Below are 54,798 nucleotides of genomic sequence, written 5' to 3' on the forward strand. Positions count from 1 at the left end.
GTAAGAGCCAAACAATCGGCAGCAGGGGATGCAGATCGTAGAGAGGATTGAAGATGTATTTCATCTCGCTTATTGCATCTGCATTTTCTGGAATAGGGGTGGCTTCATCTTCTGCGGCTAACGTCGAAGCTCAGCCGACGGCAAAGCCGTCCGCTGCAGCGACATGTTGGGCCGCATGCACGCGAGCGATAGTGCAGCTACAGGCATGATTTCGCGGCCTCCACTGCAACTTCAAACGCTCCAGCGAGAAAGACAGCGTAGAACAACAGACCCGTGGCCGCTGCTACGCCGACTCGACCAAGAGCGCTGCGAGCAAAGCTGGCCACGAGTAGCACTAGCAGAGTGCCGCTTGCCAAACCGTAGCCCGCTGCGCCGCTTTCAAGCCTCAGCGCTTCGGAGATATCACCGGTGGAGCCGGTCTTCAGGTCTGCCGCGCAGCCAGACTGATGCATGAAGTGCATGGACGCGGCAAACAGGACGACGACCAGCACCGTGCAACTGGTCCGAAGGAGTAATCCGTGCCTAATTTTCATGCGGCTCAACGGACAAGATAAGCGGCCCGCAGAATGCGGGTCCGCTTGAGCGCAGAGTTAGACACTGTGCTACAGAACAAAGAGCTACTTGTGCCCCGTGGACTAGCACAAGCACCCCCAAAGCCGTGAAAGCCCAACGGCCCCAACAGGCGAAGCCCACCACGGCGACCGCGCACCAGCGCACAGGCGCTTGAACGGGTGGCGGTGGTTTGCAAAGGCATGGGCTGTGCAGGCCGGAATGTGAAAAGGCTAACGTTGCAATTCAGCGGACGGCGTAGCCGGTCCGCTGCAATGACAGGTTATGTATCAACCGAGCGCCCATTCTCAGACGAAAACAGAGACAACCCACGCTCCCGTAGCCTTTCGGCCACGCGCGTAATAACCGCTTCTGGCGGGCCATCAAAGTCGGCTTCATTCGAGCCTAACGAGAACCACTGGCGATTCACAGATAGCTGTACCGTTCGGCCCATATTCTGGTTGTTCCATGACTTGATCTCTACATGGCCTTGCATTTTGGGCAAGGTAATCCAGATGCAATCGTGGTACAGCTCGTGCTCAACCCTCGCCGTTTGCAGGGCAGCCGACAACTCATCAAGACCGTCAGTTTGAGACATAACGTTGAAGGTAAGCGGCGTGCCGAAGGCACGTCCGCTTGAGCGACGGGTTAGCCATATGCAGCCTCCCACTTCACGCCCCCGCTCAGCGTTGACTCTGCAATGGACACGGCCTCAACGAGCGTAAGGGCCGAACCACCACCGATCCACTTCGGTGAGCCCACAGGAGTTTGGTACAGCACATAGAAGCACTCAACTTCTCTGTCCTGCGCAAGCTCTGGCTCGTCCTCAAGGTCGCCAGTGCCGAACAGCGTGTGATGGCGCACAACACGGACCTCGCAAGGAATGCTGCCGCCGTACAGCCAATGTCCTCGCTTCACGGGTGCTAGGTGCTCAAGCTCTTGCATGACGGCTAACGAACAAAGTAAGCAGCTCGCCTTTGGCGAGTCTGCTTGACTGCAGGGTTAGGACTCAACGTATGAACCTCCGGCAGATGTAGTTGTAAAGATGTTCACCTACAAGAAGTCCGACTATGAAGGAGATTGGGGTCAGTGCAAAGGCGAGAACCCAATTCGAGATAGTCACGATGGGAAGGGCCGTGACGATGCAGGCGGCAAAGTAACCTAGTAATCGGACAGCCCTTTCCATATTTTCCTAACGGACAGCGTCCTCTCGATGGGAGGGTTAGGCCTCAGCCGCGCCACGGTTGAGTGCCCGCAATATCTCTATCGCAACTTGATCGACTTCTTCCTTTACCTCGCCAGAGCTCGGGCTTGTCGCCACGCGCACCAGGTCTTGGCGCAAAGCGAGGGCAAGCGCGGGAGACTGATCTACAACGACGCTGAGCAAGCTGTACTTCCAGCTGTCGTCTTGGCCCTGAAGCACGGTTCGTACATAGGGCGCTAGTGGCCCACCAATACCAGCCAGGAAAGGCTGAAAGACAACGCCAACAGGCCAGTTCAGATCCTGCAGCCACTCAAGTATCTGCGGGATCACTGGTTCAACGGCTGGAAAACCAAGCCGCACCAGAGCCTCGGCTTTGTCCGTTTCGAACTTGGTATTCGGAACAAGAGCGGCGAGGTCAGCGGACATGATCTCTCTGAGGCCTAACGGCCAAGGTACCCGGACTTGAAGAGGGGCGTAGCCCACAAAAAAGCGCTGGGCCACGAAAGCGGCGCAGCGCTGCAAGAATGATAGCTGTTAGCTCCTGATACACAAGCGCTGGAGGCCAAAAAGGCTTGAAAGCCTTTGGAACAGGGCCAAGCGCTGGAACTAGTGACTGCGCGCATAAAGCGGGTGATGGGACTAACGGACAAGATAAGCGGCCCGCAGAATGCGGGTCCGCTTGAGCGCAGAGTTAGGCACTGCGCTACAGAACAAAGAGCTACCTGCGCCCAGTGGACTAGCACAAGCACCCCAAAAGCCTTGAACACCCAACGGCCCCAACAGGCGAAGCCCGCCACGGCGACCGCGCACCAGCGCACAGGCGCTTGAACGGGTGGCGGTGGTTTGCAAAGGCATGGGCTGTAACGGCCGGAATGTGAAAAGGCTAACGGACAAGATAAGCGGCCCGCAGAATGCGGGTCCGCTTGAGCGCAGAGTTAGACACTGCGCTACAGAACGAGGAGCTAGCCAGCTACCAGCCGAAGTTCGACAGGACATCGACCACGATTCGGTTCCAACTCTTTGGCAGAAGAAAGAGTAGAACCGCAAACAAGATGGCGACAACGCTGAGTGCAGCGGCAGCTACAAAGGCTTGGATGACAAGTGCCCAACCGACCGCCGCAAGCGACAGCGCGAGCAAGACGACGGTGACCCACCGTGCGCGAGCGTCTTGAATGTTGTTGGCGTCCGACTTCACGTTCTATTTGGCCTAACGTTTGACGTGAGGGGCCGCCGCAGCGGCGAAGCCGCGAAGGGAACCCACAAGCGCAGCTTGTGGGCGGTCCCTCTCGACGGAATTGTTAGAACTCACTCGGCCCCCAGTAAGCTAAGTATGGCGAAAACTGCACCAGCCAGTAAAACCGGTGAAATCAATACCGAAACACCATAGCGACCAAGCTCCTTGCGGCCGACGAATGCCAGCACGGGGAGGCCGAGCCAGGCTGGCCAGCCAAAAAGCAGCCCAAAACCAACACCAATACCGAACTCGTGGCGGAGAGGGTTATCTACTTGCATGATCCACTGGGACGCGTAATAACCCATAGTGCCTAGTGCTAGACAACCCCACGCAAATGTAAGCCAGCGGACGGTTTTCATGAGTTCTAACGGACAAGATAAGCGGCCCGCAGAATGCGGGTCCGCTTGAGCGCAGAGTTAGACACTGCGCTACAGAAAGGAGAGCTGCCTGCGCCCGGTGGACTAGCACAAGCGCCCCTAAAGCCTTGAACACCCAACGGCCCCAACAGGCGAAGCCCACCACGGCGACCGCGCACCAGCGCACAGGCGCTTGAACGGGTGGCGGTGGTTTGCAAAGGCATGGGCTGTGCAGGCCGGAAGGTGAACAGGCTAACGTAGAGCTAACCGGCGCTGCGCGGCTTTATCGCGAAGCGTCCAGTGACCGAAGGGAGCGGGGTTGAGCGCCATGTTAGGGCTTTTGACTCTGAAACAGCTCATCGAACCCCACGCAACCCGTTGAAGAGCAGCCATAGAGAACCGTTTCGGATGCACTGCATAAACCACCAAGGTTATCTGGCAGAAACTGACACTCGGTGAACGAGCATTCAACAAAACGGCAACCAGAAAACGCGGTGCCGCGAAACGCACAGCGTTCGAATTTGCAACCGACAAACAATGCCAAATTGAAGATGCCCCAATACCACTCGAAACCTTGGAAGGTACACGAAAGAAAGACTCCATCTGAGTCTCCTCCCTCCAGCTCGGCAGTTTCGAAGTGACAGTAACGAAAGATCTCGTCATTCTTGGCAAGAGCCTTCGTGACTTCCTTTGATGTAGCGAACGTTTCGCTTTCCCTTGGCATATGAGCCCTAACGGACAAGGTAAGCGGCCCGCAGAATGCGGGTCCGCTTGAGCGCAGAGTTAGGCACTGCGCTACAAAACAAAGAGCTGCTTGCGCCCGGTGGATGAGCACAAGCACCCCAAAAGCCTTGAACACCCCACGGCCCCAACAGGCGAAGCCCGCCACGGCGACCGCGCCCCAGCGCGCAGGCGCTTGAACGGGTGGCGGTGGTTTGGAAAGGCATGGGCTGTGCGGGCCGGAATATGAACAGGCTAACGTGAAGGTGACCGGCACGTTGCGGCAAGGGGCCGCACGGTGCAAGATTTCGAACGGCGGCGTGCGGCCCCTTGCCGCAACGTGTCCGAGTCGACCGACCTGTTATGCCTCATAGCGCTCCTTGAAATTGGGATCCGGCTCGCCAGTAGCAGCGCAAGAGAAGCCCTCCGCAGAGACGATCAGAATGCCCCCGGAGGCGAATTCGATGCGCGCAGAGGCCGTGCCGTCGGCGGCGAGTGGCATGGGAACGAGGTTGGAGTACTCGACGCCGGCTGCGACCACCACACCGTCCGAGACAGCTCCCAGGCACTCCCCCATCGCGGAACACGTCGCGTCCTGAAACCGGAATTCCACAGGCTGAAGGAAACCCCAACCCGAGTCGCTTCCGGGCACGCCGTCAGAGCGATGGACGTACGCAGGGCGAAACAGGATCCGGAGGTCGTCCCCCTCACGCACAACGTCCGCTACGCGCGAGTCGTGTAGTTCAACCCCGGTGTTCATGAGGCATAACGGACAAGATAAGCGGCCCGCAGAATGCGGGTCCGCTTGAGCGCAGAGTTAGACACTGCGCTACAGAACAAAGAGCTACCTGCGCCCAGTGGACTAGCACAAGCACCCCAAAAGCCTTGAAAGCCCAACGGCCCCAACAGGCGAAGCCCAGCGCGGCGACCGCGCACCAGCGCACAGGCGCTTGAACGGGTGGCGGCGGTTTGCAAAGGCATGGGCTGTGAAGGTCGGAATGTGAACAGGCTAACGTTTGAATTCAGCGGACCAGCCAGCGTAGCTGGCGCCGGTCCGCTGCAATGAAAGGTTAGACCTCTGCATACCAAGCCTCCGAGCGAAAGGCAACAGGAATATCTTGCGCTGTGGGATCGTCGAACCCCAAGCGGTCCAGCTCTTCAAACCATCTATCCCGGAGCGACTCCGGCAATTTGGTTCCACACCATGGGCAGTGGTCAATGTGAATTATCGAAGTGCCGCCATCGAGCACGGGCAAGCCATACTCCCGAAATTTCGGATTGAATACTACGAGTGAATCAGGGCATTCGGCTGCTTCATGCTGATCGCAGCTTAGCGAGATGTGTGATCGCATCGAATCGCAGCAATGCTTGCTCATGCGAGGTCTAACGGACAAGATAAGCGGCCCGCAGAATGCGGGTCCGCTTGAGCGCTGAGTTAGGCACTGCGCTATAGAAAAGAGAGCTACTTGTGACCAGTGGACGAGCACAAGCGCCCCCAAAGCCTTGAAAGCCCAACGGCCCCAACCGGCGAAGCCCGCCACGGCGACCGCGCCCCAGCGCACTGGCGCTTGAATGGGTGGCGGTGGTTTGCAAAGGCATGGGCTGTGCAGGCAGGAATGTGAACAGGCTAACGGACAAGATAAGCGGCCCGCAGAATGCGGGTCCGCTTGAGCGCAGAGTTAGGCACTGCGCTACAAAACAAAGAGCTACTTGTGCCCAGTGGACTAGCACAAGCACCCCAAAAGCCTTGAACACCCCACAGCCCCAACCGGCGAAGCCCGCCACGGCGACCGCGCCCCAGCGCACAGGCGCTTGAACGGGTGGAGGCGGTTTGCAAAGGCATGGGTTGTGCGGGCCGGAATGTGAACAGGCTAACGGACAAGATAAGCGGCCCGCAGAATGCGGGTCCGCTTGAGCGCAGAGTTAGGCACTGCGCTACAAAACAAGGAGCTACTTGTGCCCAGTGGACTAGCACAAGCGCCCAAAAAGCCTTGAGCACCCAACGGCCCCAACAGGCGAAGCCCGCCACGGCGAACGCGCACCAGCACACAGGCGCTTGAACGGGTGGCGGTGGTTTGCAAAGGCATGGGCTGTGCAGGTCGGAATGTAAATAGGCTAACGTTCAAGCTCAGGGGCGCGCCGCTTGCGGCGCGTCCCTTGGAGCGCAGTGTTAGGCGTTGCGATCAATTTGCGTTAAGCCCGTGCTCACGAGAAAGGAGCACAGACTTCCAATGTGATTCACGGCGCAGGACACTTTCTCTGCTTTCGTGAAGGTCAGCGATTTCAAGAACGCTGAACCGGAAATGCGATGAACGGCTAGAACCTTCGAGCTTGATAAGTTGTTTAAGCTCGACGTTACCACCGTGCCCTGTTGCTGAGTAAGCCTGCCAGCGTTGCCAAATGCCTCCTTCGCCGGAGGCGCTGCCAACGTAGAGTTTTCCTGACTTGGTATCTGAGATGAGATAGACACCGGCAACGCTGGAAAGAGCAGCCTTCCAACTCTCGATGGCCTGACTTGTGATGATGTCCAACTCTTCTTTTGATAGATCGATTGCGCGGTAACCAGGGAATTCAGCGATGCGAAGGCGTTCCGCCAATATTTCGCTGAGGAGGATTTGATCGTTCCAGCGATCACCTTTGAGATACGACTGACGACCGGGCCTCTCAAAATAGGCTATCAATCGGCCGTTCATCTCTGCGCACGAAGTAATTTCGTTCAGTTGATAGTAGTAGTTCGACTGTCTCTCCTCACAACCGGCCGCCGTGTAGGCACCACCGAAGAGCCATTTGTTCGGCGACGGCAGCGCAATGAGAGCAACGACGAAGCGTTTCTCGAAATTTCGTTTTGTCTGCCATCGTTGCCACTCGGGAAAGTCGCCAGCCAAGTAAACATCAAGCGGGTTGTCCTCACCATTCCAAGTAGCCAAGTGAATCTTGGTCTCGTTTGGGGTAATGGCTGGTTCCATCAACTTGAGCAGGTCAAATACGCGCATGGCTTGCGACACCTAACTAAAAATAGACGACAACCATCTTACCGGCCACAGTCCGCCAACACCAAGCGAAATACGCCCGTACCGGGACCGCGTTGCTAGACAGTGCTTTTAGGCAAACCTGAAATTTGCCGGGTGACCGTCGCCCCGCATGACGCTGATTCGCCCGCGCCGCCGCCCAAGCTGCTGCACCGCATGCGAGACCATTTGCGTACCCGGCATTACAGCATTCGCACCGAGGCGGCTTATCTGGATTGGGTGAAGCGGTTCATTCTGTTCCACAGCAAACGCCACCCGGCGGATATGGGGGCGGCGGAGGTGGGGGCGTTTCTCACGCATCTGGCGGTAGAGCGGCAGGTGTCGGCTTCTACGCAGAACCAGGCCAAGTCCGCGATTCTGTATCTCTACAAAGAGGTGCTGCAGGTGCAGCTGCCGTGGCTGGACGAGGTGGTGCAGGCCAAGGCGCCCAAGCGGCTGCCGGTGGTGCTCACGCCGTCCGAGGTGCGTGATTTGCTCCTGCATATGAACGGCACGACGGGGCTGATCGCGCGGTTGTTGTACGGCACCGGCATGCGGTTGCTGGAGGCGCTGCGGCTGCGTGTGAAAGATGTGGAGTTCGCGCGGCGCGAGATTCTGATTCGCGAAGGCAAGGGCAACAAAGACCGGGTGACGGTGCTGCCCGAGAACCTGATCGCCGATTTGCAAGCGCAGTTGCAGCGTGCGCGCGCCTTGCATGAGAAGGATCTGGAGGCCGGGCTGGGCCGGGTGTATCTGCCCTACGCTTTGGCGGTGAAGTACCCCGAGGCCGACCGCAGTTGGGCCTGGCAGTATGTGTTTCCGTCGCCCGTGCGCTCGCTCGACCCGCGACCGGACGCCCGCACGGGCGAGGCGATGGAGCGTCGCCACCATGTGTATCCGGAGTCGGTGCAGCGTGCGGTGCGCGAGGCCGCACGCTTGGCGCGCATCGACAAACCCGTCAGCCCGCATGTGCTGCGCCATTCGTTTGCCACGCACCTGCTGCAAAGCGGCTACGACATTCGCACGGTGCAAGAGTTGCTGGGCCATGCGGATGTGAGCACCACCATGATTTACACCCACGTGCTCAACAAGGGCGGGCGCGGGGTGCTGAGCCCGCTGGACGCTTTGTAGGGGGCCGGGCGCGGTTGCGCGCGCGTTCTGACCATTGCAGCGGGGCGCAGAGCCGCCTTGACCCGTGGGGGCAGCCAAATGGCCTGCTTGTGCTTGTTAGCGCTGAATCTCTAGCTATTGAAATAATAGCGCCTGCAGGGCAGCGCCGAGCAGGCCCACCGCCGCCTGCACGCGCCCTCACAGCGCAAAGATCTTGCCCGGGTTCAGGATGTTCTTCGGGTCCAGCGCGCGTTTGATGGTGCGCATCATGTCCACCGCGCCCGCCCCGGCTTCGTCGAGCAGAAAGCCCATTTTGTGGATGCCCACGCCGTGCTCGCCGGTGCAGGTGCCGCCCATGCTCAGGGCCCGGGCCACCAGCGTGTGGTTCAGGCCTTCGGCGGTGGCGCGTTCTTCGGGGCTGTTCGGGTCGATCAGGTAGCCGAAGTGGAAGTTGCCGTCGCCCACATGGCCGACGAGGAAGTAGGGCAGGCCGCTGGCTTCCACTTCGTCCACCGATTCGAGCAGGCAGTCGGCCAGGCGGCTGATGGGCACGCAGGTGTCGGTGCTGATGGCGCGGCAGCCGGGGCGGCTTTGCACGGCGGCAAAGTAGGCGTTGTGCCGGGCCGTCCACAGGCGGGTGCGCTCTTCGGGGGTGCTGGCCCATTCAAAGGCCTGGCCGCCAAACTCGCTGGCAATGTCTTGCACGGTTTCGGCCTGTTCCTTCACGCTGGCGGGCGAGCCGTGAAACTCCATCAGCAGCATGGGTTCTTCGCGCAGGCCCAGCTTGCTGTGCGCGTTCACCATGCGCACGGTGTGGTGGTCGATCAGCTCCACCCGCGCAATCGGCACCCCGAGCTGGATGGTCTGGATGGTGGTGCGCACGGCGGCCTCGATGCTCGGAAAGGAGCAGATGGCCGCGCTCACGGCCTCGGGCAGCGGGTACAGGCGCACGGTGATCTCGGTCATCACGCCCAGCGTGCCTTCGCTGCCCACCATCAGCCGCGTCAGGTCGTAGCCCGCGCTGCTCTTTTTGGCGCGCGTGCCGGTGCGGATGACCTCGCCGCTGGCCGTTACCACTTCGAGGGCCAGCACGTTTTCGCGCATGGTGCCGTAGCGCACGGCGTTGGTGCCGCTGGCGCGGGTGGCGCACATGCCGCCGATGCTGGCGTCGGCCCCGGGGTCGATGGGGAAGAACAGGCCGGTGTCTTTGATGGCTTCGTTCAATGCTTTGCGCGTGATGCCCGGCTGCACCGTCACCGTCAGGTCTTCGGCGTTGACGCTGAGCACGCGACTCATGCGGCTTACGTCGATGCTGATGCCGCCCTGCACGGCCAGCAGGTGGCCTTCGAGCGACGAGCCCGCGCCGTAGGGAATGACGGGCACGTCGTAATCGCTGGCCAGCTTCACGGCGTCGGCCACGTCCTGCGTGCTTTCGGCAAACACCACGGCGCTGGGCGGCGGGGCCTGCAGCGAGCCTTCGTCGCGTCCGTGCTGCTCGCGCACGGCCTGGGCCAGCGAGCACTGCGCGCCAAAGCGGGCTTGCAGCGCGTCGATCAGGGCCTGGGGCACGTCGCGCAGGGCAATCTGGGGCAGCAGGTGGGCGGCGGCGGTGGGGGCGTTCATGGCGGGGCTCCTGGCAACAAGGGGCGGCGGCCCGCGCGGCGCAGACACAACATCGTCATCGGCGCAGGGGAGGGCGGCCACTACACTGGTTTTGCGAGGCGACACCAGCCTGGGCACAGCACCGGGGCAGGGCGTCGGCATCGCGTCACAACACTGTACTACCGAGAGGGAAACCAAGATGGCTGCTGCAAGTGTGGGCGACTGCCTGTCGGGCGCATGGTCGCTGTTCAAGAAAAACGCGTTCACCCATGTGGTGTGCACGCTGCTGGTCATGGTGGTCAGCAGTGTCAGTGCTGGCCTGCTGGCCGGGCCCATGCTGGTGGGCTATCTGCGCCTGATCGAGCGCGAAGACCGGGGCGAGCCGGTGCAGATCGGCGACGTGTTCCGCGGCTTTGACGACTTCGTGCCCGCGCTGGTGGCGGGGCTCATCAGCTCGCTGGTGGTGTCGCTCGGGTTCATGCTGTGCGTGATTCCGGGCCTGCTCATCCTGGCGCTGCCTGCGGTGGCGCTGCAGTTGGTGGCGCGCGGCGAGCGCGATGGCGTGGCCGCCTTCACCGAGGCCTGGCGCACCGTCACGGGCCACCTGGGCTCGGCCTGTGTGTGCGCGGTGGTGCTGGGCATTGTGGGCAGCCTGGGCTTTGTGCTGTGCTGGGTGGGTGCACTGGTCACCCTGCCGGTGGCCATGATCGGCCAGTACTACATGGCGCGCCAGCTGTTGGGCGATGCACCCGCTCCCATCGCCCCCTTCTGAGGCCGCAGGCCCTGTACGGGGCCGCAGCGCCTGGGTGCCGCTGCCTGTGGCCGACCGCCTGCCGCGCCTGGCGCTGGGCCTGGCCCTGCCGCTGGCCATGGCCGCCACGCCGCTGTGGCTGCGCCAGGGGTACAGCCTGGGCTGCGGGTTTCGGGCGCTGACGGGGCTGCCCTGCCCGCTGTGCGGCGGCACGCGCGCCTGCGGGGCGCTGGTGCAGGGCGACTGGGCGGCCGCCTGGGCCGCCAACCCCGGGGCCGTGGTGCTGCTGCTGTGGCTGGGCCTGTGCGCCGCCCAGGCGGTGGCCGAAGGCGCTGCGGGCTGGCGGCGCGTGCGGCCTTGGCCCTGGTGGCAGCCCTGGGCCTTGCGCGCGGTGGGCGGCGGGCTGCTGCTGTCGTGGGCTGCGCGGTTGGCGGGCTGGGTGTAGCCGCGGGCGGTTGCCGTGTTGCGCGGGCCTGCGCGGCCCGGCCGCTGCGTGCACCGCCGTGCAGCGGTGTGCGGCCCGTGGGGCGGGCACATGCCCGCTGCCGGTGCGCGGTGCGCGCGGGGGCCCCTGCTGGTGCGCCGCCGTGGTGCATGAGGCTTGTATACAAGCTGGCACAGAAGCTGCGTACCACCGTGGCATGGCCACTGCCACCGACATCAGCAACCGCATCATCGAAGCCGTGATGGCGCAAAAGCTCGCACCGGGCGCGCGCCTGGGCGAGCAGCAGCTGGCCATGCTGTTCGACTGCAGCCGCACCATCGTGCGCGAGGCGCTCACGCGGCTGGCCACGCGCGGCATCGTCACCGTGAGCGCACGGCGCGGCTGGTATGTGATCGAACCCTCGCTCGACGAAGCACGCGAAGCCTTCGAAGCGCGTCGCGTGATCGAGCTGGGCCTGCTGCACCAGTTGCAGGCCTCCGGCCGGCCGCTCGACAAAGCCGCGGTGCGCCGCCTCAAGGCCCATGTGCAGCGCGAAAAAGCCGCGCTCGCCGGGTCGGACGTGGGCGCACGCACCTTTTTGCTGGGCGACTTCCATGTGTGCCTGGCCGACTGCCTGGGCAACGCGCTGCTGGCCGACACGCTGCGCGACTTCACGGCCCGCACCACGCTGATCGCGATGCTCTACCAGTCGTCGCACGACGCGGCGCAAAGCTGCGAAGACCATGTGCGCATCGTCGAGGCGCTGGAGCAGGGCGACATGGCCCGGGCCGAAGCGCTGATGGCCGAGCACATTGGCACCGTGCAGGCTGCGCTGCGCCCCGAAGGCACGCCCGACCCGCTGGCGCAGCTGCGCGATGCGCTCGCGCCCGTGCACCTCGGCCCCCCAGGCACTGAAGCGGCCGCCCCCCGCCGCCGCGCACGCCGCACGGTGGCGCAGGCCACCCCCGATTTCCCACCCGCCGCGCCGCCCGAAGGCGACGCATCCCCTTACCTAGGAGCCCTGCTATGACCTTCCGCACCCGCCGCCATACCCTGTCGCTGCTGGCCGCCACCGCCCTGGGCGCTGCGCTGCTGGCCCCGGCCCATGCGCAGAACGCGCTGGACAACATCCTCAAGTCCAAAGAGATCAAGATCGCCGTGCCCACCGACTACCCGCCTTACGGGTTTGTGGGCACCGACCTCAAGCCCCAGGGGCTGGACATTGAAATGGCCCAGTACATCGGCAGCAAGCTGGGCGTGAAGGTGGAGCTGGTGCCTGTGACCAGCGCCAACCGCATCCCGTACCTGCAGACGCAGAAGGCCGACCTCGTGATCTCGACCCTGGGCAAGAACCCCGAGCGCGAGAAGGTGATCGACTTCACCGCCGCGTATGCGCCTTTCTTTCAGGCCGTGTTTGCTAGCAAGAGCCTGAACATCAAGAGCTTTGCCGACCTGACGGGCAAGACCGTGGCCGTGACGCGCGGCGCCATGGAAGACCAGGAGCTTGCCAAGGTGGCGCCCCCCGGCGTGGACGTGAAGCGCTTTGAAGACCATGCGGCCAGCATCTCGGCCTTTGTGTCGGGCCAGACGCAGGCCATTGCAACCAGCGCCTCGACGGCCGGCACCATCATGGTCAAGAACCCGAACCTGCAGACCGAGTTCAAGCTGCTGCTCAAGGACAGCCCCAACTTCATCGGCGTGGCCAAGGGCGAAGACAAGCTGCGCACCCGCGTGAACGAGATCATTGCCGAGGCCAAGAAGGCGGGCGACCTGGACAAGATGTCCGTCAAGTGGCTGGGCCGCCCTGCGGGCGAGCTGCCGCAGTAAACCGCCGGGCCGCAAGGCCCTCATCCTTCCGCCGCTGTGGCGGGCTGCACAGGCCTGCGGCGTGACAAGCGCCGCAGCGTTGCCCCATGCTGATCGAACTTGATTTTTCTGCCGTGCTGGCCTCGTGGCCGCTGCTGGTGCGCGGCGTGCTCTGGACGCTGGGCCTCACGGTGGTGGGCACCGTGCTGGGCCTGCTGCTGGGCACGGCCTGCGCCTGGGCGCGTGCGCGCAACCTGGGTCACCGGCCCGCCGCGATGCGCTGGGCGGTGGCGTGCTATGTGGAGCTGGTGCGCAACACGCCCTTCATCGTGCAGCTGTTCTTTCTGTTCTTCGGGCTGCCGGCGCTGGGCGTCAAGCTCGCGCCCGAAGTCGCGTCGGTGCTGGCCATGGTGATCAACCTGGGCGCGTACTCGGCCGAGATCATCCGTGCGGGCATCGAGGCCACGCCGCGCGGGCAGATCGAGGCCGCCGAGAGCCTTGCCCTTACGCGGGGGCAGACCTTCCGCCGCGTGGTGCTGCCGCCTGCGCTGCAGAAGGTGTGGCCCGCGATGGTGAGCCAGATCATCATCGTGATGCTGGGCTCGGCCGTGTGCGGGCAGATCTCCACGCCCGAGCTGAGCTACGCGGCCAACCTGATTTCCAGCAACACCTTCCGCGCGTTCGAGGCCTTCATCCTGGCCACGGCGGTGTACCTGGTGCTGTCCATGCTCGCGCGGCGGTTGCTGATGTGGATCGGCGCGCGCTTTCTGGTGGGGAGATAAACCATGGTGGACTTCTCCCTGTGGGACATCCTGCGCAACCTGCTGCTGGCCGCGCGCTGGACGGTGGCGCTCTCGCTGATCGCCTTCATCGGGGGCGGTGTGGTGGGCTTGCTGCTGCTGGTGGCGCGCTTGTCCAAGCTGCGCGGGGTAGACCGCGCCGTGGGCGCGTACGTGCAGGTGTTCCAGGGCACGCCGCTGCTCATGCAACTGTTCCTGGCGTACTTCGGCATTGCGCTCTTTGGCATCAAAACCTCGCCCTGGGCGGCGGCGGCCGTGGCGCTCACGCTCTACACCAGCGCCTACCTCACCGAAATCTGGCGCGGCTGTGTGGCCGCCATTCCCAAGGGCCAGTGGGAGGCCGCGCAAAGCCTGGCGCTGAGCTTTGGCGAGCAGCTGCGCCATGTGGTGCTGCCCCAGGCGCTGCGCATTGCGGTGCCGCCCACGGTGGGCTTTCTGGTGCAGGTCATCAAGGGCACGGCGCTCGCGTCGGTGATCGGTTTTGTCGAGCTGACCAAGGCCGGCAGCATGATCTCCAACGCCACGTTCCAGCCCTTCCTCGTCTATGCCTGTGTGGCCCTGCTGTACTTTGTGCTGTGTTTCCCGGTGAGCTGGGCCGCGCAGTCGCTTGAAAGGAAACTCCATGCTCCCCGTCGCTGACCGTGCACCGTCCACTGCGCCTGCGCACACGCCCCCCGAGGCCCCCGCACCCGGCCGCCCGGTGGTCGAGATCACCGCGCTGCGCAAGTCTTACGGCAGCGTCGAAGTGCTCAAGGGCATCGACCTGTCGGTGGCCCGCGGCGAGGTGGTGTGCATCATCGGCAAAAGCGGCTCGGGCAAGAGCACGCTCCTGCGCTGCATCAACGGGCTGGAGACCTTCCAGGACGGCGCGCTGCGCGTGGACGGCCAGCCCCTGCTGCACGACAGCGCCACCCACATGCGCGCATTGCGCCAGCGGGTGGGCATGATCTTTCAGAGCTTCAACCTGTTTCCGCACCTGAGCGTGGGCCGCAACATCATGCTGGCCCCCACGCTGGTGCAGCACAAAAGCCCGGCCGACGCCGCCGCGCTGGCGCGCACGCTGCTGGCCCGCGTGGGCCTGGCCGAAAAGTTCGACGCCATGCCCGACCAGCTCTCGGGCGGGCAGCAACAGCGCGTGGCCATTGCCCGCGCGCTGGCCATGCAGCCGCAGGTGCTGCTGTGCGACGAAATCACCTCCGCGCTCGACCCTGAGCTGGTGGGCGAGGTGCTGCGCGTGGTCGAGTTGCTGGCGCAGGAGGGCATGACGCTGATGATGGTCACGCACGAAATGGCCTTTGCCCGCAAGGTGAGCGACCGCGTGGTCTTCATGCACCAGGGCCGTGTGCACGAAATGGGGCCGCCCGCGCAGATTTTTGGCGCACCGCAAACGCCCGAGCTGCAGCAGTTTCTGGCGTCGCTGCACGACTGACACGTACACCGCCCGCCCGCACCCTGGAGGACCGTGCGGGCGGGCTTTCAACCCGTGCGTGGACGCGGGGGCGTGTCAGCTGCGTGTGCCACGCGCCACTTCGTCGCGCGACAGGGTGCCGTTGCGGTCGGTGTCGATGGCATCAAACCGTTCGGCAATGGCGGGCAGCCGCTGGGCCTCGTCGCGGGTGAGCGCGCCGTCGCGGTTGGTGTCGGCGCGTTCAAAGGCCGCATCCACCGCAGTGCGCGCCTGCGGGGCACTGCCGGGCGCGGCTTGTGCAGGCCCTGTAGCGGCCGATGCGCCGGGCCCGACGCCAAAGACCGAAGACGCTGGCGCGTGGCCCGGGTCGGTGGCGGCCTTGGGCGTGCCCGGGCCAAAGCCCGCAGCCGTGCCCTGCGCATGCAGGGCCGCGGTGCCACCCAGGGTGAGGGCGGCAAACAGCATCACGCTGCGGGCGTCGAAACCAGACACACCAGGCCGGGGGCGTCGTTGCAGTTGCGTCATGGGCACAAGCTCCTTCAAGAGTGGGACAGCGCTTCATTGCACCCCAGCCCCCGCGCCCAGGCCAGCGCTTTTGCCGGCTGTTTCCTGCACCAACATTTGCGTGCGCGGTGTAACGCAATGGCCGCAGCGCGCACCCGCTGCGCTGCAAGGGGCATGGGCTGTGGCGCACAATGCGCGCCCAGTGCCGCGGCGTGCCGCCCCCGGCGCCCGCCAGGGCGTTGCGCCCATCCTGATTTCGCTTGCCCCACCGGAGACCCTGCCCCATGGCCAACCGACTCACCCAGATCGCGACCCGCACCGGCGACGCCGGCACCACCGGCCTGGGCAACAACCAGCGCGTGTCCAAAAACAGCCTGCGTGTGCACGCCATGGGCGACGTGGACGAGCTCAACTCCCACATCGGCCTGCTGCTGTGCGAACCGCTGCCCGATGACGTGCGCACGCTGCTCGTGGAGGTGCAGCACCAGCTCTTCAACCTGGGCGGCGAGCTGTCGATCCCGGGCTTCGAGCTGCTCAAGGCCGAGGCCGTCCTGGCGCTGGACGACGCCCTGGCCCACTACAACGCCGCGCTGCCGCGCCTGCAGGAGTTCATCCTGCCCGCAGGCACCCGCGCCGCATCGCAGGCCCATGTGTGCCGCACCGTGGCCCGCCGCGCCGAGCGCGCCATCGTCGCCCTGGGCAACGAGGAAGCCATCCACGACGCGCCGCGCCAGTACCTCAACCGCCTGTCGGACCTGCTGTTTGTGCTGGCCCGGGTGCTCAACCGCATGGACGGGGGGGACGACGTGTACTGGAAGAGTGAGCGGATGGCGCGCGAGGGGGCGGGGGGGTGAGTGCTGGTCTGTGGGTTGAGGGGGCTTTTGGGCTGTTCGTGCTTGTTTATTAAGCATGAGCAGCTATTGAATTCATAGCACTTCTTGGGTTGGCGGTAGTGTGCCGTTGGGGCTTGCTGTGGTCCGGTGCCGGGATGTGCGCCCGGCGGCGCACCTTCTTTTCTTGTCTCGCCAAGAAAAGAAGGCAAAAGAAGGCGACCCTACATGCTGCGACCCTGCGCTTCGCTCCGGGCAACCTGCGGTGCTCGCGCCTGGGGTGCGCCGCATAACTCACTTCGCGCTTGCAGCGCTGCGTTCGGACAAATGCGGCGAACTAGACCACGAAGCCTGCGTGTCCTGCGGCACGCAGGCCACCCCAGGCGCTGCGCTCCTCGGCGCATCCTGAAGGGGGGGTGGGGGCGGGCCATTGCTGCGCTCGGCCCCCACGGGCGCACCACCGCTGCGAAGCAAACAACGGCCACGCCACGTGCTTCAGTGCGGCTGCGCCTCCCACGCCGGCGAAGCCCGGCACCCAGCAGCGCAGGCTTCACCACAGCGATCGCAACCGGCGCGGCCCAAGAGCCAGAGCAGCCAAGCAAGGGCCGCCCCGCAGCGAGGGCTGCGTCCCCCTTCCCGAATGGCGCAGCCGTTCGAGAGAAGGGGGAAGGCGCGCAGCGCCTCAGGGGGATGCACCGTAAGCTCCGCCTGGGCCGGCGAAGCCCGGCACCCAGCAGCGCCCGCTTCGCCACAGCGACCGCAACCGGCGCGGCCCAAGGCCAGAGCAGCCAAGCAAGGGCCGCCCCGCAGCGAGGGCTGCGTCCCCCTTCCCGAATGGCGCAGCCGTTCGAGAGAAGGGGGAAGGCGCGCAGCGCCTCAGGGGGATGCCTCTTATCGAGGAGCGAGGATCGCCATCGTCAGCCGCGACACGCAGGTCAGTTCGCCCGCCTCGTTGTGCATGTCGATCTGCCACACCTGCGTGGTGCGGCCGATGTGCACCGCGCGCGCCGTGCCCGTCACCCAGCCGCTGGTGGCCGAGCGCAGGTGGTTGGCGTTGATGTCCAGGCCCACGGCGTGGTGGCCTTCGGGGCTGGCGTAGAACGCGCCCATCGAGCCCAGCGACTCGGCCAGCACCACGCTCACGCCGCCGTGCAGCAGGCCAAAGGGCTGCTTGGTGCGGTGGTCCACGGGCACGCGGCCGCGCAGGTAGTCGTCGCCGATTTCGGTGATCTCAATGCCCAGGTGGCTCACGGCCGTGTGGGCGCTGCTGGCGTTGAGCTGTTCGAGCGTGATGGGTTTTTTCCAGATGGGCATGGCTGTCCTTGGGCTGGGTACGCACGGGCGGCGGCCGTGCGTAGGGGGGCGGCTCTACCGCCACCCCTGGCGGTTGGAGATAATCAGGGTTTTCCCTAGGTGGCGGCGCCCTGCCGCCCGGCCCCGCCTGCCGCGGCCTGCCTGGGAACCCCACACATGGCCTGCCCCAAGAGCCGCTGTGCACCTGCACCGCGGTCTGGGGACCGGCTTTTTCCGTCCATTGTGCGTTTTTCGCCGGAGTCCTGTTCCATGCAACGTCGCCAGTTTGTCACCCTTGCCCGCAACGCCGCCGTGCTCGCCGCCGCCCCGGCCCTGATGCGCCACGCCCTGGCGCAAGAGGGCGGCATCAGCGGCAAGAACATCACCATCGGCTGCTCGGGCGCGCTCAGCGGCCCGCTGGCCGGTTTTGGGCAGGACGTGAAGATCGGCGCGGAAGCCGCCATGGCGCAAATCAACGCGCGCGGCGGCATCCATGGCCGCCAGTTGCAGCTCAACATCGTGGACGACGGCTATGTGCCCCAGCGCACGGCCGAGAACGTGCGCGCCATGCTGTCGCAGGGCAGCGCGTTTGCGCTGCTGTCGTGCGTGGGCACGCCCAACAACGCGGCCATCCTGCCGCTGGTCGAAGAGTCGGGCCTGCCCTACGTGGCGCCCCTCACCGGCGCGGCCTCGGTGCGCAAGAGCGTGCGCAATGTGTTCCATGTGCGCGCCGGCTATGCCGACGAAGCGCAGCGCCTGGTGCAGCGCCTGTCGGAGATGGGCCTCAAGGGCGTGGGCATCGTCGCCATGGACAACCCCTACGGCCGCGAACTGGCCGAAGACACCAGCCGCGCGCTGGCCGCGCAGGGTGCCAAGCCTGCGCTGCTGGTGACGGTGGGCACCGACGGCCGCAACGTGGCCGAGGCCGTGGCCAAGGTGGCCGAGACCCGCCCCGCCGCGCTGATCCTGGCCACGGCGGGCAGCGTGTCGGTGGAGTTTGCGCGCCAGCTGCGCAAGGCCGCGCCTGGCGTGCTGATGGCCGGCGTGAGCGCCACCTTCACCAGCGACGGCCTCAAGCAGCTGGGCGAGGCCGGCAGCGGCATCGCGCTGACCATGGTCATGCCCGACCCGCAGCGCGCCCGCAGCCAGCTGGTGCGCGACTACCAGGCCGCCATGCGCGCCCGCGGCGTGCAGGACTTCACCCTGGGCAGCCTGGAGGCGTATGTGAACCTGCGCGTGCTGGCCGAGGGCCTGGAGCGCGCAGGCGGCGACCCCACGCGCGCCAAGCTGCGCACCGCGCTGGCGGGCATCCGCAACCTGGACCTGGGCGGTTTCGTGGTGGACTACGCGGGCAACGCGCCCTATGTGGGCTCGCGCTACATCGACCTGGCCGTGCTGGGCGGCTCGGGGCGCTTCCTGGGCTGATGCCGGGCCTGCCATGCAGGCCTAAGGACCGAAATGGCCGCTCGTGCCGCAAAGTCAAGCACGAGCAGCTATCAAATGCATAGCGGTTGGGTAGGCTGAGTCTCTGACGGCGGCGTGGCGCCGCCGTGGTCATTTGGGACGCGACAGGCGCGCACAGTTCCAGTAGCATCGGCCCCCTTTTGGTGCATGCGCGGTCGTCCCTGCGGGGACTGGCTTCGCATGGCCTGGTCTTGCTCGTTTGCTGTCCCATGCGCGCCACCCTCTGCCCACACCCTGTTGCCTTTCTGCCCTGTGTCTTGTTGCTTGCGCTGACTGCCTGCTGGCAGCGTCTCGGGCGGCCGCTGCTGCAGGCGGTGGTGGCCCTGTGGTGCTCCTGCGTTGCGGTGTCTGCTGGGGCGCAGAACGTGAACGACGGGTTCAATCCCGATGCCAATGGCCTTGTACGGGCGATCACTGTGCAGCCCGACGGCAAGGTGCTGTTGGGGGGGGACTTCACCAGTGTGGCTGGGCAGGTGCGCAACCGAATTGCGAGGCTGAATGCCGACGGAACACTTGATACAGGTTTCAACCCTGGGGCGGACGTAGACGTCTACATCATGGTCGTGCAGCCCGACGGGAAGGTGTTGGTGGGAGGCGAATTCACCACCTTGGGTGGGCAGCCACGCAGCCGCATTGCTCGCCTGAACGCCGACGGCACGCTCGACTCTGCCTTCAACCCAGCGCCGAACAGCAACGTTTTCAGCCTAGCCGTGCAGCCCGACGGCAAGGTGCTGGTGGGCGGCCAATTCACCACCCTGGGCGGGCAGACGCGCAACCGCATCGCGCGCCTGAACACCGACGGCACGCTGGACACGAGCTTCGATCCGGGGGTTGGCGTTGGCTCGGTCCGCAGCCTGGTCGTGCAGCCCGACGGCAAGATTCTGGTGGGCGGCCAATTCACCACCCTGGGCGGGCAGGCGCGCAACGGCCTCGGCCGCCTGAATGCAGACGGTTCGCTCGATACCGGCTTCAATCCTGGGGGGGTAAACGGTTCGGTAGACAGCTTGGCGGTGCAGCCCGACGGCAAGGTGCTGGTGGGGGGCTACTTCACCACCCTGGGCGGGCAGCCTCGCCTCAACATCGCACGGCTGAACGCCAACGGCACGCTTGATACGGGCTTCAATCTCGGGGCTGACAACGGATCGGTCCTCAGTATGGCCGCGCAGCCTGACGGCAAGGTGCTGGTGGGGGGCGGCTTCACCACCGTGGGCGGGCAGCCGCGTAACTCTCTGGCCCGCCTGAACGCCGACGGCACGCTCGACAGCAGCTTCAATCCGGGGCCGAACAATGGGGTCTACAGCGTGGCCGTGCAGCCCGACGGCAAGGTGCTGGCGGGGGGCTTCTTCACCACCTTGGGCGGGCAGACGCGCAATTACCTGGGCCGTGTCCATGCCGACGGCTCCCTTGATGCGACGTTCAATCCCGGGGTTGGCAACTCGGTGTTCTGGGTTTTGGCCCAGCCGGACGGGAAGACCGTGATCGGTGGCCCCATCGGCTTTGTGGGCGGGCAAGTTCGCAATCACCTCGCGCGCCTGAATGCCGATGGCACGCTCGACACCTCATTCAACCCGCAGCCCAACAACTCCGTCAGCTCTGCGGCACTCCAGTCCGATGGCAAGCTGCTGGTAGCAGGGGCGTTCACCAGCATCGCTGGCCAGGTGCGAAACGGGCTGGCACGCCTGAATGCCGATGGATCGCTGGACATGGGCTTCCATCCGGACAGCGTCAGTGGGGCAATCTACACCGTCGCTGTGCAACCCGATGGCAAGCTGCTCGTGGGGGGGGCCTTCACTGTCATGGGAGGGCAGCCGCGCAACCGCATCGCGCGGTTCCATGCAGACGGAACGTTGGACACGATGTTCAACCCCAGTGCCGACAGCACGGTGAACAAACTGCTGGTGCAACCCGACGGAAAAGTGCTGGTGGCGGGAAGTTTCGTCACCCTTAACGGTCAGCCCCGCAACTACATGGGTCGCCTGCAGGCCGATGGTTCGTTGGACAGCAGCTTCACCCCCAACCCTGGTGCGGCAGTGCAGACCATGTTGCTGCAGCCTGACAACAAGGTTCTGATTGCGGGTGGCTTTGCAGTGGTCGGTGGCGTGGCGCGCACCGCCATCGCACGCCTGCATGCCGATGGTGCGGTGGACATGGGCTTTAACGCCTTTGCCAACCACTCGGTGTTCGCCTTGGGTCTTCAGCCAGACGGCAAAGTGTTGCTCGGCGGTCGCTTCACCGCCCTGGGCGGGGTGCCTCGCAGTAATTTCGCGCGCGTGGGTGCTGACGGCGCGCTCGACACAGCCTTCAACCCCGATGTTGGGGGGTGGGTGTTCGGCATTGCGCAGCAGACAGATGGCAAAGTACTGCTGGCAGGCCCTTTCACCACGGTCGGAGGTGAGTCGCGGAACTATTTGGCTCGCCTGACTGTGCCCGAGGCGGCGCTCCAAACACTGCAGGCAACCAGCACTGCAGATGGCCTGCGCTGGCGACGCAGCGGTTCGGGCCCCGAGGTACGCAGCGTGCGAATGGCCTATGCCCTGACCGAGAATGCCTCGGCGGGCGACTGGGTGGACCTTGGGTGGGCGACACGGGATGTGGGTGGATGGGCGCTGGACGGCCTCTCACTGCCGTTGGCCACAACGATTTGGGTGCGGGCGTCGGCCGTCAACACCGACGAGATGAGTTCGCAAGTCGTGTCGGTACGCCAACTCTTTTTGACCACCGCCCCCGGCGCCCCCACCGGCCTCACCGCCACGGCGGGCAACGGCCAGGTGCAACTCAGCTGGAGCGCTCCGGCCAGCGACGGCGGCAGCAGCCTCCAAAGCTACACCGTCACCGGCAGCCCCAGCGGCAGCTGCACCGTGGCCGCCCCGGCCACCAGCTGCACCATCGGCAGCCTGGCCAACGGCACCGCCTACAGCTTCACCGTGCAGGCCACCAACGCCGTGGGCAACAGCCCCGCCTCGGCCAGCGCCAGCGCCACCCCGCTGGGCGCCCCCGGCGCCCCCACCGGCCTCACGGCCACCGCAGGCGACCGGGCCGTGGCCCTGTCGTGGACGGCCCCGGCCAGCAACGGCGGCAGCGCCCTCCAAAGCTACACCGTCACCGGCAGCCCCAGCGGCAGCTGCACCGTGGCCGCCCCGGCCACCAGCTGCACCATTGGCAGCCTGACCAACGGCACCGCCTACAGCTTCACCGTCAAGGCCACCAACGCCGTGGGCGACAGCGCGGCCAGCACCAGTGCGTCGGCCACGCCCCAGCCCTACAGCCAAAGCGGCATCGCATTGCCCGGCGGCGGCATGGCCAGCGTGCAGATCGGCACCCCCCCGGGCTGCACCGTGGGCAGTGTGACCATCAACAGCACGGTGCCCGCCGGTGCGCCCGCAGGCGCCACGGCACCGGCCGGGGTGCTGCGTTTCACGGCCTCGGGTGCGGGCTGCGGCACGGCCAGCCTGTCGGTGCGCATTGACTACCCCGCAGGCCGCCTGGCCGGGCTCACGCCCTACAAATACGGCCCGGCCACCGCGGGCGCGGCAGCCACCTGGTTTGCGCACGGCAGCATCAGCGGCGACAGCGTGAGCTACACCGTTATCGACAACGGCGTGGGCGACAACGACGCGGCCAGCGGCAGCATCAGCGACCCGTTTGCACCGCTCTTGGTGCCTGCGCCGGGTGGTGCGGCGGCCATCCCGACGCTCACCCAGTGGGGGCTGATGCTGATGTCGCTGCTGGCGGCGGCGCTGGGTATGGGGGTGCTGCGCAGGCGCGGCGTGTGAGGCGGGTGCGGGCGCCAAGCCCAAGCCAAAATGGCCGCTCGTGCAGCAAAGTCAAGCACGAGCAGCTATCACATTAATAGCAACTGAATCTTTGCGGCTGCGCCCTGGCACCCGGGCGTGAGGGCGCCAGGGTGCGCCCGGCCCCGCCCGCGTTGGCCGCCGTGGCGCTCACACCCCGCGCATGCTGCCTGTGCGCACAAAGCGCTGGTGCCACGACAGGGCTTCGTCCAGCAGGTGGGGCGTGTGCTGGCCCACGGCGCCGCGGCGGGCGCGGGCCAGGTAGTCGTGCAGCGCGGGGCGGAAGTCCGGGTGCGCGCAGCGCTCGATGATCTGCGCCGCGCGCTGCGTGGGCGACAGGCCGCGCAGGTCGGCCAAGCCTTGCTCGGTCACCAGAATCTGCACGTCGTGCTCGGTGTGGTCCACGTGCGAAACCATGGGCACGATGCACGAGATGGCTCCGCCCTTGGCGAGCGAGGGCGTCATGAACACCGACAGGTAGGCGTTGCGCGCAAAGTCGCCCGAGCCGCCGATGCCGTTCATGATGGCCGAGCCCATGATGTGCGTGGAGTTCACGTTGCCGTAGATGTCGGCCTCGATCATGCCGTTCATGGCGATCAGGCCCATGCGGCGGATCAGCTCGGGGTGGTTGCTGATCTCCTGCGGGCGCAGCACGATGCGCTCGCGGTAGAAGTCGATGCGCGCGTTGAAGTCCTCCATCGCCTCGGGGCTCAGCGACACCGCCGTGGCCGAGGCCGTGGCCAGCGTGCCCGAGCGCAGCAGCGCGAGCATGCCGTCCTGCAGCACTTCGGTGTAGGCGGCCAGGCCTTTGAAGGGGCCGCCATCGAGCCCCGCGAGCACGGCGTTGGCGATGTTGCCCACGCCTGACTGCAGCGGCAGCAGCCCGGGCGGCAGGCGGCCGCGGCGCACTTCGTGCTGCAGAAAATCGAGCAGGTGCGCGGCGATCTGCTGCGAGTTCGCGTCGGGCGCGGCGTAGGTGGTGTTGCGGTCGGGCTGGTGCGTGGGCACCACGGCCACCACCTTGTCGGGGTCGCAGCGCAGGTAGGGCTCGCCAATGCGCTGGTGCGGCTCGGTCATCGGAATCGGCACGCGGTGCGGCGGCCGGTCGGTGCCGTAGTAGATGTCGTGCATGCCTTCGAGGCCGGGCGAGTGCCAGGTGTTGACCTCGAGGATGATCTTTTGCGCCTGGTCGAGCCAGGTCTTGTTGTTGCCCACCGACGAGGCCGGGATCAGCCGCCCGTCAGGCAGCACGCCCGCCACCTCGACCACGGCCACGTCCAGCGCGCCCAGAAAGCCGAACCACACGTACTGCGCCACGTGTGACAGGTGCAGGTCGACGTACTGCATCTGCCCGGCGTTGATCTGCGCGCGGCAGGTCGGGTCGGACTGGTAGGGCAGGCGCATGTCGATGCCGTCCACGCGCGCGAGCGCGCCGTCCAGCTCGGGCGCGGTGCTCGCGCCCGTCCACAGGCCGATGCGAAAGCCGTGGCCTTCGCGGTTGAGCCGCTCGATGCGCGCGGCCAGCGCCGCAGGCACGGCCTTGGGGTAGCCCGCGCCGGTAAAACCGCTCATGCCCACATGGGCCCCGGCGGGGATCAGCGCAGCGGCCTCGTCGGCTGACATGATGCGGGAGTGAAAAGCCGGGTACTGCACCCGATCGGCCAAGGTCATGCGAACGTGCTCCAGGTGTCCAGACAAGGCCGCCCGCAGCGGCGGGGCGGGCCAGCGGGCATCGTAACAAAGCGCGGCGCAAGATCAGGGTAAACCCTGATCCATCGCCCCGCCGCTACGATGCCCGCGGGCCTTGTGCGGCACGCCGCGTGCCGTCCGCCCCCTGCCGTTCGCCCCCACTGACACCGCCCGTTCACGCCATGCCCTACGTCGCCGCCGGTCCTGCCTGTCCCTCGTGTCGCCAGCCCATGTCCGAGCACCGCTTTGCGGCCGTGGGCGGTGCAGATCTGACAGTGGACATTTGCTTTCCCTGCCAGGGCCTGTGGCTGGATCGGCTGGAGAACATGCGCCTGGCGCCCCAGGCGGTGGTGGAGCTGTTCACCGTGCTGCACGAGCACCGCACCGACGAGCGCCGCGCGCTGGCCGACAAGCTCAACTGCGCGCGCTGCAACACCACGCTCACGCAGGGCTTCGACGTGGTGCGCAGCGGCCGTTACATGACCTACCGCTGCCGCCACCAGCACGGGCGCTTCAGCACGTTCTCGGCCTTCCTCATTGAAAAAGGCTTTGTGCGGCAGATGACCAAGGTCGAAGTCGAGGACCTGGCCCAGCGCGTGGGCAGTATCTACTGCACGAGCTGCGGCGCACCCGTGGACTTGCGCAAAGACCACGCCTGCCCGTACTGCCGCGCGGCGTTTTCGCTGCTCGACCCGACGGCTGTGCAAAAGGCGCTCGAAGGCTACGCCCAGCTGGCCGCGCGCCCGGCGGCCGATGCGCCACGGCCCGACCTGGCCGACGCGTTGATCCGCCTGGAGCGCGATCGCAGCGAGGCCCAGCGCGAACGCCAGGCCCGCATCTTCACCCAGGGCGACCCGCGCGAGCGCGAATCCGGCATCACCGGCGACCTGGTGGCCGCGGGCGTGGGGCTGGTCTGGGCGCTGCTGTCGCACTAGCCCCTGCGCGCTGCTGCCCACAAAAAAGCCGGGGCCGCGCAGAACGCGGCCCCGGCTTGCGGGTGATGCAAAGGAGGGTGCTGTTGTGCCAGCGCCCCCCGTGCGGGCGATCAGCGCCCGCGGCCCAGCAGTGCGTACAGCAAGATCGCGCCGAAGGTGGCGGTGCCGATACCGCCCAGGGCAAAGTCACCAAACTTGAGCGTGAACTCGCCCGTGCCCAGGATCAGCGTGATCGCGGCCACGATGAGGTTGCGGTTGTCGGAAAAATCCACCTTGTTGTCCACCCAGATCTTGGCACCGGCCACCGCAATCAGGCCGAACACCACGATGGACACGCCGCCCATCACCGGCAGCGGAATCGCCTGGATCAGCGCGCCGAACTTGGGCGAAAAGCCCAGCACCAGCGCAATCAGCGCGGCCACCAGGAACACGGCGGTCGAATAGATGCGCGTGGCGGCCATCACGCCGATGTTCTCGGCGTAGGTGGTCACGCCCGTGCCGCCCGCGCCGCCGCTGACCATGGTGGCAATGCCGTCGCCCATGAAGGCGCGGCCCATGTAGCGGTCCATGTCCTTGCCGGTCATGGCCGTCACGGCCTTGATGTGGCCCAGGTTCTCGGCCACGAGGATGATGGCCACCGGCGCAATCAGCAGCATGGCCGGGCCGCTGAACACCGGCGCGGCAAAGTTGGGCAGGCCGAACCAGGCGGCACTGGCCACGCCCGAAAAGTCCACCGGCTTGCCCATGCCCAGGCCGTTGGTCAGCACCGCGTACAGCACGCTCGCCAGAATCAGGCCCACCAGGATCAGCAGGCGCTGCAGCATGCCGCGCGTGAGCACGGCCACCAGGCCCACGCACAGGAAGGTGGCGGCCTGCATCCAGCTCTCGAAGTTGTTCGAGGCCATGTTCTTCACCGGCACATGGGCCAGGTTCAGTCCGATTACCGCGACCACCGCGCCCGTGACCACGGGCGGCATGAAGCGCTCGATCCAGCGCGTGCCCACGGCCTGCACGATGGCGCCGATCACGGTGTACAGCGCGCCGCAGGCAATGATGCCGCCCAGCGCCACGCCGATGTTGGCGTTGGGCCCCTTGCCCGCGTACGAGGTGGCCGCAATCACCACGCCGATGAAGGCGAAGCTCGACCCCAGGTAGCTGGGCACGCGCCCGCCGGTGAGCAGAAAGAAGATCAGCGTGCCCACGCCGCTCATCAGGATGGCCACGTTCGGGTCAAAGCCCATCAGGATGGGCGCAAGCACCGTGGCGCCAAACATGGCGATCACGTGCTGCACGCCCATGGCGGCCGTCTGGGGCCAGGGCAGGCGCTCGTCGGGCGCGACGACAGCGCCCTCGCTGGGCTGGACTTCGCGCCAGCGGGGGAAGAAGGATTCGGACATGCGGAGGGCTCCTCTCGAAAGGATTGTTGTGATGCGGGAGGGGAAGGCGTTGTGCGGCGCAACAGGCCGCACGCAGGGCGCAGGCTGTGGCCGTGGCGCGCATCATAGAGCGAGAGGGCGCAGGGCGCAGCCACGCGCGAGCGTTGGCCAGCGCGTGGGTGTCGGGCCTGGAGGGGGCGTGGGGCGGCCGGAATGGCGCATCGGAAGCCACCCAAGCCCCAAATACCCGCCCCAGCGAGCAGGATCAGGCACAAGCTGCTACTAAAAATATAGCGCTGGGTGCTGATGCTGCTGCCGGTGGTTGGCGGCTGGCAGGGTGGGGCCGGTGCGACAGATGTGCTGCGCTTGCCCCAACACACCGGCCCAGACCGTCAGGACACGCGTCGCCAGGCACCCCAGGCCTCGGCAGCGAGCCCTGCCACCAGAAACACCACGGCCACCACGTCGGCCAGTACCACCCGGCCCACAGCGGCGTTGTAGCCGCCCACCCACAGCGCCACCGCGACAAAGCTGGCAGCGCTGGTCAGACCCACCAGCAAGGCGGCCCACCGCAGTGGCGGCAGCGCGATGGCGCTGAGCATCAGCACGCCCAGCACCGCAAACAGCAGGGCCCGATGCTGCAGCAAAATCGCCGTGTTCGGGTCTGTGACTTCCAGCCCGTACAGGCGCAGCAGCGGGCCAGCGCCTAAGACACCCGGCAGGGGCAGCAGGTGGATCACGCCCGCCACCAGCAAAGCCAGCACGGTCACAGCATTCCAGAAGGGGTTCATATGGTCTCCTTGGGCGCAAGCCCCGCCAGCGACGTGCTGGCCTTGCCCGAGCGCACGGTGGGTTCGGGGGTCGCGCCCATGCCATGCGCAGGCAGTGCCATGGTCCGCCCCGACGGCACGGAGCGCTTTCAAAAAGTGCCTGTATCGCCCCGTATCGCGGTGGGGGCTGCGCGTGCGCTGTACACCGGCCCAGGGCTCGATCTGGCCCCCCACCTGAACGTCGCCACCACCTTGGCGGTCGCGCTGGACCACGACTTCACGCTCCGAACCTGGAGTCCGACGCGGCGCTGGTCGGCGTGGCAGCCCCTGTCTGCCGCGGTGATTCCGTCACAGACGCTGCACCACCTGCGCGCACAGGGGCCCATGCTGTTTCTGTACCTCGATCCGTTGCGTGACCGTGCCGAGGCCTTCACGCCACAGCACATGCAGGCGGCCTGCAGCAGGCTTCGGGCGCTGCCGCGTGTGCCAACGCTCGCGGACGCCTGCACCGCACTGGGTTTGGGGCAAGCGCCCGTGGCCGATGCGCGCATCGGACGGGTTCTGGAGCAACTGGAGGCTGCGCCCGAGCGCTTTGCCCGTCTGCAAGACGCCGCAGCCCTGGCGTGTCTGTCCCCCTCGCGCTTTCGGGCGCGGTTTCAAGGCCAGGTCGGGATGCCGTTTCGCCGCTACCGCCTGTGGCGGCGCATGGCGCGCGTGCTGCAGTGCTTGGCGGCCGGTGCCAGCCTGACCGACGCCGCCCACGCTGCAGGGTTTGCCAGTTCGGCCCATCTGAGCACGGCCTTCAAGCGCATGTTTGGCCTGACCCCCAGCGCGTTGGTCGCGCTGGGCGCGGTCATCGACTGCTCTGAGGACGCACTCAGCCTGCCACGCCAGGCCGCCACCTGGCCGGCCGCCGCCCCGTCAGCTGCCCCACGATGCCCGCCTGCAGCGGCGGCAGGTGGCGTGCGCCCTGCAGCACCGCCTGGCGCAGCAGCCGGGGCAGGGGGCGGGCGTCGGTGAACAGGCGCACGATGGCGTTGGTGCCTTCGTAGAGGGGCCAGGCCTGGCGGTGGTGGGCGCGGGCGTAGGCGGTCAGCGCCTGCGCGTCGCCCAGGTCGCCGCCGCGCGCGCGCACCTCGGCCAGCCGCTGCGCCAGCCGCTCCACGCCCGCCAGGCCCAGGTTGTAGCCGTGGGCGGTGACGGGGTGCATGCCCACGGCAGCGTCGCCCACCAGTGCGCAGCGGTGGGCCGCAAAGCGCTGGGCGTACACGGCCACCAGCGGGTAGGCGTGGCGCTCGCCCACCAGGGCCATCGCGCCCAGGCGGTCGGCAAACTGCGCCTGCACGGCGGCGGCAAAGGCTGCGGGCGGCAGGGCCAGCAGCGCGGCGGCGTCGTCGGCGCGGGCTGTGACCACCACCGAGCACAGCGCCTGCCCGGTGTGCGGGTCGTCCGGCAGCGGCAGGATGGCCAGCGTGCGCTCGTGGCCAAAGCATTCGTGCGCCACGCCGCCGTGGGGCAGCGCGTGCTGCATGCGGCAGACGATGACGGTGCGGCCAAAGTCGGTCATGCGCGCGGCGATGCCCAGTTGCCGCCGCGCGGCCGACAGGCGGCTGTCGGCGGCCACCACCAGCGGGGCGCGCAGGCGCTCGGGCGGCGTGGCCGCATCGGCGCCTGCCGGGGCGAGGTCCACCTCGGCGTGGCCGGGCAGCGTGGCCACGCGCAGCACGCGCGTGCCGCTGACCACGCGCACCAGCGGCTCGGCCGCGGCTGCGGCCCAGGCCACACGGCGCAGGGCGTGGTTGGGCACGATGGCGCCCAGCGCCGCGCAGCCGGTGCCTGCCGCATCCAGCTGCAGCGCGGGCCGCCAGCCCAGTGGGCCGTCGTGCACGCAGGCTTCGCGAATGCTGCCCACCTCGTGCGCGGCCAGGCGTTGCCAGTGGCCCAGGCGCTGCAGCGTGGCCACGCTGGGGTGGGTGAGGGCGATCTCGCGGCCGTCGGGCGCGGGGTCGGCCAGCAGCGCCTCGGGCTGCTGCTCCAGCACGGTGCTGCGCAGGCCTGCGCGGGCGAGCGCGGTGGCCAGCGACAGGCCTGCGGGGCCCGCGCCAACGATGAGCACGTCGGGGGTGAAGGAAGAGGTCATGGCGGCGGGCACGAGAGCGGCGGGCGCAAGGGCGCGTGTCAGGGCCGCCGCGGGGGCAGCCGGGGTGGCAACGGGTTGCGGCCATTCTGGGCCGCTGCGCGCCCCTGGGCCTTGCCCTGCATCAAGCCTTGGTGCCGCGCCTGTCAAGCAGGTGACGGCCAGCGCTGGCCGCGTTGCCGGTGCGCTGGTAGCCTGCGTCGCCATGGAGACAAGCCCCACACACGCCCCCGGGGCGGTGCCCGCACCGGGCCCCCTGGGCACAACAGCCCGCCCCCCGTTCGTGCCGCAGATCCGCCTGTACCAGCAATGGCTGGCGGCCGAACGCGGCCTGCAGTTTGCCGACTACGACGCGCTGTGGCGCTGGTCCACCACCGACCTCGGTGCGTTCTGGCAAAGCGTGTGGGATTACTTCGACCTGCAGTCGCCCACGCCGCACCGTGCGGTGCTGGCGCGCAATGCCATGCCCGGGGCCGAGTGGTTTCCGGGCGCCCAGGTCAATTACGTGCAGCAGGTGCTGCGGCATGTGGAGCCCGCCCATGCGGCCGGGCAGCCCGCCATCATCAGCCGCAATGAACAAGGCCGCCACCGCGAGCTGACCTGGCCCGCGCTGCGCCAGCAGGTGGCGTCGCTGGCGCTGCACCTGCGCGCGCAGGGCGTGGGCCGGGGCGACCGCGTGGCCGCCTACCTGCCCAACGTGCCCGAGGCCATGGTGGCCTTTCTGGCCACGGCCAGCATTGGCGCCGTCTGGAGCATCTGTGCGCCCGACATGGGCACGCACGCGGTGCTCGACCGTTTTCGGCAGATTGCGCCCAAGGTGCTGATCGGTGTGGACGGCGTGGCCTACGGCGGCCGCGACCACGACCGCAGCGGCGTGCTGGCCGAGCTGCGCGCGGCGCTGCCCAGCGTGGAGCACGCGCTGCTGCTGGACAACCTGGTGCCCGGCGCACGGCTGCCCGGCTGGGCTGCCTGGGCCGACGCCACTGTGCGCGACGACGCGACCACCGCCGCGTTTGCCCCCGAATGGCTGCCGTTTGACCACCCGCTGTGGATCGTCTATTCGAGCGGCACCACCGGCCTGCCCAAGCCCATCGTGCACGGCCACGGCGGCATGGTGCTGGTGGCGCTGCAGCTCAAGGTGCTGCACAACGACATCGGCTGCAGCTACGAGCCCAACAGCTTTGGCGAGCGCTACCACTGGTACAGCTCCACCGGCTGGGTGATGTGGAATGCGCAGCTGTCGGGCCTGCTGTCGGGCACCACCTGCGTGATCTACGACGGCAACCCCGGCGGCAGCAAAGAGCGGCCCGACTGGGGCGTGCTCTGGCGCTTGGCGGCCGAGACGGGCGTGACCTTCTTCGGCGCAGGCGCAGCCTTCTATGGCAACTGCATGAAGGCCGGGCTGCAGCTGGCCGACTGCGGCGACCTCTCGCGCATCCGGGCGCTGGGCACCACGGGCTCTCCGCTGCCGGCCGATGTGCAGCAGTGGGGCACGGCGCAGTTCGAGCGGATACGCAATGCCTCCCTCGCCACGACCGCCGCAGCGCCGGGCCGCCCCAAGCAAGGCGCGGCCCCCGGTGCCGGTGCAACCGGGGCCCCCTCCCCGGCTGGGGGCACCGACCCACACGCAGTGGGGGAGCGCGGGGGTGAACCAGTGAGCACCGCCGGGCCGCCCCAAGGTGCGAAGGCCCCCTTGGGGGGCAGCGACCCACACGCAGTGGGGGAGCGTGGGGGTGAACCAGTGAGCACCGCCGGGCCGCCCCAAGGTGCGAAGGCCCCCTTGGGGGGCAGCGACCCACACGCAGTGGGGGAGCGTGGGGGTGAACCGATCTGGTGGAACAACATCTCGGGCGGCACCGATTTTTGCGGCGCCTTCATCGGCGGCCACCGCGAGCTGCCCCAGGTGCCCGGCGAGATGCAGTGCCGCATGCTGGGCGCGGCGGTGGAGGCCTGGAACAGCGAGGGCCAGCCCGTCATCGACGAAGTGGGCGAACTGGTGTGCACGCAGCCGATTCCGTCGATGCCGCTGTACCTGTGGGGCGACACCGACGGCGCAAGGTATCTGTCGAGCTACTTCGACATGTACCCGCCAGGCCACGGCCGCCAGCCCGGCGGTGGCGACGGCCCCGCCAGCATGGGCGCGGTCTGGCGGCACGGCGACTGGCTCAAGATCGGTGCCAACGGCGGCTGCATCATCTATGGCCGCTCGGATGCCACCATCAACCGCCACGGCCTGCGCATGGGTACAAGCGAGATCTACAGCGCCGTCGAGGCCCTGCCCGAAGTGCTCGACAGCCTGGTGGTGGACCTCGAATACCTGGGCCGCGAGAGCTACATGCCGCTGTTCGTGGTGCTGCGCGAGGGCTGCACGCTCGACGCTGCGCTCGAGGCGCGCATTGCCGGCGCCATCCGCACGGCGCTCTCTCCGCGTTTTGTGCCCGACGCCATCGTGCAGGTGGCCGAAGTGCCGCGCACCCTCTCCGGCAAAAAGCAGGAGCTGCCCATCAAGAAACTGTTGCTCGGACAGCCGCTCGATAAAGTGGTGAACAAGGACGCCATGGCCAACCCCGGCTGTCTGGACTGGTACGTGGCCTTTGCCGCGGACCACCGCGCCCGCAGCGGAGCTTGAGCGGGGGCCAGAGGGGGCGGTCGGGGGCGGCCGTGGCGCCCGCCCTGCGCCACCCGCCCCGGAGACCCCGCAGCCGCCGGGGCTGCCTGCGCCCGCGCCGCGGCGGCGCACTACAGTGGGGGGCGACCCGGTGCGGCCCGACCGTGCCCGGGATTGCGCCACGGCGCGCGCGCAAGGGGGCGCAGGGGTGTGAAGGAGCGCAAAGGGACGCAAACGGACGCACAGTAGGGCGCTGAATCGCCCGCACAATGGTTGGCCCCGTCGTCCGCGCAGTCTGTCGCACAGTGGGTCGCCCGAGGGGTTGCGCCGTGGGCCCGCCCGCTGCCCGCAGTCTGTTTGAAGAGGAGTCCTGCCCGCCATGCCGTCATCGCCGCCTCCAGCATCGCCCCCACCCGTACCGCCGCGCCCCAAGCGCTTTTCGATGATCCGCGAATTCCACCTGGCCGACTGGTTCACGCTGGGCAACGCGGTCTGCGGCGTGGGCGCGCTGTTCTCGGCCATGACCTACCTGGAGACTCAGGACACGCTGCACATCCTCTATGCGGCCGCGCTGGTGCTGGCGGCGCTGGTGTTCGACGTGCTCGATGGCCGCATCGCCCGTTGGCGGCGCAAAAGCTCGGCCATGGGGCGCGAGCTGGATTCGCTGGCCGACGTGATCTCGTTCGGCGTGGCCCCGGCCATCATGGCCTATGCCTGCGGCATGCAGGGGCTGTACGACCGCATCGTGCTCGCCTACTTCGTGGCTTGCGGGGTGTCGCGTCTGGCGCGCTTCAACATCACGGCCGAGGCGTTGTCGGGCGGGGGCGACAAGGTCAAGTACTTCGAGGGCACGCCGATTCCCACGTCCATCGTGCTCGTGGGCGTGCTGGCCCTGGCGGCGTGGCAGGGCGCGGTGCGCGACCAGCTCTGGGGCGGTGCCTGGGTGATCGGCGGCTTCACGCTGCACCCGCTGGTGCTGCTGTTTGCCCTGTCGGGCTCGCTGATGATCAGCCGCATCCGCATTCCCAAGCTGTGAGTTTGCTATAAATTTAATAGCTGCTCGTGCTTATAAAACAAGCACGAGCAGCCATTTTGGCATGCAATGTGGCGTCAGCCTGCCGCTGGCTTGCGGTTGACCAGCACAATGCCCGCGGCCACCAGCGCCAGCGCGCCCAGCAGCCCGGGTGTGACCGGCTCGCCCAGCCACAGCGTGCCGAACAGCAGCGCAAACACCGGCGTGAGGAAGGCAAACACCGAAATGCGCGTGGCCGGGTAGTGGGCCAGCATCCACATCCAGGCCAGGTAGCTCGCAAACGCGCCCACGAGCGCCTGCAGCACCAGCGAGGTCCAGGCAAAGGCCGACCAGTCGAGGCTCCAGCGCTCGCCCAGCAGCAGCGACAGCAGCGGCAGCACCGCCGCGCTCACGCCCACCTGGTAGAACAACTGCTTGGCCGGGGCCACGCGCGACAGCGCCGTGGTGCGGATCACCACCGTGGTCAGCGCCCACAGCAGCCCGGCCGCCAGGCCCAACAGGTCGCCCCACCAGGCGTTCGGCAACGCCGCGCGGGCGTGGCCCAGCAGGCCGTCGCCCAGGGCCACGGCCACGCCGACAAACGCGCCCACCAGCCCCAGCCACTGCCAGCCCGCCAGCCGCTCGCCCGGCACAAAGCGCGGCAGCAGCAGCGCCACCCAGAAGGGCGCGCAGTACAAAAACACCGTAAGCCGCGAGGCCGTGGTGTACTGCAGCCCCAGGTAAATACAGGCGAATTCGCCCGCAAACAGCGCCCCGGCCAGCAGGCCCGCGCGGGCCGCGCCCGCGGGCTCTTGCGCCCAGCCCAGCCGGATGCCGCGCCACACGCACCACAGGCCCACGGCCACCGTGGCCAGCGCAAAGCGCACAAAGGCCTGGAACACCGGCGCGACTTCGGCCACCGTGGCTTTGACCAGCACCTGCTGGAAGCCCCAGAACAAACAGCAGGCGAGCAGCAGGCCGACGGCCAGGCCGTCGAGGTGGTTCTTGCGCGGGCGGGACGTCATGCACCGATTATGGGCAGGGCGGTGCCCGGAGCGTGGCTGCGGCGGTGACAGCGGCATGCACCGCGACCCACGCACGGCGGCCGAAGCGGCCTGCCGTGTGGCGCCCCACCGGGCCCCGGCATGCTAGGCGCACCCGGTACACTTGCGGCTTTGCGCGGCGCCCGGCGCTGCCCCACAACCCGCGACCCCATGGCCGTTGAACCGGCGGGCCTGGCCCGCAACAGCTTCGATCTCAAGAGCGCTTCGCTGCCGGTGGTGGCCGTGCTGCTCAAGACCGCCGACCCCGCGCAGTTCGCGGCCGACCTGGCTGCGCGCCTGCAGGACGAGCCCGAGTTCTTCGACCACGACGCCGTGCTGCTCGACCTGAGCGCGCTGCGCGACGCCGACACCGCGCTCGACTTTCCCGCCCTGGCCGCCTGCTTGCGCCCCTATCGCACACAGCCTGTGGCCGTACGCGGCGGCAGCGCCGCGCAGCAGCAGGCCGCCCATGCAGCGGGCTTCTTCATCGCGCCCGACACCCCGCCCGCCCGGCACGAGGCGCCGCCGGAAGCCGTGCGCGAGGTGATCCGCGAAGTGGTGCGCGAGGTGGCCGTTGAAGTGCCGGTGCAGGTGCCGGTGCCCGGCCCGGGCACGCTGGTGGTGGACAAGCCCCTGCGCTCGGGCCAGCAGGTGTACGCCCGCGGCGGCGACCTGGTGGTGATGGCGGTGGTGAGCTTCGGTGCCGAGGTGATCGCCGACGGCAACATCCACGTGTACGCCCCGCTGCGCGGCCGCGCCATTGCCGGTGCGCGTGGCAACACCGAAGCGCGCATCTTTTCCACCTGCCTGGAGCCGCAGCTCGTCTCCATCGCAGGCATCTACCGCACCACCGAAACCGAATTGCCCGACACCGTGCGCGGCAAGCCGGCGCAGGTGCGGCTCGAAGGCGAGAAGCTGCTGATTGAGCCGCTGGGCTGACGCAGCGCGGTACGCCGCATTCCATTCCACATCCAACCCACAGGGAACCTGCAACACATGGCCAAAATCGTCGTCGTGACCTCCGGCAAGGGTGGCGTGGGCAAGACCACCACCAGTGCCAGCTTTGCCTCCGGCCTCGCCCTGCGCGGCCACAAGACTGCTGTGATCGACTTCGACGTCGGCCTGCGCAACCTCGACCTGATCATGGGCTGCGAGCGCCGCGTGGTGTACGACCTGATCAACGTGATCCACGGCGAAGCCAACCTGAACCAGGCGCTGATCAAGGACAAGCAGTGCGACAACCTGTTCGTGCTGGCCGCCAGCCAGACGCGCGACAAGGACGCGCTCACGCAGGACGGCGTGGAGAAGGTGCTCAAGGACCTGGCCGAGATGGGCTTTGAGTACATCGTCTGCGACTCGCCCGCGGGCATCGAGACCGGCGCGCTCATGGCCATGCACTACGCCGACGAGGCGCTGCTCGTGACCAACCCTGAGGTCTCCAGCGTGCGCGACTCCGACCGCATCCTGGGCATGCTGGGCAGCAAGACCAAGCGCGCCATCGAGGGCGTAGAGCCCGTCAAGGAGCACCTGCTGATCACGCGCTACAACCCGAACCGCGTGCAGGACGGGCAGATGCTCAGCCTCGAAGACATCCAGGACATCCTGCGCATCAAGCTCATCGGCGTGGTCCCCGAGTCCGAGGTGGTGCTGCAGTCGTCCAACCAGGGCACGCCCGCCATCCATGCCCAGGGCACGGATGTGAGCGAGGCCTACAAGGACGTCGTGGCCCGATTCCTGGGCGAAGACAAGCCCCTGCGCTTCACCGAGGCCGAAAAGCCCGGCTTCTTCAAACGCATCTTCGGCGGGAGGTAAGTCCCATGTCCCTGCTGTCCTTTCTGCTGGGCGAGAAAAAGAAGACGGCCAGCGTGGCCAAGGAGCGCCTGCAGATCATCCTGGCGCACGAGCGCAGCGGCCGCGGCGGCGGCCAGCCCGACTACCTGCCCGCGCTGCAGCGCGAGCTGGTGGCCGTGATCTCCAAGTACGTCAAGATCAACCCCGAAGACCTCAAGGTGCAGCTGGAACGCCAGGACAACCTCGAGGTGCTCGAAGTCAAGATCGAGCTGCCCGACGCGCGCTGAGGGCGCCCAGACCCAGCACGCGCCCCGCCGTGATCTCGCACATCCACCTGGGCGTGACCAACTTCGAGGCGGCGCTCGCGTTCTACGACGCGGTGCTGGGCGAACTCGGCTGGGTGCGCCGCTTTTGCGAGCCCGAGCGCCCCTGGGCGGGCTGGCAGGTGCCGGGCCAGTCGCGTCCGCTGTGGCTGATTGGCCGGCCCTGGGATGGGGCTGCGGCCCGCGTGGGCAACGGCACATTGCACGCGCTGCTGGCGCCCGACCGCCCCACCGTGGACCGCGTGCACGCCCTGGCCCTGCGCCTGGGCGCGCGCTGCGAAGGGCCGCCGGGCCTGCGGCCGCACTATCACCCGCACTACTGGGGCGCGTACTTCCGCGACCCCGAAGGGCACAAGCTCTGCGTGGTCTGCCACGATCCGGTGCCGGGCGCTGCGACCGGCTGACCGGCCCGGGCGGACTGTTCCCTCAACGCGTGCGTGCGGCTCACCGCCGGTGCTTGGCCCACTTGGCCCGCAGCGCCTGGGCAATGCTCAGCGCGCGCTGCCCGGGCACGACGCGGCCCACCTCGCCCGCGCGCAGCGTGCCCGCCTGCACTACGGCCAGGTAACAGCCGCACAGGCCCTGCGCCGCCATGTCGCGGCCGGCCTGGGCGTAGCCCATCACGCCGCTGAATTTGTAGCAGGGCTCGCGCGGCGCGGTCACGCGCAGCACGCAGTCGGCAAAGTGCCAGGTGTCGCCTACGAACATCGCGGCCTCGGGCGGGCCGTCGATGCCCAGGTTCTCGCCCACAAAGCCCGGTGGCAGTGCCTCGTCGAACAGGCTCACGCCCTGGGCCTGCCGCTGCGCCTGCCAGAAGGCGTAGTGCGCGACCGGGTAGGCGTACACGGCCTTGTCGAGCCCGCCATGCACCGACAGGTCGGCCTGCTCGTCACCGTCCAGGCCCAGGCGGTGCACCGCCACAGGCCCTTCGCGCGGCTGCTTGCCAATGCCCGTGAGCACGCTGCGCCCGTGCAACTGCAGCCGTCGCGCCGCGCCGGTGCACAGGTAGCGGATGTGGATGGTCTCGGTCGGTGGCGATGGGTGCATGGTGGGGTCGAGGTGGGGGCGGCTGCGCAGGCGGAGGGCTGCGGTTGCAGATCCGCGACACCCGGGCTGCACCGCTGCGCACGGCCGCACCCGCGGTCGCCGTGCCCGTTGCATTTGCTCACCATTGTGACGACCCTGCTGGTGTCAGGGCCAGGGGGGTCTTGAGAACATTGCGTCCATAGACAACTCCAGGGCGCGGCCATGGAAACGCATCGCAGATCGTGGAAGGGGGCCGCGGCCATGGCGGCGTGCGTGGGGCTGGTGGCCTGCGGCGGGGGGGCGGACGACCCCACCGCACGGTCGCAGCCAGAGGCCCTGCCCGGGGGCGGCACCGCAGCGGCCAGTGCCCGATCGACCGCGCCCTGGGTCGAGGTGGCGCTGCAGCCAACCGACCTCGACTTTCCCAACCCCGAGCGCGGCTTCTACCGCTTCACCACCGACCCCGCCCGGCTCAGCGCCGCGGAGCTGGACAGCGTGGTGGCCGCCGGGCACCGGCTGGTCTATACCCCGGCCGACTTGTCGGCCTACCGCACGCGGGACCTGCCAGCCTCGTACCTGCGCGCGCTGGAGTCGGGCTTTGCGCAGCTGCGTGCGCGCGGCCTCAAGGCCGTGGTGCGCTTTGCCTACAACTACCCGGGCAACGAGACCGACTACCTCAACGCCCAGGACGCGCGGCTGTCGCGCGTGAAACGCCACATCGCCCAGTTGCAGCCCGTGCTGCAGGCCAACGCCGACGTCATCGCGGTGCTGCAGGGCGGCTTCATCGGGGCCTGGGGTGAGTGGCACACCTCGTCCAACAACCTGACCTCGCCGGCCAACAAGGCCGCCGTGCGCGATGCGCTGCTGCAGGCCCTGCCGCCGGGCCGCACGCTGCAGGTGCGTTACCCGGCCGACCTGGCGGCCTGGTATCCGACACCGGCCACGCCCGCCCAGTTGCTGGCCGCGCAGCCGCCCGCAGCGGCGCGCATCGGCTTGCACAACGACTGCTTTCTGGCCAGCCCGGACGACGTGGGCACCTACTGGGCCAGCACGTCTGCCCAGTCGGCCGCGCTGCGCAGCTACGCGCAGGCGGCCTCCAGCGTCACGGGGGCGGGGGGTGAAACCTGCCTGCCACCGCAGCCTGCGCAGGCGCGCATGGCCTGCAGCGACATCCTGCGCGAGGGTGCGGCCTACCGCATGACCTACCTGAACCGCGACTACTACCAGGGCTTTTTTGCGCGCTGGCAGGCTGAGGGCTGCCTGGCCGAGGTGTCGCGCAAACTGGGCTACCGGCTGCAATTGCACACGGTGGCACACGGGGCCACGGCGGTTGCGGGCGGGGCACTCGAATGGACGCTGGCTTTCAGCAACCAGGGCTGGGCACGGCCGCTGAACCCGCGCACGCTGACGCTCTATCTGGTGGACGCGGCCGACCGTGCCACGGCGCTGCCGCTGGCCGGCACCGACCTGCGGCAGGCCACCCCGGGTGACACGCTGCAATGGGCGGGTTCGGTGATCCTGCCCGCTGCGCTGGCGCCGGGCAGCTACCGCGTGCTGATCGGCGCGCCGGATGCGGCCCCGGCATTGGCCGCACAGCCCGCCTATGCCCTGCGCTTCGCCAATGCCGACAGCGTGGTCAGTGGCGTGCAATGGCAGCCCGGTACGGGGCGCCTGGCGCTGGGTTCTACGGTGCAGGTGCGGTGAAGCGCCAGGGCGCAGCCTGGGGCCGCATGGCGTGCTTCAGGCCGATGCGCCGTGGTGCCCGGGCACGGACGGCAGGGCGATGCAGGCTTCAAAGCCCCGGGCCTGCCCGGCCGGTGGCGACGCCAGCGTGAGCTGGCCCCCGTGCCGCGCCACGATGGTGCTGGTGATCGACAAGCCCAGCCCGTAGCCCGCCTGGTCGCGCGCGTGGCGCACATGCCGCTCGCGCAGCGTGCGCAGGCGCTCGGCGTCCACCCCCGGGCCCTGGTCGTGCACGCACAACTGGGCGGGGGCGCGCACTTCCAGCGTCACGGCGGCCCCGGCGCTGTAGCGCAGGGCGTTTTCGATCAGGTTGCGCACCGCAATCGCCAGCGTGTCCGGGTCGCCCCACACGGGGGGCAGCGGCTCGTCGGCCAGCACCAGGTCCAGCCGCCGCCGGGCGTCGTCGCTGGCGTGCCAGAACTCCTGCGCCACGGTGCTGGCCAGCGCGTCCAGCGGCACCGGCACGCGTTGCCAGGCCGCGCCTGATTCGGCGCGCGAGAGCTGCAGCAGCTTCTCGGTGCGCTGCGCCAGGGTGCGCAGCGCGGCCACCGCGGCCTGCACGTCGGGCTGCGGGCCGCCCTGGTCGAGTGCGGTCTGCAGGCGCAGCGTGGCGGCGGCCAGCGGTGTGCGCAACTCGTGCGCGGCGTTGGCGGCCAGCGCCCGCTCCACGTCCAGGGCTTCGGCCAGGCGCGCGAGCAGGCGGTTGATGTCCTCGCCCACGGCGCGCAGCTCCAGCGGCAGGTCGGCCAGGTGCAGCGCGCTCAGGTCGCGCCCGCCGCGCTGGCCGATCTGCGCCTGCAACTGCCCAAGCACGCGCAGCTCGCGCTCGGCCACGCGGCGCAGCAGCCAGGCCAGCAGCGACAGCACCACCACGGCGGCCAGCAGCAGCGTGAACAGCGCCTGCTGCAGGGCTTCGCTGCGCTCGGCCAGGGGGTCGGCCAGCAGCAGGTACAGCGGCTCCTGCGGGTGCTGGGCCACGTACACCCGCCAGTCTTTCACGTTGTAGTAGCCCTGGCGCAGCGGCACGGCAAAGGGCTGCACCGGGGCGTGTTGCGATCGCAGCAGCACGCGGTCGGGCGTGCGCACCAGCTGATAGACCAGGGGCGTGCTGTCAAACAGGGGCTCCGCCGCCAGCAGCGGCTGGGGCGTCGTGGGCTCTCCCTGGGCGGCCACCTGGTACAGCGCCGCCTCCATCATGCGGTGGGCGCTTTCTTCGAGTTCGTGGTCGAAGTTGCGGTTGATCTGCCGGTTGAGGTAGAGCGACACGCCCACGATGCTGGCCAGCCAGACGGCGGCCAGCACCCACAGCAGCGAGCGCGTGAGCCGCTCGGCCAGCCGCGGGGCGGCCGGGCGGCCGACGAAGGCGGCAGTGTTCATGCTGCGCCGCCCCCGGCGAGCCGGTAGCCCTGGCCGCGCAGCGTGGCAATTGCGTCGCGGCCGAGCTTGCGGCGCAGCCGGCTCACAAACACTTCGAGCGTGTTGCTGTCGGCCTCTTCGTCAAAGCCGTACAGCGCGTCCAGCAGGGCCTCGCGCGTGTGCACATGCTCGGGGCGCGCGGCCATCACGCGCAGCAGCGCCCATTCTTTGGGCGTGAGCAGCACCGGCCGGCCGCTGAGCCGCACCAGTTCACGGCCCAGGTCGATTTCGAGGGCGCCCACCTGCACCAGCGGGTCGTGCGTGGCCGCACGGCGGCGGTTGACGGCGCGCAGCCGCGCCAGCAGTTCTTCGGGGTCGTAGGGTTTGACGAGGTAGTCGTCGGCCCCTGCGTCCAAGCCGCGGATGCGGTCGCTGACCTGGTCGCGCGCGGTGAGCACCAGCGTCACGGGCACCTGCGGCAGGGCGCGCAGCAGGGGCAGCAGCGACAGCCCGTCGCCGTCGCCCAGGTGCAGGTCGAGCAGTACGGCCTCATAGGCCGCGCCCACCAGGTGCGCGCGTGCGGCCGCCAGCGTGGGCACATGGTCCACGGTGTAGCTGCGTCCGCGCAGGTAGCTGCAGACGGCCTCGGCCAGGGGCAGATCGTCTTCGACCAGCAGGATGCGCACGCAAAGCCTTTGTTCAGGGGCCCGGGGGCCAAGATGAACGCAGTCTGACAAAAGGGTTCAGGCCTGCTTCAGGCCCGAATTTTATGGTCGGGGCCATGCTGACTTCTTCTGCTTCTTCTTCGCCCGCTGTGGCGGCATCGGCCCGGGTTGCGCCCACCTGGCGCGAACGAATGCTGGCCGCGTGGCGCGCCCCGCGCAGCCCGCAGGCGATTGTGTTCATCCTCGTGCTGTGGTTCACCGTCACGGCCAACTGGGCGCTGTGGATGCGCCTGGGCCATGTGGACGGGCACAACGGCTCGCCCTGGGTGCTGCGCGCGCAGTTTCTGCTGCTGGTGGTGCCGGCGCTGACCATGGTGCTGAGTCTGACGGCCTGGCCACGGGGCATGAAGCCTGTATGGGCCTTGCTGCTGGTGGTGGCTGCGGCCACCCAGCATTTCATGCTGGCCTATGGCACGGTGGTGGACCCGGGCATGGTGCGCAACGTGCTCCAGACGCACGCGAGCGAAAGCGCCGACCTGCTGCACCCCCTGCTGCTGCTGCACCTGGCGGTGGTGGTGGTGGTGCCGCTGGTGTGGCTGTGGCAGGTGCCGGTGCAGCGTGCCGGTGCCCTGCGCAGCCTGTGGCGCACCACGGCCATGGCCGTGGCCGCTGCGCTGGTGCTGGTGGGCTCGGTCTTCGCCATGTACCGCGACCTGGCACCCGTGGTGCGCAACAACATGGCGCTGCGCTTCATGCTCAACCCGGCCAGCCCGGTGCTCTCGACGCTGGACGTGGTGGTCAAGCCGCTGTTCAAGCGGCCCAAGCCGTTTGTGAGCATTGCCGCGGGCGCGACGCTGGGCCCGGGCCTGACGGCCGCCCAGGGCGCTGAGCGCGTGCCCCTGCTGGTGCTGGTGGTGGGCGAGACGGCGCGTTCGGACCATTTCGGCCTGAACGGCTACGAGCGCGACACCACGCCCGAACTCGCTCGCCGCGGCGTGCTGAGCTGGACCAACGTGCGCTCGTGCGGCACTAGCACGCTCGAATCGGTGCCCTGCATGTTCTCGCACCTGGGGCGCAGCGGCTACCTCAAGCGCGTGGCCCAGTACGACAACCTGCTCGACGTGTTGCAGACCGCAGGCCTGGCCGTGTTGTGGCTGGACAACCAGGCCGGATGCAAGGGCGTGTGCGAGCGTGTGCCCAGCGCATCGACCGATGACGCCCAGAAGACCCCCGCAGGCCAGGCCCTGTGCACCGACGGCGAATGCCTGGACCTGCTGATGCTCGAAGGCCTGGACGAGCGCATCGCCCGCCTGCCCGAAGACGCGCGTGCGCGCGGCGTGGTGCTGGTGCTGCACCAGATGGGCAGCCACGGCCCGGCCTACCACCGCCGCTCGGCCCCCGAGCGCAAGGTGTTTGAGCCCGAATGCCGCACCCATGCGCTGGCCGACTGCCCGCGCGACCAGCTCATCAACGTGTACGACAACTCGATCCGGGAGACCGACCACTTCCTCGGCCGCACGCTCGACTGGATCGCCGCGCGCAAAGACCGCTACGACGGCGGCATGGTGTACGTGTCCGACCACGGCGAATCGCTGGGCGAGATGGGCCTGTACCTGCACGGCATGCCCTATGCCGTGGCCCCCGACGTGCAAAAGCACGTGCCCCTGGTGGCCGCCCTGGGCCCGCTGGGCGCGCGCCGCGGCATCGACACCGCCTGCCTGCAGGCCGGCCTGGGCCAGCCGCTCACGCACGACAACCTCTACCACTCGGTGCTGGGCTTGCTCGATGTGCGCAGCCCCACCTACCAGCAGGGGCTCGACATGTTCGCGAGCTGCCGCCCGGCCACACAGCGCGTGGCGCAGGCCTCCTGATCGTTTGCTATTGATTCGATAGCTGCTCGTGCTTGGATTTCAAGCACGAACGGCCTAAAACGCTTTGAATCGGCAGGGCGCTACAAAGGGTGCTCGGTGTAGAACCGGCCGCCGTGGTAGAGCAGCGGCGAGCGCGATGCGTCGTGCTGGCAACGCTCCACCTCGCCGATGAAGACCACGTGGTCGCCTTCTTCGTAGCGGCTGCGGTTGAAGCATTCAAAGCTGGCCACCGTGCCTGCGATCAGCGGCGCGCCCGCAATGCCGGGCGTGTGCTCCACACCCGCCCAGCGGTCCACGCCGCGCGTGGCAAAGCGCTCGGCCAGCGCCTTCTGATCGGCCGCCAGCACATTGATCGCGTAGTGCGAGCCGTCGGCCAGCACGGCCATCGACGACGCCGAGCGCGACAGGCTCCACACCACCAGCGGGGGCGAGAGCGACACCGAATTGAACGAACTCGCCGTGAGCCCGATGAGATCGCCCGTGGCGCTGCGCGCGCTCACGATGGTCACGCCGGTGGCGAACATGCCCAGCGCATCGCGGAACTCGCGGGCGCTGAAGCTCGGGGCGCGGGCCAGGGCAGGGCGGGCAGAAAGGAATGTCACGGGGGGCAGGCGGGCAAAAGAGAAGTGCCGGGCGCAGGCCCGACCGTGAACTATTATGGGCTGGCCCCCGCCACCGTGCAGGCGCGCGGCCCCAAGCCCGCGTCCTCAGCCATGCCATCCATTCCCCACTTCACCACCCTGGGCGCTGGCCCCACCGTCGTGCTGCTGCACGACGCCGACGGCGACCACCTGACCTTTGCGCCCCAGGTCGAGCGCCTGGCCCACGCGGGCTACCGCGCCGTGGCCTGGGACATGCCGGGCTACGGCCACAGCGCGCCCATCGAACCCTATGGCTTCAAGGGCCTGGCCGCGAGCTGCCTGGCGCTGCTCGATGCGCTGCGCTGCCCGCAGGCCACACTGGTTGGGCACGGTCTGGGGGCCATGGTGGCGCTGGAGCTGGCGGTGCGCGAGCCGCGCCGCGTGGGCCGGCTGGTGCTGTGCGCAGGCGGCCCGGCCCTCGATGCGCAGGCCGAAGCCGCCTGGGTGCAGCCCCGCCTGGAGGCGCTGGAGCGCAGCGCCTCGATGGCCGTGCTCGCGCAAACCCTGGTGCCGCGCTTCGTGGGCAGCGGCGTGCTGCCCGAAGGCGTGCGCCTGGCCGAGCATGCGCTGTCGCAGGTGTACGCCGGGGCGTACCGCCGCGCACTGCAGGCGCTGCCCACCTTCGACCGCGATGCGCGCACGCTGGCCCGCCTGCCCATGCCCACCTTGCTGGTGGGGGGCGGACGCGACCGTTGCACTCCGCCCGAAGCCCTGCAGGCGCTGGCCCAGGTGCTGCCCGATGCGCGCCACCTGAGCCTGCCCCACGTGGGCCACTGGCCGCAGCTTGAAGACCCGGACGCTTTCGACGACGCGCTGCTCGCGTTTCTGGACGAAACCCGCACGCTGCACTGAGCGCCTGCCGGCCGCAGTGCGCGGCCTGTGTCAGCCGCGCCGGTGCAGGCCCGGCGTGCGGTGGCGCACCAGCTCCACGCTCAGGATGCACAGCGCCAGCCAGGCCGCGCCGTTGCACAGGCCCACCAGCACGTCGCTGGCGTAATGCACCTGCAGCACCACCCGCGCGTACGCTGCAGACCAGGCCAGCCCCGCTGCCGCCAGCACCGCCGGCAGGTGCCAGGCGCGCGGTGCCAGGCGCACCACCAGATAGGCCAGCATGCCGTATGTGGCCAGCGTGCCCGAGGCGTGGCCGCTGGGAAAGCTGAAACCTGTTTCCACCAGCACGCCGTGCTCGTGCAGGGGGCGCACACGCTCGATGCCATGTTTGAGCGCCTTGTTCAGCAGCGCATTGCCCGCCACCGCTGCCACCCAACCCAGCGCCAGCACGCGCTGGCGACGCCACAGCAGAAAGCCCGTCACCCCCAGCGTGAGCGCCACCACGGTGGGCGGGTTGCCCAGCCAGGTGGGCACCAGCGCCCAGTGCAGCGTCGGGGTGGGCACCGTCTGTGCCAGCGCGGCGTGCAGGGCGGTGTCAAAGGCCACGATGCCGCGGCCCGCCGCCACCTGCGCCGCCACCTGGCTGAAGAGCCCGGCCGCCAACAGCCACAGCAGGGCCGCGGCCACCAGATGCGCCGTGGCCAGCGGCAGGCCACGGCCCTGCACAGGCTCGTGCGGCACGCGCCAGCGGCGGCCCCACCACAGGGCGGCTGCGCCCAGCGCGCAAGCGGGCAGCAGGCCCAGCAGCCAGGTGGCGCCTACATGCTGCGCCACGGAGGTGGCCAGCGCAGAAGCAGAGGTCATCAGGGGCAGAGAAGCGTCAACAGTCACGGCAGATCCAGCAGACAGGTTGCGCCACGGCCCGACACCCGGCCGCTGGCGCGCAAACCGGGCATTATGCGAAGCCGATGTTCCTGCTCAAGAAAGTTCTGACCGCGCTGCTGATGCCGCCCATGGTCTGCGTGCTGCTCGCCCTGCTGGGCCTGTGGATCGCACGCCGCCACCGGCGCACCGGCACGGCGCTCACCCTGGCCTCGCTGCTGTCGCTGCTGGTGCTCTCCACCCCCCTGGTGGCCGACGGGCTGCTCAAGGGCCTGCAGTCGGCCGGGCCGGCCACACCCCAGGCGCTGGCCCCGGCACAGGCCATCGTGGTGCTGGGCGGCGGGGCGTACACGCTCGCACCCGAGTACGGGCTGGATGCGCTCAGCCGCGGCGCACGCGAGCGCGTGCGCTACGCCGCGCACTTGCAGCGCATGACGGGCCTGCCGCTGCTGGCCACCGGCGGCGCGCCCGACGGCACGCGGCCCGAGGCCGTGATCATGAAAGAGGTGATCGAACGCGAGTTGCGCGGCCGCGTGCGCTGGGTGGAATCCGAGTCGCTGGACACGGCCTCGAACGCACGCCGCTCGGCCCCCTTGCTCAAGGCCGCAGGCGTGCGCCGCGTGGCCCTGGTCACGCACGGCTGGCACATGCGCCGCGCGGCCTGGTGGTTCGAGCGCGAAGGGCTGGAGGTAATTCCCGCCCCCATGGGCCTGCGCCCGCCGCGCCCCCAGGGCTGGACGGCCGTGCTGCCGCGCGCGGCCTCGCTGGCCGACAGCAGCCTGGCGCTGCACGAGTGGCTGGGCATTCTTGCGCAGCGGCTGGGGGCGCTGCGCGAGCGGCTGCGTTAGGGCCTGCGCGCGGGCCAAAATGGCGTGAACAGGTCCGAGGGAAGGTCTGTATAACGCCCTGCGGTCTGCGCGGGCACGGCCTCGGGCGGTCCGCTGCGTTGCTTTTCTTGCCCATCGCGCGGCTATGGGCTGCAAAAAGCGCCTTGTGGTTCATCCCGAGCCGCACCCGCGCATCCTCGCGAGGGTGATGCAGCGCTTCCCTAGCCCGCCGACAAAAAGCGCGCCGCTGCCTGCACGGCCTCGGCATCCTGCGCCACGGCCCCGGGCGCACCGCCCTTGCCCCAAAGCGCGCCGCCCCAGGGCATGCCCATGAACTGCGCGCACAGCTGCACCGAGTCGATCATGGGTTGGGCCTTGGCGCGGTCACCGCTGGTGGTCACCAGGTACAGCGGCTTGGGGGCCATGCGGGCCTTGAAGTCGAGCCCCGGCACGCGCAAAAAGGCGCTCCAGTGGTCGAGGTAGGCTTTGAGCGGCGCCGGAATGCTGAACCAGTACACGGGCGCGACCAGCACCAGGTGCGTGGCGGCCAGCGTGGCGTCGAGCAGGGTTTTGAGGTCGCCTTCGGGCGGCGCGTAGGTGCCCGTGGTGTGGCGCTGGTCCACAAAGGCGGGCAGTTGCAGCCGGGGCAGCGACATCCAGGTCTGCTGCGCGTTGGCGGGCAGGGCGGCCGCGGCTTGGCGGGCCAGCCATTCGGTGTTGCCTTCGTGCCCGGGTTCGCGGGTCGAGGCGCAGAGGAACAGGTAGTGAGAAGTGTCCGGGGTGTGCATGTGGCGATCGTAGCGCCGCTGCCGAGGGAGCCTCTGCACGGTTCGCCGTGCCGTGTGCATTTGCGGACTCGGGCGGCCTGCGGCGTCGCAAATGCTCGCAATCGCGACGGCTATTGCTGCGCTTTGCGCCTTGCAGACCATCCCGATCCGCAGCGCACACTTGCCGCGTGATTCGTGCAGCGCTTCCCTAGGCGGTGCCAGTGGGCGTGGGCGGTGGCGGTAGCCCCAGCACGGCCAGGCACAGCCGCACCAGCGCGTCCTCGAGTTCGGCGCTGCCCAGCAGGGGCGAGGCTTCGAGCGACGCCGCACGCACCGCGCCCATCACGCCGCGCGTGAGCACGAAGAGCTGCGCCGCGTCGGGCACGGGCAGGCCCTGCTGGCGCGCCAGGCGCTGCAGATGCAGGGCCAGCCGCTCGCTCGCGCCGCGCACGGCCACCAGCAGGGCCGCGCGCTCGTCCTGCCGCCAGGCGAGGCGGGCGAGCGCTCGCTCCGACTCAGGCCCGCCTCCGAACGCCTGCAGGTAGTGGCGTACATAGCGGCGCACCTGTTGCTCGGTTGGCCAGTGCTCGTGCAGGGCCTGGGCGAGCAGCGCGTCCAACTCGCGCATCACCTGCGTGCAGTGGCGGTCGAGCAGGGCGGTGACGATGGCCTCCTTGCTCGGAAAGTACTGGTAGAGCGAGCCCACCGACACCCCGGCACGCTCGGCGATGCGGTTGGTGGTGAGTGCGGCCTCGCCTTCGGTGGCCACGATCTGGGCCACGGCCTCGAAGATCGCCTCCACCGTGACTTGCGCGCGCTCCTGCCGCGGTGCGCGGCGGCGCTGGGTGGCGGCGGAAGGTGGTGTGGACGCAGGGTCGACGGGCGGCGGCATGGTGGACAAAACCTGAGCGCAAAGCGAGTAGCCGATGCACGGGCGGCGGCCTATTCTGCGCCCGGTGGTCGTTTTGCACCACCCGTCTTCAGGAGCCTTGTGTGATGTCTGCCGCTGCCTTGCTGCCTGCCGCCTCGGGCGGTGCTGTGTTCGTTCCGCTCGGCCCGCTGGGCCTGGCCGCGCTGCTGGCCGCTGCGCTGGCCTGGGGCGCGGCGCGGCACCTGCGCCGGGGCGGGGCGCTGCGGCCCTGGCACCGCGCGAGCGCGATGGTCATGGGCGCTTTCGCGCTGGTGCATGTGCTGGCGCACCTGGCAGCACTGGCGGGGCCTGCCGCGCACCAGGCGGTGCTCGATGCGCTGCGGCAGGTGTACCGCCACCCCGTGGCCGAGGCGCTGCTGCTGGCGAGCGCGCTGTTCCAGGTGGGCAGCGGGGCCGTGCTGCTCTGGCGGGGGCGTGCGCAGCGGCGCGGGGCAGTGGCCTGGCTGCAGGCGCTGTCGGGTGGGTATCTGGCGCTGTTCCTGCTGGTGCACGTGAGCGCGGTGCTGCAGGCGCGCGTGCAGGGGCTGGACACCAACTGGTACTTTGCCGCCGCCGGGCTGCATGTGCCGTTGTGGAGCGGGTTCTTTGCGCCGTACTACGCGCTGGCCGTTGCGGCACTGGGCGTGCACATCGGTTGTGCGCTGTACTGGAATATGCCGCCCGCCCGCGCGCGGTGGGCGCTCGCGCTGTGCGGCGCGGCGGGGGTGTTGCTGGGCACCCTGCTGGTGCTGACGCTGGCCGGTGTGTGGCCCGCCCCGCCGCTGGAGGTGCCCCTGCCCTACCGCGCACCCTTCCTGAAGGGGTGATGCGCGGTGGACGGGCCGCGGCGTGGCCCGCTCGGTGTAAAGGGCCGTTCAGGCCGCGAGCGCGGCCACGGGGCGCGCCTTGCGCGGCATGCCCAGAAAGCCGAAGTCCATGGCCGGGGCCTGGCCGCTGATCAGTTCAGCCAGCGCCTTGCCGGAGCCCGCGCCATGCGTCCAGCCCAGCGTGCCGTGGCCGGCGTTGACCCAAAGCTTGCCCACGCGGGTGCGGCCAATGAACGGGATGTTGGTGGGCGTGGCCGGGCGCAGGCCTGTCCAGTACTGCGGGTTGCCGCCCTGCTCGGGCGTGCGGGTGTCGCACACGCCGGGCAGGATCTCTTCGATGCGGCGCGACAGCATGTGGCAGCGGGCGCGGGCCACGGGGCTGTCCAGCGACAGGTCGAAGCCGCCCAGCTCGATGGTGCCGGCCACGCGCAGCACGTTGCCCAGGCGGCTCATGGCAATCTTGCGGCCGTCGTCGATGGTCGAGACCTGCGGCGCAGCCTCGGGCTTGAGCAGCGGGAAGGTGGCGCTGTAGCCCTTGCCCGGGTAGATGGGCAGGTCCACCCCCACGGTGCGCAGCAGCGGTGCGGTGTACGAACCGCAGGCCACCACGAAAGCGTCGCCTTTGAGGATGAAGTCTTTTCGGCCTGTTGTGCTTGATTCTCTTGGAATCAGTGCTACAGAATCAATAGCATCGCCGATCTTGTTGAGGCGCAGCACGTCGTGGCCGTACAGGAACTGCGCCCCGCGTTGCGCGCACAGGCGTGCCAGCGCCTGGGTGAATACCCGCGCATCGCCGCTTTCGTCGGTGCTGGTGTAGGTGCCGCCGGTGATGCGGTCGCCATAGGCGCGGAAGGCGGGCTCGATCTGCAGCAGCTCTTCGCGGCTCACCAGGCGGCGCTGCACACCGTATTTGCGCATGACTTCCACCGCATGGCCTGCGTCGTCAAACGACTTCTGGTCGGTGTAGAAATGCGCGATGCCGCGCTCGAGCCGGTGGTATTCGATGCCGGTGCTGGCCACCAACTCCTTGAGCGCCGTGTGGCTGTACGCGCCCAGCGCCACGATCTGCTGCACGTTGCGCTCGAAGGCCGTGTCGTTGCACTGCGACAGGAACTGCAGGCCCCAGCGCCACTGCTGCCAGTCGAGCTGCGGGCGAAACAGCAGCGGGGCTTCGTGGTCGAACATCCACTTGAGCGCCTTGAGCGGGGCTTCGCGGTTGGCCCACGGCTCGCAGTAGCTGACCGAAATCTGGCCCGCGTTCGCAAAACTGGTCTCGAGCGCGGCATCGGGCTGGCGGTCCACGACGACGACGTCATGTCCCCGCTCCAGCAGATGCCAGGCCGTGCTGATGCCGATGATGCCGGCGCCCAAAACGATGGTTTTCATGGAGCCGAAGTCTCTCCGACATTGCATCGGCGCAAAAGCAAAATTAAACTTCTTCAAAAAACATCAGGTCAACTAATGCGATACCCCCGTGGTTGGGGGCTGCGCTGCTGGCCTGTTCTGGTGGAGACCTGTCCATGAGCACCTACGATCCTGCGGCCCTGGAATGCCTGGCGGCCATCGTGGAGGAAGGCGGTTTTGAACGCGCCGCCCAGCGCCTGAACGTGACCCAGTCGGCCGTGTCGCAGCGCCTGCGCGCGCTGGAGGCACAGGTGGGCTCGGTGCTCATCGTGCGCAGCCGCCCGCTGCGGCCCACATCGGCCGGGCAACTGCTGCTCAAGCACACCAAGCAGTTGCGCCTGCTGCGCGCCGACCTGGAGCGCGACCTGCAGGAGCTGGCCCCCAGCGCGCCCGGCGGCTCGCGCGAGGACGAGCGCATTTCGATCGCCATCAACGCCGACAGCATTGCCACCTGGGCCATGGGCGCGCTGCACGACCTGGTGCGCGAGCGCCTGCCGCTCGAAATCATCGTGGACGACCAGGACTTCACGCAGGAGTGGCTGCGTTCGGGCCAGGTGCTGGGCTGCGTGACCACGCTCAAGCAGGCACTGCGCGGCTGCCGCATGGTGCCGCTGGGGGCCATGCACTACGTGGCGGTGGCGTCGGCCGAGTTCGCGTCGCGCCAACTGCCGCAGGGACTGACCCCGCACAACTTCCGCGAGGTGTCGTTTCTGTCGTTCAACCGCAAGGACGACATGGCGGCAGAGTTCGTAGCCCGGGCCTTTGGACTCAAGCGGGTCGCGCTGCACCATCTGTTCGTGCCCAGCACCGAGGCACAGATGCGCGCCGTCGACGCCGGTTGGGCGGTGGGCGTGGTGCCGGAGTTGCTGGTGCGCGGCCGGCTTGCGGATGGCAGCTTTGTCGATCTGGCGCCGGGTTGCTCCCTGCCGATCCAGCTCTACTGGCACTGCTGGAATCTGGAGTCTGAACTGCTGGATGCCCTGACCGCTGCCCTGACCAGCACTGCGGCCGACACGCTGGTGCAGCCCTGAGTGGCCGTCTCCCCCGTGCCGGGGTGCGGATCAGGGTCTGCTACACAGGGTTGCGAAATGAACTGCGTAGTTGTAGAGCAACTGATCCATTTATTTTTTTACTGGAATGTATAGGATAGAGGGCATGTCTACGCCCACCCCCAAAGTTTCCTTCAAGGAGCAGATGCATCTGGCGCGCGAGGACGCGATCCTGCAGGCCGCTTGTCGTCTGCTGGGCGAGAAAGCCTTCGACGCCATGACCATGGACGATGTCGCCGCTGCGGTGGGCATTGCCAAGGCCAGCCTGTACAAGCACTTTTGCAGCAAGGAAGAGCTGTGCAGTGCGGCCATGGTGCAGATTCTCGGTCGCGTGCACGACTATGTGGCCACGTTGCCGGCCGAGCAGCCCCCGCTGGAAAAGCTGCGGGCGCTGGTGCGCTGGTCGCTTGAGCGCCTGATGGCCAACGAGATGCCGCTGCTGCCCAGCCGCAATTCCACCTTGCGCGCGGTGCTCATGGCCAACAAGGAGTATCTCAACGGCCTGCTCACGGTGAGCGACCAGATCGGCGAATGGATCACCGAAGCCCAGGCCCAAGGCCTGATCAATCCCACGCTGCCGCCGCTGGTGGTGCTGTACACCTTGTACGCACGCGCGTGCGATCCGGTGGTGAGCTTCCTCAAGGAAAGCGGTCAGTTCACGCCCGAGCAGATCGTGGAACTGGTGCTGCAGACCTGCTTTGACGGACTGCGCGCGCGTTGAGCGGCGGGCACGCTTTTTCTTCGAGACCAGACACCGCGGCCTGCGCGCCGCAGCCAAAAAAAAGCCCGGCATCGCCGGGCTTTTTTCCATGCATACCCTGCGGCGCAGGGTGCTGCCGTCAGGTCGGCAGGATCACGCGGTCGATCACGTGGATCACGCCGTTGCTCGTGAACACATCGGTCGCCGTGATCTGGCTCGTGCGGTTGCTGCGGTCGGTGATCTGCAGGTTGCTGTTGACGGTGAAGGTCTGACCCTGCACCGTGGCAATGGCGGTGCCCACGGGCACCTCGCCCTTGAGAACGCGCGCACCCACCACGTGGTAAGTGAGCACCTTGGTCAGCAGCGCCTTGTTGGCCAGCAGGGCGTCCTTGGTGGTGCCCAGCTCGGTCAGCAGTGCGGCAAAAGCCGTGTTGGTCGGAGCGAACACCGTGAACGGACCCGCGCTCTTGAGCGTGTCGACCAGCCCCGCAGCCACCACCGCCTCCACCAGGATGCTGAACTCCGGCAGGGCCTGGGCTGTGGCCACGATGTCGCGGTTGGCTGGCAGGATCACGCGGTCGATCAGGTGCACCACGCCATTGGTGGCTGCGATGTCCGTGGTGGTGATCGTGCTCACGCGGTTGCGGCCGTCGGTGATCTTCAGGCCCCCCGACGATTCCACCTTGAAGAAGCCGCCACCCAGGGGGGCGATGGCCTTGCCCAGCGGCACATCGGCGCGCGCCACCCGCGTGCCCAGCACGTGGTAGGTCAGCACGGCGGTCAGCAGCGGCTTGTCGGCCAGCAGCGCTTCCTTGGTGATGCCCAGTTCCGTGAGCAGCGCAGCGAACGCGGCGTTGGTCGGCGCGAACACCGTCACGGTGTTGCTGCTCAGCGTGTTGGCCAGACCGGCCGCCACAACGGCTTCGACCAGGATGCTCAACTCGGGCGTGGCCTGGGCCAACTCGACCACGTTGCGCTGCACTGCGGGCTCGTCGTCACCGCCGCCGCAGGCTTGCAGCAGGGGGATGGCCAAACCAGCGGCCGCGCCCATCAGCACACGGCGACGGGCCAGGGAAGGGGTGTTCAGGGTGTTCATGGGGTGCTCCTCCGTCACGGCGGGTGGATTACTTGGGCATCAGCACGGTGTCGATCACATGGATCACGCCGTTGCTGGCGGCCACATCGGTGGCCACGACCTTGGACTGGTCCACCTTCACGCCGCCGGTGGTGCTCACGGTGATCTCCTGGCCTTGCACGGTCTTGACCTTGCCGGCCTTGACGTCGGCAGCCATCACCTTGCCCGGCACCACGTGGTAGGTCAGCACCTTGGTCAGCGCGGCCTTGTCAGCGAGCAGCCCGTCGAGCGTGGCCTTGGGGATCTTGGCGAAAGCTTCGTCGCTGGGAGCGAACACGGTGAACGGGCCCGGGCCCTTGAGCGTGTCCACCAGACCGGCGGCCTGCACGGCGGCCACCAGGGTCTTGAAGTTGCCGGCCTTCACGGCCGTGTCCACGATGTCCTGCGCCAGAGCGCTCATTGCGGTGCCTGCTGTCAGGGCCAGTGCGATCAGGGTCTTTTTCATGGTCAGCTTCCTTTGCATCGGTTTGCAAGTCCACGCCAGGATGGGCGTGGGGCGGAATATATAACCAATTGGTCGCTGTGTAAACCAATCAGTTATCTCGTGACCAGTTGGTTTCAAATGGATGCAAAAAAGCCCCGCGGGCGAACCGGCGGGGCTTGCGGAGTGACCGCGGTAGGTACGTCAGCGCACGAGCAGCACAGGCACTTTGCTGTGGGCCAGCACTTGCGTGGACACCGAGCCCATCACCAGCGTGGCCAGCGCGCCGTGGCCGTGCGAGCCCATCACCAGCAGGTCAAACTTGCCGCCTTCAGCGACCTTGCCGATGGTCTCGGCCACCGGACCGACCTTGACCACACGCTTGGCGTCCACGCCATGACGGGCCAGGAACTTGCACACAGGTGCGACGATTTTCTCGGACTCGTCGGCGTAGTATTTCTCGACCATGTCTTTGCCCAAGGCCGAGCGCGCACGCGTGGGCAAGGGCGATTGCACCGTCAGCACGGTGTAGTCGTGCTTCGTGCCCAGCAGTTCTTCGTGGGTGGCCAGATAGGCCAGCATCTTCTTGGTGTAGGCACTGCCGTCCACGGCGAGCAGGATGTTCATGCGTGTTCTCCAGGTTGTGATGGTTCAGGCTAAACGGCGCAGCGGTTTGTTGTCTTGACCTGGGTCATGTTTTCGGCGGCGCCCGGGGCGCCCGACCCCGGCGCGATCATACGGTGACGCATGCATGCGGGTCGAAGGTATCCTGCTCGCCCTTGCGTGCATAGCCCAACGGATTGGCGACCACGGTGCAGCGCCATGGCTGGCCGGCTGCATTGTGGCCCTGCACGGTGTAGCGCGATGGCGCATGTAGGTGGCCATGCAGCCACACATCGGCATGTTCCAGCAGGCCATCCAGCGCGTTGCAGAAGCCCGCCGTACCGGGCACCAGGCCGTAGCGCGGATCGGCGCTGCGGAGGCTGGGGGCAAAGTGGGTCACCACCACGCGCGGGCCGGATCGCGGATGCGACAGCGCATCGCGCAGCCACGCCTGGCAGCGCAGGGCTTCTTCGCGCACGGCTTCGGCCAGAAACGGCATGCCGTCGCGCGTGGCGCCCGTTTTGGCCAGGTAGAAGTCGGCCGCGCGGAAGGCCTTGTGCCGGGCCTTGGCCCGCTGGGTGTCGTCGGACAGGCCCTGGTGC

Annotated in this window: 54 protein-coding genes and 1 pseudogene (1 of these 55 only partly in view); 26 read left to right on the forward strand and 29 right to left on the reverse strand. The window is 68.1% G+C overall.

The window, feature by feature from the left end:
• Window positions 1–197 precede the first annotated feature (197 nt).
• The 9 genes from ABD866_RS11665 to ABD866_RS11695 form a co-directional block, all read right to left on the reverse strand.
• Window positions 198–491, reverse strand: coding sequence for a hypothetical protein (locus tag ABD866_RS11665; protein ID WP_345065054.1), 294 nt, complete (start codon window positions 489–491; stop codon window positions 198–200).
• A gap of 1,280 nt (window positions 492–1,771) precedes the next feature.
• Window positions 1,772–2,179 (reverse strand): DUF5071 domain-containing protein, encoded by a 408-nt coding sequence (locus ABD866_RS11670; RefSeq protein ID WP_345065056.1) that lies wholly within the window; start codon window positions 2,177–2,179, stop codon window positions 1,772–1,774.
• 14 nt (window positions 2,180–2,193) lie between these two features.
• On the reverse strand, window positions 2,194–2,376 hold the full coding sequence (locus ABD866_RS11675) for a DUF1010 domain-containing protein (protein ID WP_345065195.1): 183 nt from the start codon (window positions 2,374–2,376) through the stop codon (window positions 2,194–2,196).
• A 260-nt stretch (window positions 2,377–2,636) separates the two neighbouring features.
• Window positions 2,637–2,723: a DUF1010 domain-containing protein gene (locus ABD866_RS16330; protein ID WP_425549588.1), complete on the reverse strand. Its 87-nt coding sequence runs from the start codon at window positions 2,721–2,723 to the stop codon at window positions 2,637–2,639.
• The gene (locus tag ABD866_RS11680; protein WP_345065058.1) at window positions 2,724–2,948 is read right to left on the reverse strand and encodes a hypothetical protein; all 225 of its coding nucleotides are present in this window, start codon (window positions 2,946–2,948) and stop codon (window positions 2,724–2,726) included.
• A gap of 110 nt (window positions 2,949–3,058) precedes the next feature.
• A complete protein-coding gene (locus tag ABD866_RS11685) occupies window positions 3,059–3,346 on the reverse strand; it encodes a hypothetical protein (protein WP_345065060.1) in 288 nt (95 codons plus the stop codon).
• Between the two features lie 1,078 nt (window positions 3,347–4,424).
• The gene (locus ABD866_RS11690; protein WP_345065062.1) at window positions 4,425–4,565 is read right to left on the reverse strand and encodes a hypothetical protein; all 141 of its coding nucleotides are present in this window, start codon (window positions 4,563–4,565) and stop codon (window positions 4,425–4,427) included.
• A 568-nt stretch (window positions 4,566–5,133) separates the two neighbouring features.
• A complete protein-coding gene (locus tag ABD866_RS16340) occupies window positions 5,134–5,439 on the reverse strand; it encodes a DUF6980 family protein (protein WP_425549586.1) in 306 nt (101 codons plus the stop codon).
• 807 nt (window positions 5,440–6,246) lie between these two features.
• Window positions 6,247–7,056 carry a GIY-YIG nuclease family protein gene (locus ABD866_RS11695; protein WP_345065065.1) on the reverse strand — a complete coding sequence of 270 codons (810 nt, stop codon included), beginning with the start codon at window positions 7,054–7,056 and terminating at the stop codon, window positions 6,247–6,249.
• A 192-nt stretch (window positions 7,057–7,248) separates the two neighbouring features.
• Here ABD866_RS11695 and ABD866_RS11700 point away from each other — a divergent pair, with 192 nt between their 5' ends.
• Entirely contained in the window at window positions 7,249–8,202 is a 954-nt protein-coding gene (locus ABD866_RS11700; protein WP_345065198.1) for an integron integrase, read from the forward strand.
• A 177-nt stretch (window positions 8,203–8,379) separates the two neighbouring features.
• Here ABD866_RS11700 and ABD866_RS11705 read toward each other — a convergent pair whose 3' ends face one another.
• Window positions 8,380–9,804: an FAD-binding oxidoreductase gene (locus ABD866_RS11705; RefSeq protein ID WP_345065068.1), complete on the reverse strand. Its 1,425-nt coding sequence runs from the start codon at window positions 9,802–9,804 to the stop codon at window positions 8,380–8,382.
• Window positions 9,805–9,982: 178 nt separating this feature from the next.
• Here ABD866_RS11705 and ABD866_RS11710 point away from each other — a divergent pair, with 178 nt between their 5' ends.
• The 7 genes from ABD866_RS11710 to ABD866_RS11740 all read left to right on the forward strand — a co-directional run bounded on the left by ABD866_RS11710 (window position 9,983) and on the right by ABD866_RS11740 (window position 14,993).
• Window positions 9,983–10,555, forward strand: a complete 573-nt coding sequence (locus ABD866_RS11710) for a hypothetical protein (protein ID WP_345065070.1) — start codon at window positions 9,983–9,985, stop codon at window positions 10,553–10,555.
• Window positions 10,527–10,979: a DUF2752 domain-containing protein gene (locus ABD866_RS11715; RefSeq protein ID WP_345065073.1), complete on the forward strand. Its 453-nt coding sequence runs from the start codon at window positions 10,527–10,529 to the stop codon at window positions 10,977–10,979. Before ABD866_RS11710 ends, ABD866_RS11715 begins: the two co-directional genes overlap by 29 nt.
• 196 nt (window positions 10,980–11,175) lie before the next feature.
• Window positions 11,176–11,988 carry a GntR family transcriptional regulator gene (locus tag ABD866_RS11720; protein WP_345065076.1) on the forward strand — a complete coding sequence of 271 codons (813 nt, stop codon included), beginning with the start codon at window positions 11,176–11,178 and terminating at the stop codon, window positions 11,986–11,988.
• Entirely contained in the window at window positions 11,985–12,785 is an 801-nt protein-coding gene (locus ABD866_RS11725) for a transporter substrate-binding domain-containing protein (RefSeq protein WP_345065079.1), read from the forward strand. Before ABD866_RS11720 ends, ABD866_RS11725 begins: the two co-directional genes overlap by 4 nt.
• A gap of 86 nt (window positions 12,786–12,871) precedes the next feature.
• Window positions 12,872–13,546: an amino acid ABC transporter permease gene (locus ABD866_RS11730; protein WP_345065082.1), complete on the forward strand. Its 675-nt coding sequence runs from the start codon at window positions 12,872–12,874 to the stop codon at window positions 13,544–13,546.
• 3 nt (window positions 13,547–13,549) lie between these two features.
• Complete coding sequence (locus tag ABD866_RS11735; protein WP_345065085.1) at window positions 13,550–14,203, forward strand: amino acid ABC transporter permease; 654 nt, start codon at window positions 13,550–13,552, stop codon at window positions 14,201–14,203.
• Complete coding sequence (locus ABD866_RS11740) at window positions 14,187–14,993, forward strand: amino acid ABC transporter ATP-binding protein (protein WP_345065087.1); 807 nt, start codon at window positions 14,187–14,189, stop codon at window positions 14,991–14,993. The genes ABD866_RS11735 and ABD866_RS11740 overlap by 17 nt, the downstream gene beginning before the upstream one ends.
• 75 nt (window positions 14,994–15,068) lie before the next feature.
• On the opposite strand, the gene ABD866_RS11745 is transcribed toward ABD866_RS11740, so the two are convergent.
• Entirely contained in the window at window positions 15,069–15,497 is a 429-nt protein-coding gene (locus tag ABD866_RS11745) for an EF-hand domain-containing protein (RefSeq protein ID WP_345065089.1), read from the reverse strand.
• Window positions 15,498–15,760: 263 nt separating this feature from the next.
• Here ABD866_RS11745 and ABD866_RS11750 point away from each other — a divergent pair, with 263 nt between their 5' ends.
• A complete protein-coding gene (locus ABD866_RS11750) occupies window positions 15,761–16,330 on the forward strand; it encodes a cob(I)yrinic acid a,c-diamide adenosyltransferase (protein WP_345065092.1) in 570 nt (189 codons plus the stop codon).
• 867 nt (window positions 16,331–17,197) lie between these two features.
• Here ABD866_RS11750 and ABD866_RS11755 read toward each other — a convergent pair.
• Window positions 17,198–17,620 carry a hotdog fold thioesterase gene (locus tag ABD866_RS11755; RefSeq protein ID WP_345065095.1) on the reverse strand — a complete coding sequence of 141 codons (423 nt, stop codon included), beginning with the start codon at window positions 17,618–17,620 and terminating at the stop codon, window positions 17,198–17,200.
• A 249-nt stretch (window positions 17,621–17,869) separates the two neighbouring features.
• On the opposite strand from ABD866_RS11755, the gene ABD866_RS11760 reads away from it, so the two are divergent.
• The gene (locus ABD866_RS11760; RefSeq protein ID WP_345065098.1) at window positions 17,870–19,024 is read left to right on the forward strand and encodes an ABC transporter substrate-binding protein; all 1,155 of its coding nucleotides are present in this window, start codon (window positions 17,870–17,872) and stop codon (window positions 19,022–19,024) included.
• Window positions 19,025–19,320: 296 nt separating this feature from the next.
• Entirely contained in the window at window positions 19,321–22,836 is a 3,516-nt protein-coding gene (locus tag ABD866_RS11765) for an IPTL-CTERM sorting domain-containing protein (RefSeq protein ID WP_345065101.1), read from the forward strand.
• A 168-nt stretch (window positions 22,837–23,004) separates the two neighbouring features.
• Here ABD866_RS11765 and scpC read toward each other — a convergent pair whose 3' ends face one another.
• A complete protein-coding gene (gene scpC / locus ABD866_RS11770) occupies window positions 23,005–24,525 on the reverse strand; it encodes a succinyl-CoA:acetate CoA-transferase ScpC (protein ID WP_345065104.1) in 1,521 nt (506 codons plus the stop codon).
• A gap of 200 nt (window positions 24,526–24,725) precedes the next feature.
• Here scpC and ABD866_RS11775 point away from each other — a divergent pair, with 200 nt between their 5' ends.
• On the forward strand, window positions 24,726–25,478 hold the full coding sequence (locus ABD866_RS11775; protein WP_345065107.1) for a zf-TFIIB domain-containing protein: 753 nt from the start codon (window positions 24,726–24,728) through the stop codon (window positions 25,476–25,478).
• Window positions 25,479–25,588: 110 nt separating this feature from the next.
• On the opposite strand, the gene ABD866_RS11780 is transcribed toward ABD866_RS11775, so the two are convergent.
• Window positions 25,589–26,875 carry a solute carrier family 23 protein gene (locus ABD866_RS11780; protein WP_345065110.1) on the reverse strand — a complete coding sequence of 429 codons (1,287 nt, stop codon included), beginning with the start codon at window positions 26,873–26,875 and terminating at the stop codon, window positions 25,589–25,591.
• Between the two features lie 371 nt (window positions 26,876–27,246).
• Window positions 27,247–27,645, reverse strand: a complete 399-nt coding sequence (locus ABD866_RS11785; protein ID WP_345065112.1) for a phosphopantetheine adenylyltransferase — start codon at window positions 27,643–27,645, stop codon at window positions 27,247–27,249.
• A gap of 423 nt (window positions 27,646–28,068) precedes the next feature.
• On the opposite strand from ABD866_RS11785, the pseudogene ABD866_RS11790 reads away from it, so the two are divergent.
• Window positions 28,069–28,449 (forward strand): annotated as a pseudogene (locus tag ABD866_RS11790) (helix-turn-helix transcriptional regulator); the annotation flags it as partial.
• A gap of 52 nt (window positions 28,450–28,501) precedes the next feature.
• Here the strand turns inward: ABD866_RS11790 and ubiM are convergent.
• The gene (gene ubiM, locus ABD866_RS11795) at window positions 28,502–29,764 is read right to left on the reverse strand and encodes a 5-demethoxyubiquinol-8 5-hydroxylase UbiM (RefSeq protein ID WP_345065115.1); all 1,263 of its coding nucleotides are present in this window, start codon (window positions 29,762–29,764) and stop codon (window positions 28,502–28,504) included.
• A gap of 202 nt (window positions 29,765–29,966) precedes the next feature.
• On the opposite strand from ubiM, the gene ABD866_RS11800 reads away from it, so the two are divergent.
• Both ABD866_RS11800 and pssA read left to right on the forward strand, forming a co-directional pair.
• Window positions 29,967–32,390: an acetoacetate--CoA ligase gene (locus tag ABD866_RS11800; protein ID WP_425549587.1), complete on the forward strand. Its 2,424-nt coding sequence runs from the start codon at window positions 29,967–29,969 to the stop codon at window positions 32,388–32,390.
• Window positions 32,391–32,811: 421 nt separating this feature from the next.
• Window positions 32,812–33,405, forward strand: a complete 594-nt coding sequence (gene pssA / locus ABD866_RS11805) for a CDP-diacylglycerol--serine O-phosphatidyltransferase (RefSeq protein ID WP_345065203.1) — start codon at window positions 32,812–32,814, stop codon at window positions 33,403–33,405.
• A gap of 74 nt (window positions 33,406–33,479) precedes the next feature.
• Here the strand turns inward: pssA and ABD866_RS11810 are convergent, their stop codons facing one another.
• Window positions 33,480–34,406, reverse strand: a complete 927-nt coding sequence (locus ABD866_RS11810) for a DMT family transporter (protein WP_345065118.1) — start codon at window positions 34,404–34,406, stop codon at window positions 33,480–33,482.
• A 189-nt stretch (window positions 34,407–34,595) separates the two neighbouring features.
• On the opposite strand from ABD866_RS11810, the gene minC reads away from it, so the two are divergent.
• From minC to ABD866_RS11830, 4 genes are read left to right on the forward strand one after another with little or no spacing between them, the layout of a single operon-like run.
• Window positions 34,596–35,363, forward strand: a complete 768-nt coding sequence (gene minC / locus ABD866_RS11815) for a septum site-determining protein MinC (protein WP_345065121.1) — start codon at window positions 34,596–34,598, stop codon at window positions 35,361–35,363.
• 57 nt (window positions 35,364–35,420) lie between these two features.
• A complete protein-coding gene (gene minD, locus ABD866_RS11820) occupies window positions 35,421–36,236 on the forward strand; it encodes a septum site-determining protein MinD (protein WP_345065124.1) in 816 nt (271 codons plus the stop codon).
• Window positions 36,237–36,241: 5 nt separating this feature from the next.
• Window positions 36,242–36,502 (forward strand): cell division topological specificity factor MinE, encoded by a 261-nt coding sequence (gene minE / locus ABD866_RS11825; RefSeq protein ID WP_345065127.1) that lies wholly within the window; start codon window positions 36,242–36,244, stop codon window positions 36,500–36,502.
• Window positions 36,503–36,531: 29 nt separating this feature from the next.
• Entirely contained in the window at window positions 36,532–36,942 is a 411-nt protein-coding gene (locus tag ABD866_RS11830) for a VOC family protein (protein WP_345065130.1), read from the forward strand.
• 40 nt (window positions 36,943–36,982) lie between these two features.
• Here ABD866_RS11830 and ABD866_RS11835 read toward each other — a convergent pair whose 3' ends face one another.
• Window positions 36,983–37,585, reverse strand: coding sequence for an MOSC domain-containing protein (locus ABD866_RS11835; protein WP_345065132.1), 603 nt, complete (start codon window positions 37,583–37,585; stop codon window positions 36,983–36,985).
• A gap of 201 nt (window positions 37,586–37,786) precedes the next feature.
• On the opposite strand from ABD866_RS11835, the gene ABD866_RS11840 reads away from it, so the two are divergent.
• Complete coding sequence (locus ABD866_RS11840; protein WP_345065135.1) at window positions 37,787–39,268, forward strand: DUF4832 domain-containing protein; 1,482 nt, start codon at window positions 37,787–37,789, stop codon at window positions 39,266–39,268.
• A gap of 36 nt (window positions 39,269–39,304) precedes the next feature.
• Here the strand turns inward: ABD866_RS11840 and ABD866_RS11845 are convergent, their stop codons facing one another.
• Entirely contained in the window at window positions 39,305–40,684 is a 1,380-nt protein-coding gene (locus tag ABD866_RS11845) for a sensor histidine kinase (RefSeq protein WP_345065138.1), read from the reverse strand.
• On the reverse strand, window positions 40,681–41,349 hold the full coding sequence (locus tag ABD866_RS11850) for a winged helix-turn-helix domain-containing protein (RefSeq protein WP_345065142.1): 669 nt from the start codon (window positions 41,347–41,349) through the stop codon (window positions 40,681–40,683). Before ABD866_RS11850 ends, ABD866_RS11845 begins: the two co-directional genes overlap by 4 nt.
• A gap of 95 nt (window positions 41,350–41,444) precedes the next feature.
• Here ABD866_RS11850 and ABD866_RS11855 point away from each other — a divergent pair, with 95 nt between their 5' ends.
• Window positions 41,445–43,199 carry a phosphoethanolamine transferase gene (locus ABD866_RS11855; protein ID WP_345065145.1) on the forward strand — a complete coding sequence of 585 codons (1,755 nt, stop codon included), beginning with the start codon at window positions 41,445–41,447 and terminating at the stop codon, window positions 43,197–43,199.
• An 80-nt stretch (window positions 43,200–43,279) separates the two neighbouring features.
• On the opposite strand, the gene ABD866_RS11860 is transcribed toward ABD866_RS11855, so the two are convergent.
• Window positions 43,280–43,723, reverse strand: a complete 444-nt coding sequence (locus tag ABD866_RS11860; protein WP_345065206.1) for a flavin reductase family protein — start codon at window positions 43,721–43,723, stop codon at window positions 43,280–43,282.
• Between the two features lie 189 nt (window positions 43,724–43,912).
• On the opposite strand from ABD866_RS11860, the gene ABD866_RS11865 reads away from it, so the two are divergent.
• Entirely contained in the window at window positions 43,913–44,692 is a 780-nt protein-coding gene (locus ABD866_RS11865) for an alpha/beta fold hydrolase (protein WP_345065148.1), read from the forward strand.
• A 30-nt stretch (window positions 44,693–44,722) separates the two neighbouring features.
• Here the strand turns inward: ABD866_RS11865 and ABD866_RS11870 are convergent, their stop codons facing one another.
• Window positions 44,723–45,535: a phosphatase PAP2 family protein gene (locus ABD866_RS11870; RefSeq protein ID WP_345065151.1), complete on the reverse strand. Its 813-nt coding sequence runs from the start codon at window positions 45,533–45,535 to the stop codon at window positions 44,723–44,725.
• 104 nt (window positions 45,536–45,639) lie between these two features.
• Between ABD866_RS11870 and ABD866_RS11875 the strand changes: the two genes are divergently transcribed.
• Window positions 45,640–46,401 carry a YdcF family protein gene (locus ABD866_RS11875; protein ID WP_345065154.1) on the forward strand — a complete coding sequence of 254 codons (762 nt, stop codon included), beginning with the start codon at window positions 45,640–45,642 and terminating at the stop codon, window positions 46,399–46,401.
• A gap of 200 nt (window positions 46,402–46,601) precedes the next feature.
• On the opposite strand, the gene ABD866_RS11880 is transcribed toward ABD866_RS11875, so the two are convergent.
• Together ABD866_RS11880 and ABD866_RS11885 are read right to left on the reverse strand one after the other, a co-directional pair.
• Complete coding sequence (locus tag ABD866_RS11880) at window positions 46,602–47,168, reverse strand: flavodoxin family protein (RefSeq protein ID WP_345065157.1); 567 nt, start codon at window positions 47,166–47,168, stop codon at window positions 46,602–46,604.
• Window positions 47,169–47,355: 187 nt separating this feature from the next.
• The gene (locus tag ABD866_RS11885; RefSeq protein WP_345065160.1) at window positions 47,356–48,039 is read right to left on the reverse strand and encodes a TetR/AcrR family transcriptional regulator; all 684 of its coding nucleotides are present in this window, start codon (window positions 48,037–48,039) and stop codon (window positions 47,356–47,358) included.
• A 104-nt stretch (window positions 48,040–48,143) separates the two neighbouring features.
• Between ABD866_RS11885 and ABD866_RS11890 the strand changes: the two genes are divergently transcribed.
• Window positions 48,144–48,884 (forward strand): hypothetical protein, encoded by a 741-nt coding sequence (locus ABD866_RS11890; RefSeq protein WP_345065163.1) that lies wholly within the window; start codon window positions 48,144–48,146, stop codon window positions 48,882–48,884.
• Window positions 48,885–48,932: 48 nt separating this feature from the next.
• On the opposite strand, the gene ABD866_RS11895 is transcribed toward ABD866_RS11890, so the two are convergent.
• Window positions 48,933–50,270 carry a D-amino acid dehydrogenase gene (locus tag ABD866_RS11895; RefSeq protein ID WP_345065166.1) on the reverse strand — a complete coding sequence of 446 codons (1,338 nt, stop codon included), beginning with the start codon at window positions 50,268–50,270 and terminating at the stop codon, window positions 48,933–48,935.
• A 134-nt stretch (window positions 50,271–50,404) separates the two neighbouring features.
• On the opposite strand from ABD866_RS11895, the gene ABD866_RS11900 reads away from it, so the two are divergent.
• Together ABD866_RS11900 and ABD866_RS11905 are read left to right on the forward strand one after the other, a co-directional pair.
• Window positions 50,405–51,319, forward strand: a complete 915-nt coding sequence (locus tag ABD866_RS11900; RefSeq protein WP_345065170.1) for a LysR family transcriptional regulator ArgP — start codon at window positions 50,405–50,407, stop codon at window positions 51,317–51,319.
• Window positions 51,320–51,443: 124 nt separating this feature from the next.
• Entirely contained in the window at window positions 51,444–52,058 is a 615-nt protein-coding gene (locus tag ABD866_RS11905; RefSeq protein WP_345065173.1) for a TetR/AcrR family transcriptional regulator, read from the forward strand.
• A 118-nt stretch (window positions 52,059–52,176) separates the two neighbouring features.
• Here ABD866_RS11905 and ABD866_RS11910 read toward each other — a convergent pair whose 3' ends face one another.
• The 4 genes from ABD866_RS11910 to ABD866_RS11925 all read right to left on the reverse strand — a co-directional run.
• Window positions 52,177–53,133 (reverse strand): fasciclin domain-containing protein, encoded by a 957-nt coding sequence (locus ABD866_RS11910; protein WP_345065175.1) that lies wholly within the window; start codon window positions 53,131–53,133, stop codon window positions 52,177–52,179.
• Window positions 53,134–53,161: 28 nt separating this feature from the next.
• Window positions 53,162–53,617: a fasciclin domain-containing protein gene (locus tag ABD866_RS11915; RefSeq protein WP_345065178.1), complete on the reverse strand. Its 456-nt coding sequence runs from the start codon at window positions 53,615–53,617 to the stop codon at window positions 53,162–53,164.
• Between the two features lie 180 nt (window positions 53,618–53,797).
• Entirely contained in the window at window positions 53,798–54,220 is a 423-nt protein-coding gene (locus ABD866_RS11920) for a universal stress protein (protein ID WP_345065180.1), read from the reverse strand.
• Window positions 54,221–54,326: 106 nt separating this feature from the next.
• On the reverse strand, window positions 54,327–54,798 hold the 3' portion of the coding sequence (locus ABD866_RS11925) for a metallophosphoesterase (protein WP_345065183.1). 374 nt of this gene lie beyond the right edge of the window; the window shows 472 of its 846 coding nt (coding positions 375–846); the start codon falls outside the window, past its right edge; it ends in the stop codon at window positions 54,327–54,329.

Source organism: Acidovorax lacteus (assembly GCF_039540375.1).
In the GTDB taxonomy this organism is placed as follows: Bacteria; Pseudomonadota; Gammaproteobacteria; order Burkholderiales; family Burkholderiaceae_C; genus Acidovorax_G; species Acidovorax_G lacteus.

What these genes read in the sequence shown, in the direction of transcription:
- ABD866_RS11670 (WP_345065056.1), bottom strand. Translation starts at nt 2,179, where the DNA reads ATGTCCGCTGACCTCGCCGCTCTTGTTCCGAATACCAAGTTCGAAACG.
- ABD866_RS11675 (WP_345065195.1), bottom strand. Translation starts at nt 2,376, where the DNA reads ATGCGCGCAGTCACTAGTTCCAGCGCTTGGCCCTGTTCCAAAGGCTTT.
- ABD866_RS11685 (WP_345065060.1), bottom strand. Translation starts at nt 3,346, where the DNA reads ATGAAAACCGTCCGCTGGCTTACATTTGCGTGGGGTTGTCTAGCACTA.
- ABD866_RS11690 (WP_345065062.1), bottom strand. Translation starts at nt 4,565, where the DNA reads ATGCCACTCGCCGCCGACGGCACGGCCTCTGCGCGCATCGAATTCGCC.
- ABD866_RS16340 (WP_425549586.1), bottom strand. Translation starts at nt 5,439, where the DNA reads ATGAGCAAGCATTGCTGCGATTCGATGCGATCACACATCTCGCTAAGC.
- ABD866_RS11695 (WP_345065065.1), bottom strand. Translation starts at nt 7,056, where the DNA reads ATGCGCGTATTTGACCTGCTCAAGTTGATGGAACCAGCCATTACCCCA.
- ABD866_RS11700 (WP_345065198.1), top strand. Translation starts at nt 7,249, where the DNA reads ATGCGAGACCATTTGCGTACCCGGCATTACAGCATTCGCACCGAGGCG.
- ABD866_RS11705 (WP_345065068.1), bottom strand. Translation starts at nt 9,804, where the DNA reads ATGAACGCCCCCACCGCCGCCGCCCACCTGCTGCCCCAGATTGCCCTG.
- ABD866_RS11710 (WP_345065070.1), top strand. Translation starts at nt 9,983, where the DNA reads ATGGCTGCTGCAAGTGTGGGCGACTGCCTGTCGGGCGCATGGTCGCTG.
- ABD866_RS11715 (WP_345065073.1), top strand. Translation starts at nt 10,527, where the DNA reads ATGCACCCGCTCCCATCGCCCCCTTCTGAGGCCGCAGGCCCTGTACGG.
- ABD866_RS11720 (WP_345065076.1), top strand. Translation starts at nt 11,176, where the DNA reads ATGGCCACTGCCACCGACATCAGCAACCGCATCATCGAAGCCGTGATG.
- ABD866_RS11725 (WP_345065079.1), top strand. Translation starts at nt 11,985, where the DNA reads ATGACCTTCCGCACCCGCCGCCATACCCTGTCGCTGCTGGCCGCCACC.
- ABD866_RS11730 (WP_345065082.1), top strand. Translation starts at nt 12,872, where the DNA reads ATGCTGATCGAACTTGATTTTTCTGCCGTGCTGGCCTCGTGGCCGCTG.
- ABD866_RS11735 (WP_345065085.1), top strand. Translation starts at nt 13,550, where the DNA reads ATGGTGGACTTCTCCCTGTGGGACATCCTGCGCAACCTGCTGCTGGCC.
- ABD866_RS11740 (WP_345065087.1), top strand. Translation starts at nt 14,187, where the DNA reads ATGCTCCCCGTCGCTGACCGTGCACCGTCCACTGCGCCTGCGCACACG.
- ABD866_RS11745 (WP_345065089.1), bottom strand. Translation starts at nt 15,497, where the DNA reads ATGACGCAACTGCAACGACGCCCCCGGCCTGGTGTGTCTGGTTTCGAC.
- ABD866_RS11750 (WP_345065092.1), top strand. Translation starts at nt 15,761, where the DNA reads ATGGCCAACCGACTCACCCAGATCGCGACCCGCACCGGCGACGCCGGC.
- ABD866_RS11755 (WP_345065095.1), bottom strand. Translation starts at nt 17,620, where the DNA reads ATGCCCATCTGGAAAAAACCCATCACGCTCGAACAGCTCAACGCCAGC.
- ABD866_RS11760 (WP_345065098.1), top strand. Translation starts at nt 17,870, where the DNA reads ATGCAACGTCGCCAGTTTGTCACCCTTGCCCGCAACGCCGCCGTGCTC.
- scpC (WP_345065104.1), bottom strand. Translation starts at nt 24,525, where the DNA reads ATGACCTTGGCCGATCGGGTGCAGTACCCGGCTTTTCACTCCCGCATC.
- ABD866_RS11775 (WP_345065107.1), top strand. Translation starts at nt 24,726, where the DNA reads ATGCCCTACGTCGCCGCCGGTCCTGCCTGTCCCTCGTGTCGCCAGCCC.
- ABD866_RS11780 (WP_345065110.1), bottom strand. Translation starts at nt 26,875, where the DNA reads ATGTCCGAATCCTTCTTCCCCCGCTGGCGCGAAGTCCAGCCCAGCGAG.
- ABD866_RS11785 (WP_345065112.1), bottom strand. Translation starts at nt 27,645, where the DNA reads ATGAACCCCTTCTGGAATGCTGTGACCGTGCTGGCTTTGCTGGTGGCG.
- ubiM (WP_345065115.1), bottom strand. Translation starts at nt 29,764, where the DNA reads ATGACCTCTTCCTTCACCCCCGACGTGCTCATCGTTGGCGCGGGCCCC.
- ABD866_RS11800 (WP_425549587.1), top strand. Translation starts at nt 29,967, where the DNA reads ATGGAGACAAGCCCCACACACGCCCCCGGGGCGGTGCCCGCACCGGGC.
- pssA (WP_345065203.1), top strand. Translation starts at nt 32,812, where the DNA reads ATGATCCGCGAATTCCACCTGGCCGACTGGTTCACGCTGGGCAACGCG.
- ABD866_RS11810 (WP_345065118.1), bottom strand. Translation starts at nt 34,406, where the DNA reads ATGACGTCCCGCCCGCGCAAGAACCACCTCGACGGCCTGGCCGTCGGC.
- minC (WP_345065121.1), top strand. Translation starts at nt 34,596, where the DNA reads ATGGCCGTTGAACCGGCGGGCCTGGCCCGCAACAGCTTCGATCTCAAG.
- minD (WP_345065124.1), top strand. Translation starts at nt 35,421, where the DNA reads ATGGCCAAAATCGTCGTCGTGACCTCCGGCAAGGGTGGCGTGGGCAAG.
- minE (WP_345065127.1), top strand. Translation starts at nt 36,242, where the DNA reads ATGTCCCTGCTGTCCTTTCTGCTGGGCGAGAAAAAGAAGACGGCCAGC.
- ABD866_RS11835 (WP_345065132.1), bottom strand. Translation starts at nt 37,585, where the DNA reads ATGCACCCATCGCCACCGACCGAGACCATCCACATCCGCTACCTGTGC.
- ABD866_RS11840 (WP_345065135.1), top strand. Translation starts at nt 37,787, where the DNA reads ATGGAAACGCATCGCAGATCGTGGAAGGGGGCCGCGGCCATGGCGGCG.
- ABD866_RS11845 (WP_345065138.1), bottom strand. Translation starts at nt 40,684, where the DNA reads ATGAACACTGCCGCCTTCGTCGGCCGCCCGGCCGCCCCGCGGCTGGCC.
- ABD866_RS11855 (WP_345065145.1), top strand. Translation starts at nt 41,445, where the DNA reads ATGCTGACTTCTTCTGCTTCTTCTTCGCCCGCTGTGGCGGCATCGGCC.
- ABD866_RS11860 (WP_345065206.1), bottom strand. Translation starts at nt 43,723, where the DNA reads ATGTTCGCCACCGGCGTGACCATCGTGAGCGCGCGCAGCGCCACGGGC.
- ABD866_RS11865 (WP_345065148.1), top strand. Translation starts at nt 43,913, where the DNA reads ATGCCATCCATTCCCCACTTCACCACCCTGGGCGCTGGCCCCACCGTC.
- ABD866_RS11870 (WP_345065151.1), bottom strand. Translation starts at nt 45,535, where the DNA reads ATGACCTCTGCTTCTGCGCTGGCCACCTCCGTGGCGCAGCATGTAGGC.
- ABD866_RS11875 (WP_345065154.1), top strand. Translation starts at nt 45,640, where the DNA reads ATGTTCCTGCTCAAGAAAGTTCTGACCGCGCTGCTGATGCCGCCCATG.
- ABD866_RS11880 (WP_345065157.1), bottom strand. Translation starts at nt 47,168, where the DNA reads ATGCACACCCCGGACACTTCTCACTACCTGTTCCTCTGCGCCTCGACC.
- ABD866_RS11885 (WP_345065160.1), bottom strand. Translation starts at nt 48,039, where the DNA reads ATGCCGCCGCCCGTCGACCCTGCGTCCACACCACCTTCCGCCGCCACC.
- ABD866_RS11890 (WP_345065163.1), top strand. Translation starts at nt 48,144, where the DNA reads ATGTCTGCCGCTGCCTTGCTGCCTGCCGCCTCGGGCGGTGCTGTGTTC.
- ABD866_RS11895 (WP_345065166.1), bottom strand. Translation starts at nt 50,270, where the DNA reads ATGAAAACCATCGTTTTGGGCGCCGGCATCATCGGCATCAGCACGGCC.
- ABD866_RS11900 (WP_345065170.1), top strand. Translation starts at nt 50,405, where the DNA reads ATGAGCACCTACGATCCTGCGGCCCTGGAATGCCTGGCGGCCATCGTG.
- ABD866_RS11905 (WP_345065173.1), top strand. Translation starts at nt 51,444, where the DNA reads ATGTCTACGCCCACCCCCAAAGTTTCCTTCAAGGAGCAGATGCATCTG.
- ABD866_RS11910 (WP_345065175.1), bottom strand. Translation starts at nt 53,133, where the DNA reads ATGAACACCCTGAACACCCCTTCCCTGGCCCGTCGCCGTGTGCTGATG.
- ABD866_RS11915 (WP_345065178.1), bottom strand. Translation starts at nt 53,617, where the DNA reads ATGAAAAAGACCCTGATCGCACTGGCCCTGACAGCAGGCACCGCAATG.
- ABD866_RS11920 (WP_345065180.1), bottom strand. Translation starts at nt 54,220, where the DNA reads ATGAACATCCTGCTCGCCGTGGACGGCAGTGCCTACACCAAGAAGATG.